We start from the raw sequence: 56,054 nt of genomic DNA on the forward strand, positions 1-56,054 counted from the left end.
CGCTTGCAGGGCCGAGGTGTCCAGCCGGGCGTAGCGGTCTAGCAAGTCGCGCACGCGGTCCGCCCGCGTCAGGCTCTGCCACGCGTGCTGGCCGTGGATGTCCACCAGGTATTCCCCCAGCGCCCGCAGCTGGGCGGCGGTGGCCGGGCTGCCGTGGATCCAGGCGCGGCTGCGGCCTTGCGCATCGACGGTGCGGCGCAGCAACACGGGTTCGCCCGCGGCCACCTCGAACCCCTGTTCGCGCAGCCAATCGAGGGCAGCGCGCGGCACGTCGAACTCACCTGCCACCTCGGCGCGCGCCGCGCCCTCACGCACCACGTGCGCTTCCGCGCGTCCGCCCAACAGCAGTTGGAGCGCATCGATCAGGATCGACTTGCCCGCTCCGGTTTCCCCGGTCAGGGCCGTGAATCCGGGGCCCAATTCCAGATCCAACGAGCGCACGATGACGAAGTCGCGTACCGCCAGCCGCAGCCAGCTCATGCCTCGGTCTCCTTGACGGGGGTCATGTGGCAACCCCTTCGTTCCAGTGCAGCTTGCGCCGCAGGGTATCGAAGTAGCTCCAGCCCACCGGGTGCAGCAGCCGCAGCGTGTGCACCGAGCGCCGTACCACAATGCGGTCGCCCGGCAGCAGGCTGGTAAACGTTTGCATGTCGAAGTGCGCGCTGGGTTCGCGTCCGGCGACCACTTCGATCACGATCTCGCCGTCGCTGGGCAGCACGATGGGGCGGTTGGACAGCGTGTGCGGCGCGATCGGCACCATCACCCAGCCGGCGATCGCGGGGTGCAACAGGGGGCCACCGGCCGACAGGGCGTAGGCGGTGGAACCCGTGGGCGAGGCGATGATGAGCCCATCGGCGCGCTGGTTGGCCACAAAGTGGCCATCGACCTCGACGCGCAGCTCGACCATGCTGGGGGCACCCCCTCGGTTGACCACCACGTCGTTCATGGCGATGGTCTCGAACACGCCATGCCCATCGCGCCAGACGCCGGCGTGCATGAGGGTGCGGCGCTCTTCCTCGTAAGCCCCGCGCAGCATGGGATGCAGGATGTCGGCGAACCGATCGAACGGAATGTCGGTGATGAACCCAAGCCGCCCCTGGTTGATTCCGATGAGGGGTACACCATAAGGCCCCAACTGGCGGCCGATGCCCAGCATGGTGCCATCACCCCCGACGACCAGTGCCAGGTCACAATGCGCGCCGATGCCCGCAACGTCGCGCGTGCCATCCCCCAGCGGGCCGATGTGGTGCGCCGTCTCTCGCTCCAGCGTCACCTCGCACCCTTGGTCGTGCAAAAAGTGCACGACCTGCTCCAGGGCCTCGCGGCTGCCACTGGCGTGGTATTTGCCCACCAGGGCCACGCGCTCAAAGCGCAACGCAGCACTGCCGTCCACGGACGCGACGGGCGATGCGGGCTGCACGGTGGGCGGTTTCATGCTCAAATTACAACACGAGAAAGCGACGGTGCCATGATGTTAGACGAGCGTTCCAAATTGCTGCTCAAGGCGTTGGTCGAGCGCTACATAGCGGACGGCCAGCCGGTGGGCTCGCGCACGCTGTCCAAGGCGGCCGGGCTCGATCTGTCGCCCGCAACGATCCGCAACGTGATGAGCGACCTGGAGGACTTGGGGCTGGTGGCCAGTCCCCACACCTCGGCCGGGCGCGTGCCGACACCGCGCGGCTACCGCTATTTCGTGGACACGATGCTGACCGTGCGGCGCGCCGAGCTGCCCACCATCGACGCCCTGCCCGCGCCGGCGTTGGCGGCCGACCAGCCGCGCCAAGTGCTCAGCCAGGCGGCGCAGCTACTGTCGCAGCTGTCGCACTTCGTGGGCGTGGTGCGGGTGCCGCGGCGGTCGGCCGTGTTTCGGCACATCGAATTTCTGCGTCTGTCGGAGCGCCGCGTGCTCGTTATTCTGGTCTCGCCCGACGGGGAGGTGCAAAACCGCATCCTGCACCCCCAGACGGAATTTACCCAAGATCAGCTGCAGTCGGCGGCCAACTACCTGAATGCGCACTACGCCGGGCTGGCGCTCGACGAGGTGCGTGCGCGCCTGCGCGACGAGGTGGATACCCTGCGCGGCGAGATTGCGGGGCTGATGGTCAAGGCGGTGGAGGCCGGCAGCGAGGCGGCCCAGACGGACGAGGTGGTGATCGCGGGCGAGCGCAACCTGCTGGAGGTCGACGACTTTGCGCGCGACATGAGCAATCTGCGTAAGCTGTTCGATTTGTTCGAGCAAAAAACCCAGGTCATGCGGCTGCTGGACATCTCGGCCCAGGCCGACGGGGTGAGCATTTTCATCGGTGGCGACAGCCAGGTGGTGCCATACGAAGAGCTCTCGGTGGTCAGCGCGCCGTATGAAGTCGACGGCCAAGTCGTGGGTACCTTGGGCGTCATCGGCCCGCAGCGCATGCCCTACGACCGCATGATCCAAATCGTCGACATTACCGCCAAGCTGGTCGGGCAAGCGCTCAGTCAGGGTCGGGGGGAGTGATCGCGCGAAGCCATTAGCAGTCTGCTCAGGCGGTATCGTCGTCCACTGCCAGCCAGTCGGTCGCGTCCAGTCCGGAGGGTGCGTCGGCTGGCAGCGCCTCCACGCCCCGCAGGCGGCGCTCGATGGCGCGTGTGCGCACGCCGATGTCGTCGAACTTGCGCGCCGCCTGGTCGATCGATTTGCGCGTGGCGTCGATGATCTGGCCGAATTTGCCAAACTCGGTCTTGACGCTGGCCAGGATGGCCCACACCTCGGACGAGCGCTTCTCGATCGCCAGCGTGCGAAAGCCCAGCCGCAGGCTGTTGAGCATGGCGGCCAACGTCGTGGGCCCTGCCAGCACGACGCGGCATTCGTTTTGTAGCGTCTCGACCATGCCGGGGATGCGGCAAGCCTCGGCGAACAGCCCCTCGGTGGGCAGGAACAGGATCGCGAAGTCAGTGGTCTTGGGGGGGTTGAGGTATTTTTCGCGGATTTTGCGCGCCTCGGCCTTGAGCGCACTGGCAAACGCCTGCGTCGCCCGGGCGATCGTGTCTTTGTCACCGCTGTCGTGCGCGTCCAGCAGCCGCTGATAGTCCTCCACCGGGTACTTGGAGTCGATCGGCAGCCACACCGTCTCCTGGTCGTGGCGCCCCGGCATCTTGATTGCGAACTCGACCAGCTCGTTGCTGCCCTCGACGGTGCGCACGTTGCGCTCGTATTGTTCGACGGTCAAGAGGCTGTCGATGAGCGCGCCCAGTTGCACCTCGCCCCACGTGCCGCGTGCGCGTACGTTGGTCATGACGCGCTTGAGGTCGCCCACGCTACCGGCCAGTTGCTTCATCTCGCCCAGGCCGGCGTGCACCTGCTCCAGCCGTTCGCTCACCAAGCGGAAGGAATCGCCCAGGCGCTGCTCCAGCGTGGCGTGTAGTTTTTCGTCGACGGTGCGGCGCATCTCCTCCAGCTTGGTGGTGTTGTCGGCTTGGATGGCCGCCAGCCGCTCGTTGAGCGCGGCACGCAGCTGCTCCGAGTTGTGCTGTGCCCCCTGCACCATCGCCTGCAACTGCTGTGCCACCGAATCCTGCAGCGCGGCAAACTGTCGGTGCATCAGGCCGCCCGTTGCTTCGAGCTGGTCCTTCAGGGCCTGCGACATCGCGCCCAACTGGGCGGAGACGTCGCGCTTGAGCGCTTCCAGCGTGGTCTGTGTGGCCTGCCCCAGTTCCTGTCGACCTTGGCGCGCTTCTTCCACGGTGCGGTCGAGTTTGGCGTCGAGCGTCTGGCGCGATGCCTCCAGCCGCTCGGCCGTGGCCGCCGTGAACTCATCGAGCCGGGTGTGCAGCCGCTCCACCCCGGCGTCGAGCCGGGCGCCCGTCTGCAGCAGCGCCTGCATTTGCTGCTCCAGCAGCCCCAGGCGGGCCGCCAAGTCGGCCGGTGTCTCGAAGCGCGGCCGACGCAGCAGCAGCACGAGCAGCAAAGCCACACCCAGCAGGCCCAGCCCGACGGCGGCCAGCAGCAAGGATTCGTTGGTCATGTCGGCATCCTCCCCAAGGGTCGATCCGCAAGCATAGCGCGTAAAGCGTGCCCACTGGCCGTCGCCGCCCCGTACAATGCAGGCCTCCGCTGGGGCCGTTAGCTCAGTTGGTCAGAGCAGGGGACTCATAATCCCTTGGTCGCAGGTTCGAGCCCTGCACGGCCTACCAGGAAAATCAATGGGTGACGCGGCTTTCCCCAAAGTTGTACCCGCGGCGCACGTGGGTTGCTTTGGGATGTGTAGACACGGTGTAGGAAGCACTTTCAGTGTCCGCACCGGACCGGTTGTCGGCTCAGAGTGTCATTCAGCCAGACACCGCATGGCCAGTCGGTCAGTAGCGGCGTCGACAATGTCAGGAACGTCCCAAAACTGGTGTATACTGCAGGCTTCAGTAAGCGGCTGTAGCTCAGTTGGATAGAGTACTTGGCTACGAACCAAGGGGTCGTGGGTTCGAATCCTGCCAGCCGCGCCAAACATGCAAGGCCAGTCCAATGGACTGGCCTTTTTTCCGTGGTGCGCCCGGTTGGGGTGTCCCACTGCGGGTGCCCAGGACGTCCATGCCCTATCCGGCCGACATCGAACTGCGTGACCTGACCGCTGGGTATGAGCGTCACCCGGCGGTGCACCACGTCAGCCTGCGCTGGCGACGCGGCGACTTGGCCGCCGTGGTGGGCCCGAACGGTGCGGGCAAGTCCACCTTGCTCAAATGCGTGGCGGGGCGGCTGCGCCCGATGCGCGGGCGTGTGACCGGGGTTTCGCCCCATCAGGTCGCGTATTTGCCGCAGATCAGTGAGGTGGACCGGTCGTTCCCTGTGACCGTTGCCGAGCTGGTATTGATGGGCCTGTGGCATGAGCTGGGCGTCTGGCGGCGCCCCACGCTGGTGCAGCGCCAGCGGGTGCAGCAGGCGATCGAGGCCGTGGGTCTGCAAGGCTTCGAGCGGCGCACGCTCGACACACTCTCCGGTGGGCAGTTTCAGCGCACGCTGTTTGCGCGCCTGATGCTGCAAGATGCGCCCGTGGTATTGCTCGACGAGCCCTTTACTGGGGTGGACGCGCGCACGCTGGAAGATTTGGTGTGTGTGCTGCAGCGCTGGCACGAGGCCGGGCGTACCGTGATCGCGGTGCTGCACGATGTGGCGCTGGTGCGTGCGGTTTTTCCGACCACGACGCTGCTGGCGCGCGAGCTGGTGGCGCACGGGCCCACCCAGGCCGTGCTGACCGAAGCCAACCTGCTGCGCGCGCGCCGCTTGCAGGAGGCGTTCGACGAGCAGGCGGAGCTGTGCGACGTGTCCGAGCCCAACGCTGCCGAGGAGTCCTCGCATGCTCACCGGCATTGAGGGGCTGATGGGTTGGCTGGGCGCGGCCACGGGGTTGGAGTTCGGCTTCATGCAGCGCGCCGCGCTGGGGTGCGTGCTGCTGGCGCTGGGCGCGGCGCCCGTGGGGGTTTTTTTGATGCTGCGCCGCATGAGCCTGATGGGCGATGCGATGTCGCACGCCATCTTGCCCGGTGCGGCCATCGGTTATTGGTTGGCCGGGCTGTCGCTGCCCGCGATGACCGCTGGCGGCATCGTGGGCGGGCTGGTGGTCGCGGCTGCCGCCGGCGTGGTGGCGCGCCACACGGTGATACGCGAAGACGCTGCGCTGGCCACGTTTTATCTCACCTCGCTGGCGCTGGGGGTGTTGATCCTGTCGGTACGCGGCACGCAAATCGACCTGCTGCACGTGTTGTTCGGTTCGGTGCTGGCGCTGGAGGCGTCGGTGCTGGGGCTGCTGGCGGCAGTGGCGGCGTTGACGCTGGTGGGGTTGGCCGGGCTGTGGCGGCCGCTGGTCATGGAGTGTGTCGATCCGGCGTTTTTGCGCGGCGTCAGCCGTTGGGGGGCGGCGGCGCACCACGGGTTTCTGGCGCTGGTGGTGATCAATCTGGTCGCGGCCTTCCATGCCTTGGGCACGTTGATGGCGGTGGCCATGATGGTGTTGCCTGCCGCGGCGGCGCGGTTTTGGTTTCGGCGCTTGCAGCCGCTACTGGTGGCAGCGGTGCTGATGGCGGCCGTCTTGTCGCTGCTGGGGCTGTGGCTGTCGTACCGCACCGACTGGCCCACCAGTCCCACCATCGTGCTGTTGCTGGGGGCATGGTACGGCGTGTCGATGCTAGTGGGGCCATACGGCTGGTGGCGCCAGCAGCATGTGCCGCAGCGCCATCTTAAGGGGTGAATCGATGCGATGTCACGCCCATGCCGCGCGAAGCGGCTAAGCTAGGCGCCATGCAAGCATGGCATGGTGCAATCCTTTGGTTCGATCCGCACACGGACGAGCCGCATGTTCACTTCGAGCCCGACGGTTGGCTGGTCACCGCAGCCGACGCCGACGGGGTGCAGCGCGTGGTGGCGGTCGGACCGGCCGATGCCCTGCGCGCGGCGTATCCGGACGCTGCCGTGACCGACTGTCGCGGCTGCTTGATCGCGCCCGGCTTCATCGACCTGCACATCCACTACCCGCAAACGGACGTCATCGGCTCGCCCGCCGACGGCCTGTTGCCGTGGCTGGAGCGCTATACCTTCCCGCACGAGGCTCGGTTCGCCGACGCGGATCATGCGGCCGAGGTCGCGCGCTTTTTCGTCGACGAGCTGCTGCGCCACGGCGTCACCACGGCGCTGGCCTTTGCCACCTCGCACCCGGTGTCGGTGGACGCGCTGCTGATCGAAGCGGGCGCGCGGGGCTTGCGCTGTATCGCGGGCAAGGTGCTGCAGGACCGCCACAGCCCCGACGGCGTGCGCGACGAGACCGAGCGCTCGCTGGCCGATACCGAGGCGCTGATCGCGCGTTGGCACGGGCGTGGGCGGCTGGGTTATGCCATCACGCCGCGCTTTGCGCCCAGTTGCAGCGATGCGCAGCTGCGCGGCGCGGGCGAGTTGGCGGCGCGCTACCCCGATGTGTGGGTGCAGTCGCATGTCGCCGAAAATGTCGACGAGGTGCGCTGGGTGCGTGAGCTATACCCGCACGATCGCAGCTATCTGGCGGTGTACGAGCGCTTCGGGCTGCTGCGCCCGCGCGCCGTCTATGCGCACGGCATCTACCTGGACGACGCCGACCGCGCGCTGCTGGCTCAGACCGGCGCGGCGATTGCGGTGTCGCCCACCAGCAACCTGTTCTTGGGCAGCGGCTTCTTCGACTATGCGGCAGCGCGCGCGGGCAGCGTGCGCCACGGCCTGGCCAGCGATGTGGGCGGGGGCATGAGCTTCGACCCCTTCGTCACCATGCGCGCGGCCTATACCGTCGCGCGCGCCGCCGTGCGTGGCGATGGCCAGCCGAAAGTGGGTCTGAGCCTGTCGGCCGTCGACTTGTGGTGGCAGCACACGGCCGGTGCGGCGCGCGCCCTGGGGCTGGACGGGGTGATCGGATCGCTGGCGCCGGGCAGCGAGGCGGACTTCGTCGTGCTCGATGCGCAGGCCATCCCCTTGCTGGCGCGGCGCACGGCTCAGGCCGCGTCGTTGGCGGAATGGTTGTTCGCCTGGGTCATGCTGGCCGATGAGCGTGTGGTGCGTCAGGTGATCGTCGCCGGTACCCCAGCGCAGACACACCACTTTACCGACGCATCAGGCGCGCTTCACGTCGGATCGGTATCCTAGGGCGATCCATGCATCGAACCTTCGTCGCTCCTCATGCGATTCGCATCGTCGCCAGTCTCGTCGGTGCGGCCTACGCGTTGGCCGGGTGTGCCGTCTCCCCGGCCGCGGCACCGCCGTTGGATTCGAAGGTGACCATTCCTGCCCAGTGGTCGTCCGACGCGCCAGGGGCGCCCGGAGTGGTGGCGGCGATCGATTCGCGCTGGTGGACGGCGTGGGGCGACCCGGTGCTCACCGACTGGGTGGAGCGCGCGCTGCGGGCCAATACGGATGTCGCCGCCGCGTTGGCTGCCGTTGCCCAGGCGCGCGCGCTGCGCGATGTGGCGCAGGCGGCCACGGGGCCGTCACTCGGCGCCGGGGCGTCGGCGCAGCGCGCGCAGACGGGCGATGCGGTGGCGCGCACCAACCTGGGTGCGAAGCTGGATGCGAGCTGGGAGATCGATCTCTTCGGCCGCCGTGCGGCAGCACTGCAGGCCGGACAGGCCGACATGCAGGCCAGTGAGGCCGCGCTGGGGCAGGTACGTGTGACACTGGCGGCCGAGGTGGTCACGACCTACTGGGAGATATGGGGGCTGCGCGAGCGCCTGCGCGTCACGCAAGAGAACCTGCGCGCGCAGGAAGAGGCACTGCAGCTGACGCAGTGGCGCGCCCAGGCGGGGCTGGCCTCCGACCTGGACGTACAGACCGCACGCGCGGCCGTCGAGCAGGTGCGCGCGAGCATTCCCGCGCTACAGGCGTCGGCCCGGCAGGCTCGCCATGCGCTGGCGGTGCTGGCCGGCCAGGCGCCGGGTGTGGCCGTGCCCGAGCCGCCCGCCGCGCCCCCCGAGCCGCCCGCTGCGTGGTCGTTGCCCGTGCCGGTGGACGTGCTGCGCCAGCGCCCCGACGTGGCCGCCGCCGAGGCGCGCCTGCAGGCCGCGTTTGCGCGCAGCCGCCAGGCGCAGGCGGCGCGCTGGCCGACGCTGAACGTGGGTGGCACCTTGAGCCTGGCCGCGCCGCGCGTGACCGAGTTGTTCGACGCTGCTGCGCTGACGCGAAGCCTGGCGTTGGCGCTGGCCGCGTCGGTGTTCGATGGGGGGGCGGCGCAAGCGCAGGTGCGCGCGCAAGAGGCCGCCATCGAGCAGGCCCGCGCCGCGCTGCAAGGCGTGTTGCTGGCCGCGTTGCGCGATGTCGAAAACGCCCTGGTTGCGCTCGCCGCCGATCGCGAGCGGCTGGGCCACCTGCAGGCGGCGGTGGCGGCCGCCGCCGAGGCCGAAGCACTGGCCAGCCAACGCTACCGCGCCGGACTGATCGACTACCGCACCCTGCTCGACGCGCAGCGCACCTTGCTGGCCGTACAAGGCGAGCTGGCCGCGGCCCGCACCGCGTGGGCGACCGATCACGTCCGACTCATCAAAGCCCTGGGCGGCGGCTGGGCGCCGCCCGCCGACGGCACGGCGCTGTCGGCGACCCCTCATTGAGCGAATGACCATGCCCCTGTTTCGACGCAAGCCGACCCCTGCTGCCGCCGTGGAGACACTGTTGGCCGAGGAGCGCCCCGTGCGCTGGTGGCGCCGGCCCCGCTGGTGGGTCGCCATGCTGCTGCTGGCGGCGGCAGTGGCGGGCGGTCTGTGGTGGCAGGGGCAGAGCCGCCAGCGTGCGCAGCCGGTCTATATCACCGAGCCTATCCAGCGCGGCGACCTGACGCTGACCGTCTCGGCCAACGGCACGCTGCAGCCCGTGCGCTCGGTCAACATCGGCAGCGAGCTCTCGGGCACGGTGCGCGAGGTCTTGGTGGACGTCAACGACCGCGTCCAGCGCGGTCAGGTGCTGGTCGTGCTGGACACGGCCAAGCTGCAAGACCAGGTCAACAGCGCGCGCGCCGCGCTGGCCTCGGCGCAGGCACAAGTCGTGCAGGCTGATGCCAGCGCACGCGAAGCGCAAGCGCAGCTGGCCCGGCTCGAGGAGTTGGCGCGACTGTCCGGTGGCAAGATGCCTTCGGCCGCCGAGCTGGATGCCGCCCGTGCGACCCTGGAGCGTGCACAGGCCGCACAGGCCACCGCGCGCGCTGCGGTGGAGCAGGCACGCGCCGCACTGTCGACCAACGAGACCAACCTGGCCAAGGCGTCCATCCGTTCGCCGATCGACGGCGTGGTGCTCGCGCGCAACGTTGACCCCGGCAACGCGGTGGCCGCATCGCTGCAGGCGGTCACACTGCTGACCATCGCGCAGGATCTGCGCCGACTCAAGCTGGACGTGGCGGTGGACGAGGCCGACGTCGGCGTGGTGCGCGAGGGGCTGCCGGCCACGTTTACGGTGAGCGCCTACCCCCGGCGGCGCTATCCGGCCACGGTGGGGCGGGTGGCCTTTGGCGCCACCAAGACGGATAACGTCGTCACCTACACCGCCACGTTGGATGTGGACAACCAGGACCTCTCGCTGCGTCCGGGCATGACCGCCACTGCCAACATCCGCGCGGTGGAGCGCAAGGACGTGCTGCTGGTGCCCAACACGGCGCTGCGCTTCACGCCCACCGAGCCCGCACCGCCGGGCAGCGGCGGTGGGCTGGCGTCCCTGCTCACGCCCAAGCCGCCCTCGATTGGCCGCAAAACGGTGCGGCTGGACAACCGCGGCGGGCCGCGCCAGATCTGGATCCTGCGCGATGGCAAGCCGCAGGCCGTCTCCGTCACGGTGGGTATCAGCGACGGCCGTCTGTCCGAGGTCAGCGGCGAGGGCCTGAGCGAAGGCTTGCCCGTAATCATCGAGCAGCGCAGCAGCGGGCGCACGCCATGAGCACAGCGGTGGCCTTGATCGAGTTGCGCGGCGTCACCAAGACCTACGGGCAAGGAGCGGCCGCCTTCCAGGCGCTACGCGGGGTGGATCTGGTTGTGCAGGCGGGTGAATTTCTGGCCATCATGGGGCCGAGTGGCTCGGGCAAATCCACGGCCATGAACGTGTTGGGCCTACTGGACACACCCACCGCGGGCGAATATCGTTTTCAGGGCGTGCCGGTGCAGTCGCTCTCGCGCGACGAACGCGCGCTCGTGCGTCGGCGCTATTTTGGGTTCGTATTTCAGGGGTTTCACCTGCTGCCGCGCACCACTGCGCAAGAGAATGTCGAGCTGCCGCTGGTCTATCGCGGCCTGCCAGCACGCGAGCGGCGCGCCGCCGCGCGGGCCGCGCTGGCCGACGTCGGACTGGCGGGATGGGAACACCACACGCCCGCCGAGCTCTCGGGTGGGCAGCAGCAGCGCGTGGCCATCGCGCGCGCCATCGTCACGCAGCCGCGCGTGCTGCTGGCCGATGAACCCACGGGCAACCTCGATTCCCGGCGCAGCCACGAGATCATGGCGCTCATTCGCCAGCTCAACGAAGCGCGGGGCATCACCGTGCTCATGGTCACGCACGAGCCCGACATCGCAGCTTACGCCCGGCGCGTGGTGCATTTTCGCGACGGGGTGGTCGAGCGCGAGGAACGGCGCACGGCCCCGCTGCCCGGTGCGGAGCCGGTGACGCAGGGGGCTTGAGCGATGTGGTTCAACACGCTGGTGCTGGCGTTGCGCTCGATCCGGCGCAACCTGATGCGATCCTTCTTGACCGTGCTGGGGGTGGTCATCGGCGTGGCGGCGGTGGTGACGATGGTGACCCTGGGCAATGGCGCGACGTTGGCCATCCAGCAGCAAATCGCGAGTCTTGGCGTCAACCTGTTGCAGGTGCGCCCAGGGCAGCGGCTGGGGCCGGGTGGCTTTGGTTCAGGAGCGCCATCGTTCAAGCTGGCCGATGCGCAAGCCATCGCGTCGCAAACCCCTGGCGTCATGGCGGTGGCAGCCGAGGCGCGCAGCAGCGGCACCGTCGTGGCCAATGGGCGCAACTGGAGCACCAGTCTGGTGGGGGGATCGGCCGACTGGCTGTTCGTCAACAACTGGACGCTGGCCGATGGTCGCGCCTTCACCGACGACGAACACCGCATCGGTGCAGCAGTGTGCATCATCGGCGAGACGGTACGCCGTGAGCTCTATGGACCCAACCCTGCGGTGGGCGACACCGTCCGTGTGCGCCAGATTCCATGCGAGGTGGTGGGCGTGCTCGCGCCCAAGGGGCAGGGCGCGTTCGGGCAAGACCAGGACGACATGGTGCTCATGCCCATCAACACCCTACACAGGCGCGTCGCGGGGCACACGCGCGTCTTCACGCTGCACGTGTCCATGCTCGACGGCGCCGATGCCGAGTCCGTCAAGACCAGTATCCGCGCCATCCTGCGCGAGCGCCGCGCCATCCCCGAGGGTGAAGAGGACAATTTCAACATCCTGGACACGCAGCAACTGGCACAGACCATGTCCGGTACCACGCGCGTCATGACGCTGTTGCTAGGAGCCGTCGCAGCGGTCAGCCTGCTGGTGGGTGGCATCGGCATCATGAACATCATGCTCGTCAGCGTGACCGAGCGCACGCGCGAAATCGGCCTGCGCCTGGCCATCGGGGCGCTGGAGCGCGAGGTGATGGGGCAGTTTTTGATCGAGGCCGTGGTGCTGGCCGCGCTGGGGGGGGTGGTCGGGCTGGCGCTAGCGCTGGTGGCCAGCCTCGGCCTCAGCCAGGCGATGGGCGTGCCGTTCGTCTTCGATCCCGCGATCAACGTGATCGCCTTCGCATTTTCGGCCGCCATCGGCGTGGTGTTTGGCTACGTGCCCGCTCGCCGCGCCGCACGGCTCGATCCCATCGAGGCGCTGCGGCATGAGTGAACGGCGGGAGGGATCGACGTGGCGGAAGCGGTGAGATTCGAACTCACGAACCCTTGCGGGTTGCCGGTTTTCAAGACCGGTGCAATCGACCACTCTGCCACGCTTCCGCTGCCAGCAGCATTGTAGCCGGTGGCGCATCGGCGGCAGGCCGACGGCGTGTCGGAAAAATCCCGACACACGAAACGGCGCGTTTCGGACTCCAGTCGGTGCACATGGCGTCTAGAGTGAAGTCATCCCGACGTGATGGGTTGTGCCCAGGAGGACTGCACGATGTTGACATTGACCGAGACGCCGACGATGGTTCAGCAGCCGGGCGTGGACGGCTGGTATGCGGTGCCGAAACCGGTGGAGCGACAGATGCGCGCCCACGGCGATGGCGTGCGCCGCGTGGAGTGGTTGCCGTTTACGGTGCGCGTGGCGCAGGGCGAGGCCGAGCTGCGCCTCGCCGCCGAGATCCGATATGCCGCGTATGGCCGACACCTGCCCCCATCCTTGACTGAGGGGTTGCGCGAGCCGGAACCGTTGGACCGCGAGCCGGGTGTGGCGGTGCTGCTGGCGCGCTCGAAAGTGGATGGGTCGGTACTGGGGACGCTGCGCCTGCAGACCAACACCTACCGGCCCCTGGCGCTGGAGCAGTCGTTCGACTTACCCGCTGAAATGGCGACGGCACCGTGCGCCGAAGTGACCCGGCTCGCGGTGGCGCAAGCGGTGCACAGCCGCATGGTCAAAACCCTGATGCTCAAGGCGGCTTACTTTTGGTGCGAGCGGCAGGGGGTGCGGTACGTGCTCGTCACCGCCCGCGCGCCGCTGGACCGTCAATACGCTCGCCTGATGTTTCGCGATGTGCGCCCGGAGGCGGGTTTCGTGCCACTGGCGCATGTGTTCCACCTGCCGCACCGCGTCATGTTCTGTGACATCGCGGCCGCGCGTGCCGAGGGAGTGGACCATCCGCTGTACGACTTCTGGTTTGGCACCGATCACCCGGATATCGATCTGGCCGACGGCTGAGGAGCACCGGGGGTGTCCGTTTCTGAGTGACCGAGCACCCAGTCGACGTGCGCCAGCTCGTCGTCATCTGGGGGGAGGGTGTTGAGGTAGTCGCTCAGACGCGGGTCGCTGATGAAGTCGGCACCGGAGGATGATGCCAGGATGCGCTCGGCGGAGACGGGGCGGGAGATGGCGTAGCCTTGGACGTAATCGACCCCGATCTCGGCCAGCGTCTCGACGGTCTCGAAGTCCTCGGCCCACTCGGCGATGGTTTTCATGCCCAGGCTCTGCGCGAGGCTGACGATCGCTTCCACGATGGCGACGTTGGCCGGGTGGCGGTTCATGTTGACGATGAAGCTGCCATCGATCTTGAGGATGTCGGCGGGCAGATCCTTGAGGTAGGAGAACGACGTGTAGCCGGCGCCGAAATCGTCGAGCGCGACCCGGGCGCCGTGGCTGCGTACCCGATCGATGAAGCGCCGGGTATTGCCCATGTCGTGCAGTGCGACACTCTCGGTGATCTCCAGGCACAGCCGGCGCACGACGTGCCGATACTGGTCGAGCATGTCGTACATGTCGGCGATGAAGCGCTCGTCGTTGAGCGAAGCGCCACTGAGGTTGAGACAGACAAACTGGTTTTGCGGCAGCGCGGCATCGTGCTGGGCCAGCCAGCGCAGGGTGGACTGCACCACCCAGCGGTCGATAGCGCTCATGCGGCCGGCGGCTTCGCCCGCGCGGATGAGCCGCTCCGTCGGCACGCGGCTACCATGCTCGTCGTGCATGCGCAGCAATACCTCGAAGTTGTGCGACTGGTGCGGATGGCGCAGCGCTACGATGGGCTGCATCTCGAGGAACAAGCCCTCGATCTCCTGCCCCGCCGCCAGTCGCTCGACGAGTTGCATTTCGGCCTCGTGGTCGCGGAAGGCGCGCGATCCGTGCTCGTAGACCACCAGCCCCGTGGTGTGCAGCCGCTTGGCCTCGCGGCAGGCGCGGTCCGCGGTGGCCACCACGTCTTTGGCCGAAACGCCGGGCGCGACCTCGATCAACCCGATGGAGCCACGCACCTGAAACGCGCGGTCGCCGACCAGGTACGGCTGTGCCGTCAGCCGCGACAGCACGTCGCGGCAAATGGCCTCGGCGCGGTGCAGCGGGGTGTCGAGCATGACCAGCAAAAACTCGTCGCCGCCCACGCGCCCCAGGTACATGTGCGGCGACAGCGGCGTTAGGGCCCGCTCGCACACCTGCTGCAGCACCGCGTCACCGGCGACGTGGCCGTACAGGTCGTTGATGAGCTTGAAGCGGTCCAAATCCAGATACGCCACTGCCAGCGGCTTGCCGCGCCGCAGCCGCTGCAGGCCACGGCCGAGACAGGCCTCGATGCCGCGCCGGTTGAGCACCTTGGTCAGCGGGTCGTGGTCGGCCAGAAACTGCAGGTGCTCGTAGGCGCGCACCTTGTCGGTGATGTCTTGCAGCGTGCCCTCGATCTTGTCACCGGCGCGCGCAGCCCGCACCTGAAAGCGCCGCCCCACGCCGTCCTCCTGAACGAGGGCAGTCTCGAACTCCACCGTCTGCGCCGGCGTGTCGGGGGCGGCGAGCTGTGCCCAATCGTATGGCCGAAACCAGCGCTCCCAGTGGTCGCTACCGGCTTCCACCACCTGGCCCACGATGCCGTTGAGGGCCGGGTTGGCACTCAGGAAACGGCCCTGGTGGTCGAGGGTGAACAGACCGATGGGCAGAAAGTCGAAGGTGTGCTGGAGCTCGGCCTGCAGCGCCAGCCGCTGCAAGTGCTCCTGCCGAAATTGCTCGGCGATGGCCAGAGAGGCCAGCAGGCTCGACGCCAGCGCCGCCGTGACGCTGTTGACTGCACCGATCAGGCCCTTGAGCCCGAGCGCGGCGGCCACCACCTCGTACAGACTGGCGGCCAGGGCGATGCCCATGGCGCTGGCGTACCACATGGCCACGGGCGAGCGGGTGCGCACCAGAATCACGCCCAGCGCGTAGCCCAGCACGCACACGCCCAAGGCGGTCGCGCTCCAGATGATGGGCAAAAAATACCGGTACGGCAGCACCAGCGCGGCGATGAGCACGGGCACGCATGCCACCACGACTGCCTGGACCCAGCGCAGGGTTCGCGTGCGCTCCAGGTCGGCCTCGAACAGAAAGCGAAACAGCACCACCGTGGCCGTCGAATACAGCGCGAGCGTGGCTTGGCGCAGGGGAGTCAGCCAATCCGGGGGCACGAGTTGGCCCAGCCATTGGTAGTCCCACCCGCCGGAGAGGGCGGCCATGCGTTGGTTGATGACCAGCCAGGCGGCGAAGATGAGGTAGTTGCGGTCGCGGTTGAGGATACCGACGACCAGCGTGAACAGTGCCAGCAACAGCAAGCCGCCGTCGAGCCAGCCGGCATCGCGGTGGAATTCATGTTCGAGGCGGTCGATTTCGGTCACGGAGCGTGTGACGGCAGTGAAGCGCGCGGGCCCGGTGAAGCGCACCTCGCACAGCACGCGCGCGGGCAGTGGCTGTGTCGCCAGCACGAAACCGGCCCGCGACAGGCGAAGCACACCCGACTCGGTGGGCGAGGCGCGGCGGTCGATGCGGCCCAACGGCGCCAAGCCGTCGGCGTCCCAGCACTGCAGCTCCGTCGCATGGCGCGAGGGGAAGTCCAGCGCGCGTCCATCCGCACGATCCGCGTCGGACAATGTCAGCAGAACCCACAGGGGCTGTTCGGACAGGCGGGTGTCCCAGCTCGTGCGCTCGGGCTGGGAGGGCAGCGCCGCCAACACCTGTTCTGGCGTACGCGGGGTGTCGACCGTCATGGCCCGAAAGGGCAGCAAGCGGCCTTCTCCTTCGGGGTATTCGCTGGGCCACGACAGCACCGCCCACACCGTCAACAGCGCCACCAAGGCGGGAACTGCATACGCGGTCAACGCCTGCAGGCCCAGTTCGATGCGAGAGGTAACGCTGCGGGTATCGATCGCGGGCGAAGGGTGGCCAATGGTCATGAAGCGTGGGGGAGGGTGGCGGCTGACGAAACTCCCTGACTTCGCGGGGCTGAGCCCTCTCTCGAGTGGTACCCCGAATTATGGGGGTGAAAGTGTTGGCTGTGTCACACTGTGGGTCTATGAACAACACGGAGGATTGGGCCGCGCAGGCGCTCGCCGCGTTCGATACTGTCATCGACGCCGGCGGGCTGCGCATGCGCCCGGGCCAGCGGGCGATGGCGGAGCATGTCGCCCGCACGTTGGCGGCCGCGTCACTGGGAAAACCCGACGGCGACGCCGAGCTGCGGCGGCGGCTGGCGGTGGTGCAGGCCGGCACCGGCGTGGGCAAATCGCTCGCCTACCTGGCGCCGGCCATCGCGTTGGCACGGGCACGGCAGACGCGCGTCGTCGTCTCGACCGCCACCGTCGCCCTGCAGGAGCAGCTGGTGAACCAAGACCTGCCGGCGCTGGCGCGGCGCTTGCCGTTCGAGTTTCGCTACGCCCTGGCCAAGGGGCGCGGCCGCTACGTCTGTCGGCTCAAGCTCGAACGCTGGCTCACCGACCCCGACGCGCCCACCGACGCCGACGACGAGGACGATCTCTTGGCTACGGGGGCGGCGGGTGCGGTCAGCGCGGACCGCTTGGCGTGGCTGCGGGCGCGCGCGCAGGATTTGGCCCTGGGGCGCTGGGACGGTGACCGGGACGAGCTGTCGGAGCCGCCCGAGCCAGCGTGGTGGAGCGCGGTCGCGGCGGACGCGGCCTCTTGCAGCGCGCGCCACTGTCCGCTCTATGGCGGCTGTGCGTATTTCGAGCAGCGCAAGGCGCTGGCTGGCGCGCAGGTCATCGTCGTCAATCACGATTTGCTGCTGTCCACGCTGGGGTCGCGCCAGTTGCCCGAGCTCGACCAGTGCCTGCTGGTGCTGGACGAGGCGCACCACCTGCCCGCGATCGCGCTCGAGCAGTTCGCCCGTCGCGCCAATCTGTCGCGGCTGGCCTGGATCGACCGGTTGGCCAGCCAGATCCTCAAGGCTGCCACCGAGGTCGAGTTGGACGACGTGGCGCCGGTGCCAGAGGCCGCAGCGCGCCTGCGTGCGGCGCTCCAGGAGCTGGTGCGCCTGGCCGTGCAGCACTGGGGTGCCCGGTTGCAGGGGGCCGAGCCGCTGCGCGTGCGCCTGCCGCGCGGGCGTTTGCCCGAGGGGTTCGATGCGGTGCTGTCAGCGGCCGTGGCCGCGGCGGACGTCTTGCTGCAGGCCTTGAGCGCCACGGGCCAGGCGCTGCGCACGGCGCTGCGTGAACGGCCGCAAGAGGCATCCACCCTGTCGCAGCGCTACGCGCAGTTGGGCACGCTCGCGCCGCGGTTGGAAGCGGTGTATGACACCGCGCGCTGGTTGTTGCACGAGCCAGCGGCGGGCGAGGCGCCGCTGGCCAAATGGTTCACGCTCGCCGCCAGCGGCCCGGGGCGTGGGGGCGAGACGGTGCGGGTGTCGGCTCACGCGAGTCCGATCCAGTCCGCCGGGCTGCTGCGCAGCCAGCTCTGGACCCATGTGCGGGCGGCCGTGCTGACGTCGGCGACGCTGACCAGCTGCGGGCGGTTCGATTTTTTTCTGCGCGAAGTGGGGCTGGCCGACGATGCCGACGTCGAGACGCTAGAGGCGCACAGCCCGTTCGATCATGCCCGCCAGGGTGCGCTGGTGCTGGGCGGGGTGACGGTGGACCCCAAAGACGGGGCGGCCTACCAGCGCGCGGTGCAAGCCGCGTTGCTGCGCGATCTGCCGTCGGTGCGGCGTGGTGCATTGGTGTTGTTCACCTCGCGTGTGCACCTGCAGCAGGTGGCGGCCGAGCTGCCGCCCGAATGGCGCGACCGCGTGCTGGTGCAAGGGTCCTTGCCCCGAACCCGGCTGCTGGCGCAGCACCGCGAGCGGGTCGCCGCCGGTGAGCCGTCGATCCTGTTTGGCCTGCAGTCGTTTGGCGAGGGGCTGGACCTGCCGGGCGCGCTGTGCGAGGACCTGTTCATCACCAAGCTGCCGTTTGCCCCGCCCGACGACCCCGTGGGGGAGGCGCGCGCCGAGTGGCTGCGCGCGTGCGGGCGCGACCCGTTCATGGAGCTCGTCGTGCCGGCGACCGCGATCCGGCTGCTGCAGTGGATCGGGCGCGCCATCCGCACCGAAGACGACCGCGCCCGCATCGTCTGCTACGACCCGCGGTTGCTGACCACGGGCTACGGGCGCTTGATTCTGCAGGGCCTGCCTCCTTACGCGCAACTGGATGCCCGCACGGGCGTCCGACCGGAGAGTCCGACGTGTCCCATCCCTTCGACCGTGTGAGCCCCCGCGCGCGGCTGCGCCTGGCAGCCAACCTGAGCCTGCTGTATGCCGAGCGGCCGTTTCTGGAGCGCTTCCGGGCTGCGGCGGCGTGCGGCTTCACCGCCGTGGAGTGCCAGTTTCCGTACGACCACCCGCCCGCGGCGATCGCGGCCGAACTGCGGCGCCACGGGCTGCGCCTGGTGCTGCACAACCTGCCCGCCGGGGATTGGACGGCGGGGGAGCGCGGTATCGCCTGCCACCCGGAGCGGGTGGCCGAGTTTCGCGCCGGGATCGCGCAGGCGCTGGCGTACGCGGCTGCGTTGGGGGTGCCACAGCTCAACGTGATCGCTGGCGTGCCCCCTGCCGGGGTGACGCGCGAGCAGGCCCTCGATACGCTGGTGGACAACCTGCGCGCCGCGGCGCACGCGTGCGCGCGAGCCGGCATCGGGCTGCGGTTGGAGCCGATCAACAGCCTCGACATCCCGGGCTTTTTGGTCGATACGGTCGAGGTGGCGCTGGCCGTGCTGGCGCGGGTGGCCCACCCGGGGCTGCGGCTGCAGTTCGACGCCTACCACGTGGCGCGCATGGGGCAGGATCCGCTGGCCGTGTGGCAGCGGTGCTACCCTCACGTGGGCCATGTGCAGTGGGCCGACTGTCCCGGGCGCCACGAGCCCGGCACGGGCACGGTTGACTGGGCGGCGCTGGCCGATGCCATGATTGCCAGCGGCTGGGACGGTTGGATCGGCGCGGAATACCTGCCAGCCGACGCGGCAGCTGGCGGCACCGAGGCGGGGCTGGGGTGGATCGAATGCCTGGGGCTGCGTCGCCGCGCAGCCGATTTGCAGAAAGCGGACAGATGAGCACGGATTTCGAGTGCGAGCCACGTGCGCTGTTGACGCGGCTGTATCACGCCGCCGTACAGCGCGCACTGCCAGCCGCGCAGCTGCGGCACCATCTGCCCCCCGTGCCCCGCGGGCGCACCGTGGTGGTGGGTGCGGGCAAGGCAGCGGGTGCGATGGCGCACGCGCTCGAGGCCGCTTGGCCCGCCGAGGCGCCGCTCGCGGGCGTCGTGGTCACCCGCTACGGCCACACGCCGCCGCGCCCGGCGGGGCTGGCGCCGCGCATCGACATTCTGGAGGCGGCGCACCCCGTACCCGACGCGGCGGGCGTGCGTGCCGCCGAGTGCATGCTGGCGGCGGTGCAGGGCTTGACGGCCGACGATCGGGTCATCGCGCTGGTCTCGGGTGGCGGCTCGGCCTTGCTGGCGCTGCCCGCGCCCGGCTTGACGTTGGCCGACTTGCAGGCCATCACGCGCGCGCTGCTGCTCAGCGGCGCCTCCATCGGCGAGATGAACGCCGTGCGCAAACATCTCTCGCGCATCCAGGGCGGACGATTGGCGCTGGCCGCAGCGCCCGCACCGGTGTGGACGGTGGCGATCAGCGATGTACCGGGGGACGACCCCGCGACCATCGCCAGTGGCCCGACCGTGCCCGACCCCAGCACCGCCGCCGACGCGCTAGCGGTGCTGGAGCGCTACCGTATCGCGCTGCCCGAGCCGGTGCGGCAGGCGCTGCTCGATGGGCGGCTGGAAACGCCCAAGCCCGACCACCCGCGCTGGACCGATTGCACCGTGCGCCTGATGGCCACGCCGCACCAGGCGCTGCAGGCCGCGGCCGATGAGGCGCGCCGCTTGGGCCTGCGGGCCCATGTGCTGGGCGATGCGATCGAGGGCGAGTCGCGCGAGGTGGGCCGGGTGCACGCGGGGCTGGCCCGTTATGCGCGGCAAGGGCAGGGGCCGTTTCAGCCGCCGTGCGTGCTGCTGTCGGGCGGCGAGACGACGGTGACGGTGCGCCCGCCCCAGTTGGCCGTGGGCGAGCGCGCGCGCGGCGGGCGTGCGGCCGAATTCGCCCTCGGGCTGGCGCTGGGGCTGGACGGCTTGCCGGGCGTGTGGGCGCTGGCGGCCGACACCGACGGCATCGATGGCACCGAGGACAATGCGGGCGCGTTCGTTGCACCAGACACGCTGGTGCGAGCCCGGGCGCTGGGGTGGTCGGCCCAGGCGTGTCTGGACCGGCACGACAGCTATGGCTTCTTCGCGGCGCTGGGAGACCTGTTCGTCACCGGGCCGACGCACACCAACGTCAACGATTTTCGGGCGCTGCTGCTGGTGTGATGGATGCACGCGGGGGGCGCACGGCGCCGCCTTCACCGCAGCTGGCAGGCGCGCCAGATGCGCTCCGGGGTGGCGGGGGCGTCCATCGGTAGCGGGCCGTCGGCAGGCAGACCAGCGCGGCGGCGGGCGCTGGCCACGGCGTCGCGCACCGCCTCCCACACGCTGATGGCCAGCATGAACGGTGGCTCGCCCACCGCCTTGCTGCCGTACACGTTGTCCTCGCGGTTGGCCTGTGGCCACAGGTCGACGCGCCAGTGCGGCGGCAGGTCGCCCGCAGACGGGATCTTGTACGTGCTGGCGCCGGTGGTCCACAATTGGCCATCGGCGCGCCAGACCAGCTCCTCGGTGGTCAGCCACCCCATGCCTTGGATGAAGCCGCCTTCGATTTGGCCGATGTCGATCGCCGGGTTGATGCTGCGCCCCACGTCGTGCAAGATGTCCACCGCCAGCACGCGCAGCTCGCCCGTGAGGGTGTCGATGGCCACTTCGCTGCAGGCCGCGCCGTAGGCAAAGTAATAAAACGGCCGCCCAGTCAGCGTGGTCTTGTCGTAGTGGATCTTGGGCGTGCGATAAAAACCGTCGCTCCAGAGGGGAATGCGGTTGGCATAGGCCTCGCGCACCACGTCGTCGAATCGCCGACGCGCCCGGGGCGAGCGCACCCAGCCGCCCTCGAAGCGAACCTCGCCCGCGCCGCAGCCGTCCAGCCCGGCGACGAAAGCGGCCAGGTTGGCGCGCACACTGGCCGCGGCGTACTGGGCCGCGCGGCCGTTGAGGTCGGTGCCGCTGGAGGCGGCGGTGGCGCTCGCGTTGGGCACGCGCGCGGTGTCGCTGGCGCTGACGCGCACCCGCTCGAGCGGCACACCCAGCTCATCGGCCACGATTTGCGCCACCTTGGTGTGCAGGCCCTGGCCCATCTCGGTGCCGCCGTGGTTGACCAACACGCTGCCGTCGGTATAGACGTGCACCAGCGCCCCCGCCTGGTTGAACAGTGTGGCGGTAAAGCTGATGCCGAACTTGACCGGCGTCAGCGCCAGGCCGCGCTGGATGACGGGGCTGCGCGCGTTCCAGGCGGCAATCGCGGCGCGCCGCTGCGCATAACGGCAGCGCTCGGCCAGGGTGTCGATGAGGGGGCGCAGGATGTTGTCCTCCACCCGCATCTGGTAGGGCGTCGTGTCGCGCCGAGCGGGCAGCGGGTTGCTGCCGGTGGGCAGCGGCGCCGTCCAGACCGGGGCGGGGGCGTCGTCGTATAGGTTGCGGCGACGCACGTCCAGCGCATCGCGCCCCAGGTGGCGGGCGATGTCGCCGAGGATGGTTTCGATCGCCACCATGCCCTGCGGGCCGCCGAAGCCCCGAAAGGCGGTGGCGCTTTGTTTGTTCGTGCGGCAGCGGTAGCTGTGCAGCGCCACGTGCGGCACGAAGTAGGCGTTGTCGCTGTGAAACACGGCGCGGTCGGCCACCGGGCCCGAAAGATCGGCCGAGAAGCCGCAGTCCAGGAACATCGACAAATCGAGTCCCAGGATGCGACCCTCATCGTCGAAGCCGACGGCGTAGTCGTAGGTAAACGGATGGCGCTTGCCGGTGATGAGGATGTCGTCGCCGCGATCCAGCCGCAGCTTGACCGGTGCGCCCACCTTGTGCGCGGCCAGCGCGGCCCAGACCGCGACGTGGCCGGCCTGCGTTTCCTTGCCACCGAAGCCGCCGCCCATGCGTCGGCACTCCACCCGCACCTGGTGGTTGGCCAGCCCCAGCGCGTGGGCCACCCAATGTTGCACCTCGCCCGGGTGTTGGGTGCTCGACAGCACCATCCACTGGTCCTGCTCCTGTGGGATGGCCAGCGCCACCTGGCCTTCCAGGTAGTAGTGCTCCTGCCCGCCAACGGCAAACGAGCCGGTCAAGCGGTGCGGCGCCTGCGCGATGGCGGCGGCCGCGTCGCCGCGCCGCACGTGCACCGGCGGCAGCACATACTGCCGCTGCGCATGGGCGGCACGCGCATCGAGCACGGCGGGCCAGGGGTCGATGCGCGCCTGCACGGCGCGTGCCGCGGCCCGCGCCGTCGTGACGTCGCGCGCCACCACCAGCCCCAACACCTGGCCCGCGTACTGCACGGTGTCTTGCGCCAAGATCGGTTCGTCGTGCGCGAACGCGGCCAGTATCGGGTCGCCGGGGATGTCAGCGGCCGTCACGACGGCCAGCACACCGGGCATGGCCAGCGCGGTGGCCGTCTCCAGCCCCCACAGCCGCCCATGCGCCACCGGCGACAGAATCGGGGCGGCGTAGCAGGTGCCGCGCGGCTCGGGCAGGTCGTCCACATAGGGCGCCAGCCCCTCAACCTGCGCCCGAGCGCTTTCGTGCGCGACGCTGCGCCCGCACGCAGTGGGAGCGGGTGTGTCCAGGAGCAGCGGGGCGTTCATGTGCGTGCCTCCACCACGGCTTGCGCTAGCGTGTGCCAGGGGTCGGGCTCGTCTAGCCGGATTGGCATGTCGGGCGCTGGGTCGGCGCTTTGCAACCAGGTGCGCCAGAGCAAGCTGCCCAACAGCGCGTGCCGGTACTCGGCGCTGGCGCGTCCGTCGCTCAGCGGTTCGAACTCGGCCTGCAACACCTCGGCGGCGGCGCGCACCGTTTGGGCGCACCAGGGTTGGCCGCGCAAGGCGGCCTCGGTGCGCCGTGCGCGTGCCGGTACCGCGGCCACGCCGCCCGCGCCGATGCGCACCTCGGCAACCCGCCCTTCGCGGTCGCGCCGCAGCGCGACGGCCAGGCACACGGTCGAGATGTCGTCCTCGAAGCGCTTGGAAACCTTGTGCGCGACCACCTCGGGCAGCGCGCTGCCGTCGCCGAGCGCCACCTCCACGTAGCCCACGATTTCGTCGGGGGCCAAGTCGGTCTGGCGATAGCCGCGGTAGAAATCCTCCAGCGGCAGCCGGCGCTCCGCGATCGCCGATCCATCCCAGCGCAGCAAAACGACCGCAGCCCCCAGAGCGATCAGCAGCGGCATCGAGTCGCCGATCGGCGAGCCGTTGGCCACGTTTCCCCCCAGCGTGCCGCCGTAGCGGATGGGCTGACCCGCGAAGCGCTCGAAAAACCCCTGCAGCGTCGGCCAGTGCCGCTGCAGCGCCGCGAAGGCATCGTGCAGGGTGGCTGCAGCGCCGATGCGCAGAACCTGGGTGCCGTCGGTGTCGCGCACCGACTCGATGCGCTGCAAGGCCGCGCAACGCGTCACATCCAGCACCTGCGGCAGCCGTTGGCGCTGCTGGGTGATCCACAAGCCAGCGTCGGTCGTGCCTGCCACCAGCCGCGCCTGCGGCCAGCGCGCGCGGGCGATCAACAGGTCACGCAGCTCGCGCGGGGCCCAGTAGGCGGCTGCCGCGTCGGAGGCGGGGTCGGCGTCGGCCTCCTCGCGGGCCGCCTCGGCCAGCAGGGCGTCCAGCGCGGCCTCGTCGACCGCGGCCGGGGGCAGGGCCGTCATTGCCTGTGCGGCGTCCAGAATGGGGCGGTAACCGGTACAGCGGCACAAATTACCGGACAGCGCTTGCAGGGCCTCTTCGCGCGTGAGGGGGTGCGTGAGGGGGCTGTCCGGCCCCCGTCGTTGATAGCGCACAAACAGGCTCATGACGAAGCCCGGGGTGCAAAAACCGCACTGCGTGCCGTGCGCGTCCACCAGCGCCTGCTGCACGGGGTGCAGGGCGCCGTTTCGAGTGATCAGCGGGTCTCGCGTCAGGTCTTCGGCGGTCCAGACGGCGCAACCATGCGCGGCGTGCGCCAGGCGGATGCAGCTGTTGAGCGCGCGCCAACGCAAGGTTCCGTCCGGCGCCCGATCGGCCACTGCCACCGTACACGCGCCGCAGTCGCCGCTGGCGCACCCCTCCTTGACGCTGGTCAGCCCCAAGTCTTCGCGCAGCAGGGCGAGCAGGGTGCGGTCCGGTGGCACGTTGGTCAGGCGCCGCAGCCGTCCGCGGTGTACCAGCGTCAACGTTGGCGGGCGAGGTGGGGTAGCGTCGCACACGTTCATGGGCGTCAGAGTACGCCCGACGGGCGCAAGTGTCATACGATTCGGGTTATGACCGTCATAAACGCCGAGGTATGTCACGTCCGCTTCCGTGGGACAGCATCGACATCCATCTGATCCGGGTGTTGTATACGGTGCTGACCGAACGCAGTGTCACGCGCGCCGCCGTCCGTCTGGGCATGCACCAGCCGGCGGTGAGCGCCGCGCTGCGCCGCTTGCGGCGGCTGACGGGCGATGCACTGCTCGTGCGTGCCGGCTCGGGCATGGTGCCCACGGCCGTCGCGCAGCGCATGATCGCGCCGGCGGCCGAAATCCTGCGCCAAACGGAGACGATGCTGGCGGGCGCGCGCGCGTTCGACCCCGCGCACGGCACGCACATCTTCGCCATCGCGGCCAGCGACTATCTCGACCCGTGTTTTTTGCCGCGGTTGGTGGCACACATCAAGGCCAGCGCGCCGCTGGCGCGCGTGGATATCCAGCCCCTGTCGGGCGAAGCCGACTACCGGTATCGCCTCGCCCAGGGCGAGGTGGACGTGGTGATCGGCAACTGGCCGCAGGCGCCGGATGACCTGCACCAAGGGCGGCTATTCGGGGATGAGGTGGTGTGCCTGGTCTCGACCCGGCACCCGGCACTGCGCCGGGGCTGGACGCTGACCGAGTGGCTGCAGGCCGAACACGTGGCCCCCACTCCGATGGCGCCTGGCGCACGCGGCGTGATCGACGACCACCTCGCGCAGCAGGGGTTGACCCGCAACATCGTGGTGCGTTGCCCGCACTTCGGGCTGATTCCGGCCATGGTCAGCCAGAGCCTGCTGGTGCTGACCACGGGCCGCCAGTACTGCCAGCGCTTCGTGGACACGCTGCCGGTGGCGATCGTAGCGCCACCGTTGCGGTTTCCTCGGCTGCTGTACTACCAGCTCTGGCACGAGCGCACGCACGCCTCGCCCGCCGCGCAATGGCTGCGCCAGGCCATCCGCGATGTCGCGGCGGGTCTGTGCGACCCGGCGCGCGAGGGCCAAACCCCGTTACCATCCGCACCTTCGCGTGCGCAGACCGTGGCGCGCGAATCTGCCTTCCGATCCACCGGCCCCGATACCGCGCCATGAGCCCTCCGCCGCGACTGCAACTGCACCACATCACCAAGCGCTACCCCGGCGTGGTGGCCAACGACGGCGTCTCGCTGGAGGTTCAGCCGGGCAGCATCCATGCCGTGTTGGGCGAAAACGGCGCGGGCAAGTCCACCTTGATGAAAATCATCTACGGCGCAGTGCAGCCCGACGACGGTGCCGTGCTCTTCAACGGCCGCCCGGTGCACGTGCGCAACCCGCAAGAGGCACGCGCGCTGGGCATCAGCATGGTGTTTCAGCACTTCAGCCTGTTCGAGACGCTGACCGTGGCCGAGAATGTCTGGCTCGGGCTCGACGCGGCCCTGTCGCTGCGCGAGGTGAGCGAGTCCATCGAGGTCAAGGCACGCGAGTACGGGCTGGAGATCGATCCGCGGCGGCCGGTGCACACGCTCTCGGTGGGCGAGCGCCAGCGCGTCGAGATCGTGCGCGCCCTGCTGACGCAGCCGCAGTTGCTGATCTTGGACGAGCCGACGTCCGTGCTCACGCCGCAGGCGGTCGAGCGCTTGTTCGGCGTGCTGCGCCAGCTCGCCAGCGAAGGCTGCAGCATCCTCTACATCAGCCACAAGCTGCACGAGATCCGGGCCCTGTGCGACACCTGCACCGTGATGCGTGGCGGGCGCGTGACGGGTGTGTGCGACCCGCGTCAGGCGAGCAATGCCGAGCTGTCGCGGCTCATGATCGGCAGCGAGCCCCCCGCGCTGCCGCCGCACCGCGCGGCCAGCGGCGACGTCGTACTGGACGTTTGCGCGCTGACCCTGCCCAGCAGCGAGCCGTTTGGCACCGACTTGCAGGCGGTCGATTTGCAGGTGCGTGCGGGCGAAATCGTCGGTATCGCCGGGGTGTCGGGCAATGGTCAGCGCGAGTTGCTTGCCGCCTTGTCCGGCGAGGTCACGGCGGCGCCGCCCGGCTCCATCCGCTTGGACGGGCGCGACATCGCGCGTCTGGGGCCAGGTCCGCGGCGACGCCAGGGCCTGCATTTCGTGCCGGAAGAGCGCCTCGGGCGCGGCGCCGTGCCTTCCATGGGGCTGGCGCACAACCTGCTGCTGACGCGGCGCGAGGCCGTGGGCCCCGCGGGTTGGCTGCACCTGGGGGCGCTGCGGGCGCAGGCGCGCGACCTCATCGAGCGCTACCGGGTCAAGGCCGCGGGGCCGGATGCCGCCGCGCAGTCGCTGTCGGGCGGCAATCTGCAAAAGTTCATCGTCGGGCGCGAGATCGACGCGCGCCCGCGCGTGTTCATCGTCGCGCAGCCCACGTGGGGGGTGGACGTGGGGGCCGCGGCGCAGATCCGCGCCGAGATCGTTGCCCTGCGTGAGGCTGGGTGCGCGGTGCTCGTCGTCAGCGAGGAGCTCGACGAGCTGTTCGAGCTGTGCGACCGGCTGTATGTGATGGCGCGCGGTCGGCTGTCGCCGCCGTTGACGGTGGCGCAAGCCACCCCCCAGCGCGTGGGCGAGTGGATGTCGGGCCTGTGGCCGCAGGCGCCAGAACCGGTGCAGGAGGGGCAGCATGCTGCGGCTTGAGTTGCGTCCCCAGCCGTCGGCCGCATGGAGCGCGGCGTCGCCGCTGCTGGCGCTGGCCATCACCGTGGTCATCGGCATGGCGCTGTTTGCGGCGCTGGGCAAGGATCCCGTGGCCGGTCTGCGGGTGTTTTTTTGGGAGCCGATGCGAGACGCCCGCGCCTGGAGCGAGCTGCTACTCAAGGCCACACCGCTGCTGCTCATCGGCCTGGGACTGGCGATCGGGTTTCGCTCGAATGTCTGGAATATCGGTGCCGAGGGGCAGTTCATCATCGGTGCCGTGTTCGCCAGCGGCACGGCGCTGGCGCTGGCCGGGGCCGCTTGGCCAGTCTGGCCCGTGGTGCTGCTGGCCGGTGTGGTCGGCGGCTGGCTCTGGGCCGCGATCACGGCGCTGCTGCGCGACCGCTTTCACGCCAACGAAATCCTGGTCAGCCTGATGCTGGTCTACGTGGCGGTGCAGGTGCTCAACTACCTGGTCTATGGGCCGTGGAAAGACCCGATGGGGTTCAACTTTCCGCAGACGCAACGCTTCGACCCGCAGGCGATGGTGCCGCGCCTGTACGCCGGACTGCGACTGCATTGGGGCCTGGTGATGGCCCTGGTGGCGGTGGTAGCGGTGTGGGTGTTTCTGTTTCGTACGCGCGCCGGGTTTGCGCAGCAGGTGGGGGGACTGGCGCCGGCGGCGGCGCGCTATGCGGGGTTTTCGTCGCGGCGCGCGCTGTGGGTGGCCATGGGCGTGACGGGTGCGCTCGCCGGTCTGGCCGGTGCGCTGGAGGTGGCGGGGCCGGTGGGCCAGCTCACGCCCCATGTGCCGGTGGGATATGGGTTTGCGGCCATCATCGTCGCGTTCGTGGGTCGTCTGCATCCGCTGGGCATCGTCGGCTCGGCGCTGCTCATGAGCCTGTTCTACATCGGTGGTGAGCTCGCCCAGTCGCGGCTGGGGCTGCCCAAGTCGATCACCGGCGTCTTTCAGGGCCTGTTGCTGCTGACGTTGCTGGCCTGCGACACACTGATCCACTACCGTCTGCGTTGGAGGAAGGGCTGATGGAAGCGCTGGCTCTGCTGATCGCGGCCACGCTCAACGCCGGCACCGTGTTGGCGATTGCGGCGCTGGGCCTGCTCATCAACGAGAAGGTGGGCGTCGTCAACCTGGGGGCCGAGGGCTTGATGCTGTGCGGGGCCTTGGCCGGTTTCGCCGCCGTGGTGCACCTGGGGGTGCACCCGGTCGGGTTTTTGGCCGGCATGGGCGTGGCGGCGCTGCTGTCGTTGCTGTTTGGCTGGCTGGTCATCTACCTCAACACCAACCAGTATGCCACCGGCCTGGCGCTGAGCCTGCTGGGCGCGGGGCTGTCGGCGTTTGCCGGGCAGCCCTACACCCAGTACAAACTGCCAGAGCTGGTGGCACCGGCGGTGCCGCTGCTGGCCGATCTGCCGTTCATTGGCCCGGCGCTTTTTCGGCAGCACGTGCTGGTCTATGGCGCCATCGCGCTGGCGCTGGCGTTGGTGTGGCTTTTCGATCGCACGCGCACCGGGCTGGTGCTGCGCAGCGTGGGCGAAAGCCCTGAATCGGCGCATGCGCTGGGCTATCCCGTGCGCCGCATCCGGCTGCTGGCGGTGGTGCTGGGGGGCGCGCTGTGCGGGCTGGCGGGGGCCTACGTGTCCACCGTCTACACCCCGCTGTGGGTGGAAGGCATGATTGCGGGCAAGGGCTGGATCGCGCTGGCGCTGACCACGTTTGCCACTTGGCGACCGGCACGGGTTTTGCTGGGGGCTTACCTGTTCGGTGGGGTGACGATGCTGCAATTCCACTTGCAGGGCATGGGGGTGGCGGTGCCCAGCCAGTTCTTGACCATGCTGCCGTACCTGGCCACCATCGTGGTGCTGGTGCTCATCTCGCGCTCGCCCCTGTGGATTCGCACCCACATGCCGCAGTCGCTGGGCAAACCGTTTCATCCTGGGTCGTGAAGATCGCCCATTTTTTCTCAAGGAGTGTTTCCATGATCGATATGCGCAAACGCGAATGGCTCAAGACCGCCGCCAAGGCAGCGGCGCTGGGGTTGGTGGCCGGCTCGGCGCTGGTGGGCTGCGGCAAGAAGGAAGAAGCCGCCAAGGCGCCAGCCCCGGCGCCGGCCGCCGAGGCACCCAAGCCCCAGCCGCTCAAGGCCGCCTGGGTGTACGTGGGCCCGGTGGGTGACGCTGGCTGGTCGTTCGCGCACGACCTGGGTCGCAAAGCCGTCGAGGCGCACTTCGGCGACAAGGTGCAAACCACCTTCGTCGAGAGCGTGCCCGAAGGGGCCGACGCCGAGCGCGTCATCCGCGACCTGGCGGCGCAGGGCAACAAGATCATCTTCGCCACCTCATTCGGCTACATGGAGCCGATGCTCAAGGTGGCCAGTGAATTTCCAGACGTCAAGTTCGAGCACGCCACTGGCTACAAGACCGCCGACAACATGCGCGTCTACGACGCCAGCTTTTATCAGGACACGTACATGGCCGGCATCATCGCCGCGCATATGACCAAGACCAACACGTTGGGCTTCGTCGGCTCCTTCCCCATCCCCGAGGTGCTGCGCAACATCAACGCCTTCGTGCTGGGCGCGCAGAGCGTCAAACCCAACATCAAGCTCAAGGTGGTGTGGGTCAACAGCTGGTTCGACCCGCCCAAGGAGACCGAGGCCGCCCAGAGCCTGATCAACCAGGGTGCCGACGTGCTGTTGCAAAACACCGACTCCACCGCTGTGCTACAGACGGCCGAGAAGAACGGCAAATACGCCTTCGGCTGGGACAGCGACATGAGCAGCTTCGGTCCGAAGGCACACCTGGCGTCGGCCGTGGTCAACTGGGGGCCATACTACATCCAAGCGGTGCAGGAAGTGCTCGACGGCACTTGGCAGGGTAACAAGCGCACCATCTGGGGTGTCAAGGAAGGCCTCAACGACCTGATCAAGATCGCCGACGTCGTGCCGGAGGAGGCCAAGAAGAAGGTCGAGGAGGTCAAGGCCGGCCTCAAGAGCGGCGAGTTCGAGGTCTTCACCGGCCCCATCGTCGACAACACCGGCAAGGAAGTGCTGGCCAAGGACGTCAAGGCCGATCAGGCCTGGAAAGACCAGGTCAACTTCTTCGTCAAGGGGGTCGAGGGCAAGGTGCCGTCGGGTAAGTGATGGTCGAGCGCGACCATTGGTGGCCGGTGGCGCTGGCCAGCGCCGTGGGCCCCACGCCGCTGTCGTGCTGGCTGCTGGGCGAGCCATTGGTGCTGTGGCGCCATGAGGCGGGCGCGGTGCAGGTCTTGGCCGACCGCTGCCCCCACCGCGGCGCGCGGCTGTCGCTGGGTGCCGTGGTGCAGGGCCAGCTGCAGTGTCCCTACCACGGTTGGCGCTTCGACGGGGCGGGCCGATGTCGCGCCATTCCCGCCTTGCCGGCGTTTATCCCGGCACCAGCCCAAGCGGCGCACGCGTATGCCGCCTGTGAGGCCCACGGCATGGTCTGGGTCTGTCTGGGTCAGCCCAGCGTGGCGGTGCCGGCGCTGCCAGACCTGCCGCCGCGCTGCGTCGCGCACGGCCCGTTCGACGTGGCCACGAGCGCTCCACGCGTGGTGGAGAACTTTCTGGACACGGCGCACTTTGCCTTCGTGCACGACGGCTGGCTTGGCGAGCCCGCGCATGCCGACGTTCCCCCTTGCGCGGTTTCGCACACGCCCGACGGGCGGCCATTCGTCGCCGACTACCCGGCCTGGCAACCGCGGGCGAGCGCGGGTGCGCAGCAGGGGACCTGGGTGCGCTACCGCTACGAGGTGCTCAGCCCTTTTGCGGCGATGTTGCAGAAGCGCCCCGACGGTGACGGACCCGCCGATGCCTACGTGCTCTGGGTCTGCCCGATGCAGGAGGAATCTTGCCGCGTCTGGTTCGTGCAACACACCACCGATTTCGACACCCCAGACGAGTCCCTGCGCACTTTCCAGGCGATGATCTTCGCCCAGGACCAACCGATTCTCGAGTCGCAAACGCCCAAGCGCCTGCCGCTGTATGCGGGCGGCGAAGCCATGTGTGCCGCCGATCGCTTGAGCGCGGCCTATCGGCGGTATCTGCGTGACACCGGTATCGCGTATGGTGTTTGTTGACGGAGCCGACCATGGATTCAGCCGCCCTTGCCGAACCCGACATCGCGTTCGACCGCATTCCGGCGCAGCGTCTGCCCGCGCTGCTGCGCTCGGCGCCCAAGGCCGAACTGCACTTGCACATCGAAGGTACGCTGGAGCCGGAGCTGATGTTCGCGCTGGCGCAGCGCAACGGCGTGACGCTGCCGTACGCGAGCGTGCAGGACGTACGCGCGGCGTACGCGTTTACCGACTTGCAGAGTTTTCTGGACCTGTACTACGCCGGCGCTGGGGTGTTGCGCACGGCGCAGGATTTTTACGACCTGGCGTGGGCCTACTTCCAGCGCGCGGCCGCCGACGGCGTGGTCCATGCCGAATGTTTCGTCGATCCGCAGACGCACACGGCACGCGGCATCCCGATGGCCGTGCTGTTCGAGGGATTGGTCGCGGCGCAGCGCCGCGCGCAGACCGAACTCGGGCTGTCGGTGCAGTGGATTTTGTGCGTGCTGCGTCACCTCAGCGAAGACGAGGGGTTGACGATGCTGGAAGCCGCGCTGCCGTACCGCGAACACTTCATCGGCCTGGGGCTCGACTCCAGCGAGCGCGATCACCCTCCGCGCCAGTTCGTGCGCGTCTTCGAGCGTGCCCGCGCACTGGGGCTGCACGTCGTGGCCCACGCAGGTGAAGAGGGGCCGCCAGACGATATTTGGCAAGCGCTCGACCTGTTGCAGGTGCAGCGCATCGACCACGGCGTGCAGGCGCTGCACGACCCCGCCCTGATGCAGCGGCTGGCGCGCGAGCGCGTGCCGCTGACGGTGTGCCCGCTGTCCAATGTCAAGCTGTGCGTCTATCCCGATTTGACACGGCACCCCTTGGGTCGGCTGCTGGATGCCGGTTTGTGCGTGTCGGTGCATTCGGACGACCCGGCCTACTTTGGCGGCTACGTGGGCGACAACCTGGTGCAGACCGTGGCCGCGCTGGGCCTGAGCGCGCGTCAGGCGTGGCGCTTGTTGGCCAACGGGTTCGAGGCCGCGTTCATCGACGAGCCGACCCGCGCGCGCTACCTGCAGCGGCTCCATGCCGCGTTTGCCGCCGCAGCGGCCTGACTGGCGCGCGTCGCCTACGTAAAATGCAGTGAACGACTGTTGCGCCACGCCACCATGACCATCAAAAGCGACAAATGGATCCGCCGCATGGCGGAGGAATACGGCATGATCGAGCCGTTCGAGCCGGGCCAAATTCGCGAGGTCGACGGACGGCGCGTCATCAGCTACGGTACCAGCAGCTACGGCTATGACATCCGCTGCGCGCCGGAATTCAAAGTCTTTACCAACATCCACAGCACGGTGGTCGACCCCAAGAACTTCGACGAGAAGAGCTTCGTCGATTTTCACGGGGACCACTGCATCATCCCGCCCAACAGCTTTGCGCTCGCGCGCACGGTGGAGTACTTCCGCATCCCGCGCAACGTACTGACCATCTGCCTGGGCAAGAGCACCTACGCCCGCTGCGGCATCATCGTCAACGTCACGCCTTTCGAGCCCGAGTGGGAAGGCTATGTGACGCTGGAGTTTTCCAACACCACCCCGCTGCCAGCCAAGATTTACGCCGGCGAGGGCTGCGCGCAGGTGCTGTTTTTCGAGAGCGACGAGGTCTGCGACGTCTCGTACCGCGACCGCGGCGGCAAGTACCAGGGGCAGCGGGGCGTGACGCTGCCGCGGGCGTGAAGCCGGCGGTCGTGTCGTTGGCTAGGGATCAACTGATTCAATCCCCAACCTTCCCACGACCTGGCACCATCATATCGACACACCCTGCCTAACCCAGCCCACAGACCAGCCCCATGCCCATCCAGACGAGCTTTGCCGAACTCGAGGTCGTCTCCAAGAAGAAGCTCACCCGACGCGAGCTCAGGGCGTACGTCGTGCAAAAGGGCTTTGGGCTGTCGGACGAAGGCCTCGAGGACGCGCTGTACGACAGTTAGGCCATCCGCCGGTTCGTGGGTACCGATCTGGCCCGCGAGGGTCGCTGAGTGCGGGCTGCGGCACCATCTTTGGCCAGTCCGCCAGCGCAGCAGCGCTCGAGACGGACGGGCGGGGTTTATTCAGCGGTTCCTTAGCAGCATGATTCAGGCGACAACTATCTTGACATGCACCGCTCACCTTTACCGTGCGTTCGACTAAGTGCGCGGCAAGCACCACCGTTCAGGGTAGGCCGCGCCTGAGCGCCGAAGGAATCTCCGGACTTCAGGCCGGGGAGGATGTCAAGTCATCTCTTTCACAAAGGCCCTATCTGCTCACTTGCCAAGTTCCGCAAATACCGCGTCGAGCTGCGGATTGCTGGTGATCAGCAGCAGCCGTTTGATGGTGGGGGTGTGATTGATCTCCAACCGCATGTAGCGCTCACCGCCGGCGGTGGACTGCTGGCGAATCAGCTGAATGCGCCCAAAGAGTGCTCCATGTCGTTCGGCGAACTTCGCCAGCCCGACCGCCTTCTCGAAGTTGTCGTCCAGGTCCGGCCGATGGGGCTCCAGGATGTCGATCGCATACCCGCCTTCCACCTGCCGAACGATGACGAGATCGGGGAACATCGGCCTGACCTCCCCCCCTGACATGTAGGGCACCTCCAGCGACCAGGGTTTGCGGTCCAGGTTGCGCAACCAGCCCACCACTGCCGGGTTGGCGAGTTCTTCCTTCAGGACCTCGGCTTCCCATGTACCCAGCTGGGCCCGGAACTGGCCGTTGCCCTCCACGTACAGATGGCGCTCCCACAGCGTATCCGTGGGTTGTCGCCGGAAGTCGATCGCCTGGGGCAGGTGCCACGGCACCTCGGCCGGTTCGGCCGTGGCGAGCCGCAACTTCTCGTAGTTGGCACGGCGATGCTCCTTGAGCTGGTAGATCGCCTTCTTGTGCTGGTCGTACAAGGCGTGGAAGGCCTGCTCGGCGCGCTTTTCCAGTTCGCCCATCTGCGTGGGATGGCGCGCCAGCACGATGGCTTCCACCTTCACGTCTACCGCGTCGCGCTCGGCGTGGGCGCGCCAGTACTCCATTTGCAAGCCGTGGCTGAATACGCGGCCTGCCTCCTCAAACAGGCGGTCGATGTCAACGCTGGATGCCTCGATGCGATAGTCCGCTTGCGGCTCACTCACGCCGGTTCCGTTATGCACGGCCAGGGTTCGCAGGCCCACCTGCGTGATGGCGCGCGCCGCCGAATCGAATTCCCCGGTGGCCTTCAAAGTGGCCACGCACTCGGTCATCCACGCCACGATCTGCGCCTTGGCCTGGCCCCAGGCCTCGTCGTCGATCCCGTCGAGCGTCAAGCTGCGCGCCATGGCCATGTAGCGTCGCAGCGGGCTTTGCGCCCGCACGGCGCCCACGCGGTAAGTCACCAGGCCGTCCAAGGCGGCGAACAGGGCCTCGGTGCCCGCCCGGCGCTGGAGCACCACCAGCTCGCGACTGGAGCCCGTCTCGGCCGGCGGCACGTCCTCCTGGTTGTGCAGTGCGGCCACCACGTTTTGCACCGCCTGCGTGTCGAAGTAGGGCAGGAACAGATGCACATCGTTGAGCGCGGCATCTTTTTCGATGCGGCGCGCCAGCGGCGTGCGCACCATGCGGCCGAGCAACTGGGCAATGTAGGTGTGATCTTCCGCGCGACGGAAAGACATCATCACCTCGGCACGCGGACAGTCCCAGCCTGTGGACAGGCCCGTCTTGAAGAACACCACGCCGATCTCCTTGTCCGCATCGATGCGGGATGCCTCGACCCGCCGCACCCGGCGACCCCCCACGTCCAAATCACCGGCATCGTGCATGGCGTGGGCCACTTCGCCCTCGTTCAACCGGCGTCCGATGACGCGCTCGATGACATCCAGCGCGGCCGTGAGGTCGGTGCGGGTGAGCTGGTGATCGGTGCCATTTTCCACCTGCACCACCAGAATGGGCCAGACCGTCGGTGCCTGCTCTTCCTGGCAGTAGCGCTGCCACGCCTGCGTCATTTGGTGCCAGCGGCGCGCGGCTTCCTGCAGCAGGCCCATCTCGGCCGTCGTCGGCGACTCGGGGTGGTGGATCAAGATGCGGTCCTTCAGCAGCCCCGACTCGCGCACCTCCTCTGCCGAGATGGCGACCTTGTGCACCGTGTGCGGTGCATGTTCCAGCAGGTCCAAAAAGCGCTTGGGTGTGGCGGACACACCGATGACCAGCGGCATCTTCACGAGGCCCACTTCCGGGTGCCCCAGGAGAAAGCGCTGCATCAAGGTCTGCGCCTCTTTGGCGCCCCGGCCGGACGCCATGCCCCGGTGGGCTTCGTCGATCACCACATAGAAGCGGTCCGGTATCGCGCGGGCGGTGTTGGTCAGCGTTTCCCAGATGAGGTGCTGGCGTCCGTCACCCCGATTGGTCAGCGGTTGATTGACGGCCAGCTTTTGCGTGTTGATGAAGTACACGCAGCCGCCCTGCAACTGCGGCGCATCGAAGTGCGCATCGATCGTGATGAGCTGATGGACGCGGTAGACCTTGTCGGACTTGCTCTCGATCTTCAGCTTCGTCTGCTCGTTGAGCTCCGGCATGTCGGACACCCACAGGATCACGGCATCCCGCTGCGGAGTCCAGTCCAGCGGCCACGCGAGCTCATCGTCGGGCTGATCCAGGATGGCCTCGAACAGCGCCGTCATGATGATGGTCTTGCCGCTGCCGGTGGGTGCGGAAAAGGCAATGGCCTGCGGGTTGTCGGTGCTGGCGAAGCGGCGCGCGGCCGTGAGCTTGTCGCGCAGCTGGTGCAGCGCATCCTTCTGGAAGTCGAACAGCGTGACCTTCATGGCAGATACCGGTTGATGTCGAGCGCGCCATGGAAGACGCCGAGGATTTCGACGATGGCTGCATCGCCTCGACGCAGATACGCAATACGGTAGTGACCGTACAGCAACATGCGCACCTCGCCCTCGGGCACGACGCGCAGCCGGGTACCGATGTCGGGGAACTCGGCGGCCAGTTCCGCCTTGGCCACGATGCCGTCAACGACCTTGGCAGCCGCGGGCGGGTTGTCCGCGGCGATGTAACGGTCAATGTCCTCCAGCCAGGCCAGTGCCTCGGCCGTCCACCTCAGCTCTGCCATGCACGGATTCTCCGCAGCGCCTCGTCATGGCTCACGCTGCGTCCCGCGCGGGCGTCGGCCAGGCCGCGTTCGAGCATGCGCTCGAACGCCAGCTCGCGCAGGATTTCCTCAAAGCTGGCATCCTCGGGCTGCGCCTCGATCACGGCGCGCAGCACGTCTTTGGCGCTGGGTTGTTCGTTCGCGGTCGCCGTCATTTCGCACCTCCTTGGTTGATCATAAAGTTGAGCAGGTAATCCCGGTACAACTGCACCACCTGCAAGCCGGGGTTGCCCCTCCCGGCGGCGTCGCGAACCTCTTGCGCCATCGTCTTGAACGACTCGTCCGCGTCGGTGACGATGAACACATGCGACAGGCCGGTGCGGCCGCCGATGGCCTGGAGCAGCCGTCCCATCCGCGTCTCGTCGAGCAGTACGACGAAGTTGCTGCCCTCGGGGGCGAACAGTACGGGCTCCGGTTCGTTGCGCGCCAGTTCCGGCCTCGGCCCCACGGCACCGGCCTTGAGCCACAGCAAGGGCAGGATCTCGCGGAACGCGCGGCGCAGCGACACGCGCTCGGGGTCCAGAAAGTCCAGCTTGAAGTAGGCGAGATTGGCCGCGAAGCCCGCGCGCATCGGGCGCTTTTCTTCCTCGGTCACCTTCAGCGGCCCGAGCAGTTCGTTGACCTGCGCCTTCAGGTGGTCGAACTGACGCCTGGTCGGCACCACGATGACGAAGTCGCTGATGTGCGCCTGCCCGTCCAGGGCGTCCAGCCAATCGTCGGCGGCGGCTGGGTCGAACAGCACGCTGACCGCGTAATCCTCGGACACGATGTAGGGGCAAGGCTCCGTCACCAGCGTCTGCGGCAGGCCATCGATCAGCGCCACGATCTGCTTCTTGGCGGCCGTGGTCAGCGTGGCCGGGTCGAGGAAGCCGAGGTGCCGGAAGCGGCGGGCCTTGTCGCGCTCCACCGTCTTGCCGGTGAAGTATTCCCCGTCCAGGAGGGAGCCGTCGTCGCGCCGGCCGAGGATGGTGTACTTGCTGCGCGGCCAGGTCACCGAGCGGCAGATGCCCTGCGCCTCCCACTCGTCGTCGCCCGGTTGCAGGCCGCGCGCGCGCATGGCCTCGGCCTCCTCGGCGGACACCTCGTTGTTGGTGACCAGAATGCAGCGGCGCTGTCCGCCGTCGGCGGCGTTGAGCAGGTTGACGGCATGCAGCGTGGTGCCGCTGCCGGCGAAGAAGTCGAGAATGAGCGCCTGCGGCCGGTCGCGCACCACGGCGGCAACGGCATCGCGCGTGCTGTAGAGCGACTTGGGAAAAGAGAACCGACCGCCCTCGCCCAAGATGCTCTTCAGCAAGGCAGAGCCGTAGATGCCGGAGTCGTGCAGCGGGCGATGCCAGACGGTTTTGGGAAAGCGCTGTTCGCGTTCGGTGTAGCGGACTTCGACCGCACCGGTTGTGGCGTCACGGCCCACGATTTCGATGGCACCTTCCTCGATCTGTCGGCGTGCTTTCTCGCCCAGGTAAAGCACCGTCCACGTGCCACGCTGTTCGTCATAACCGCCCAGCTTGACGAAGCCCTGATCGATCAGAGCGCGCAGACTGTTCGGTCCGACCCGCCAATTGCCCCAACTCCCATCCGTGCGGATGGGCCATGCCACACTGCGCGGCGCGTGCACCGTGAGGTCCGGCACCTGCGGCAGCGGCAGTGGCTCGCCCACGCCGGTGATGCGGCGCGTCTCAGGCTCGACGAAGATGGGGTAGAACAGCCCGGGCCGATCCTCGCGCCGGGAGTTGGTGCCGCCCCGCAATAACCGCTCCCAGCGCGGTGTGGTGAATTGCTTGCCGTCACGCAACGGGTTGAGCAGGTCGTCGTGGTGGGGCACGGTGCCCGCGCCGGGGGCAAAGCAGTAGAGCGCATATTCCTCGGCGCGCGCAAAGCGGCCCTGCGCCACGCCTTTAGCGTTGATGACGACGGTCACGGTTTGCCGCGCCCAGTCGGGAAACAGCCGCTCCAGCAACATTCCCAGGTGGTGAACTTCATGCTCATCGATGGTGACGATCAGCACCCCGGTGTCGGCTTTCAGCAGCCGCTTGGCTAGCTTCAGCCGCTTTTCCATGAAGGCCAGCCACTTGCTGTGCCGCCACTGGTCGTTGGCGTCCACGTAATCGTTGTTGTACTTCCAGTCCCGCGCGCCGGTGTTGTACGGCGGGTCGATGTAGATGCAATCCACCTGGCCGGCATAGAGGTAGTCCAGCAACTGCAAGGCGTGGTAGTTGTCGGCTTCGATCAGGGTGTGCCAGGGCCCGGCAGGGTCGCCGTTTTGCACCGCGTCCATCGGCACCAGTGAGGGGAAGATCGGCTCGCCGAATTCGCGCACCACGAGCAGTTCATCGACGGCCATATCGACCGTCTCAGTGGCCGTCCGGTTCGCCTCCGTTGGATGCTGTTCGCTCCCTGGGCGGATGCAGGTCGCGACGCCATCGCGCACCTGCAAGACCCGCCAAACGTCCTTCAGCGAGCCTGCGCGCCGGCACACCAAGTCACCGCGGCGCGGCCTGGTCTTGGGCAGCGGCAACAGTTCGGGCAGGTGGTCCTCGAACACGAGGCCGAATTTCTTTTCCTTCGAGGCGCTGGCCCACTCTGCGGCCAGCCGCTCGCGCAGACGTGGGTCGGTGACCTGGGCAATCAGATCGTGGATGGCTGACAAAAGACCCTCCTTGCGGCTCGCGACCTGTCGTCGGCCACGCGCGTCATGACAGTGAGTTTGTGGCGCCCAAGTGGCAAGCCCACCGGGCGCTGGCGTTCACAGACTCTGAGTTTCATCGTTATGGGCCCTCCGGAAGGTCAGTGGCCCCGCGCGATGCGCTTGGCTTGGCACAGCTCGATCAGACCGTTGAGTTCTCGTACGCCAGTGTACTGGGCGCGATACTTTACTTCGAAGGGAAACAGCTCGCCACCCACTTTGGCGACGAGATCCACTTCCCAGTCTTTTTTGCCACGCCAGTAAGAGAAGCGCACGGTCTGCGCGCAGTAGCGGGCAACAGGTGCTTGAACACGGCCGTCTCGGTGGCTACGCCCAGCGCCGCGGCGTCCTCCAGGATGGCCTTGCCCTCGAGCATCACGGCCGGCGCAATGGCCGCATCGGCCAGGTAGATCTTGAAGCGCGCGCGCACGTCGAGCCGTATCAGACGCTAGGATTGCTCACGAGCGATGAGATGAGACGGGCTGGCGTCGAGGGTCTTTATGACTGGGCGCTCGCCGCCGATGATGTCCGTCACGCTTTTCGGCGTCATGGCGATCCGGCGACAGAGGCGCGTCTTGGCCAGTTAGCCGTGACCGCCGATGACTTCCGCCTCGCGGCCATCGCGCTGCGAGACGGACAGTGGCGTCTCGATGGGACGACGGATATTGGCCGCCCGGCCATCGTGCTTGAATACACGGACCCACAGTCCGGTATCCGCTACGTGATGGTGTGGGAAGTGCGCACCGGGCGCAAGATGATCGTGCTCAAGAGCATGAGAAAGTGGCCCGCCCCGGGAGCTCCACGTCCTTGACGACTTCCGGGTATGAACCGGACGCCCCATGCTCGGGCCATCAAAAGGATAGCACATGATCCGCATCGACATCGACGACCGCGAAGTGCGCCGGGCGCTCGAAGACCCGCGCCGCCGCACTTCGAACATGAAGTCCGCCATGCACACCGTCGCCGACCATTTACATAGTCGTTCCTGAAATCTTCACCCGAGCCCCGGTTGCGAGCGCATCAAGCCTGGCCTGAGCGATATCGCCCCCGCCTCGGCCGGCTGCAACAGGCGCAAAAGAGGGGATGGGCTCGATGTTTTCGTGGCCGGAGCAGCTTACTCTCCTGCTTGCTGATCCGTTGGGTCGTACCCCGGTGCACGATGCGCACATCCGAGTTGCAGCGCATCCACCCCCCGGTAGCCCCGATCGACGAACACCGTCGCGGGCTCGACCGCACAGTCTTGCATCAGGATCGTGGCCTGCTCGAGCTGTTCGCGCAGGGTGTGTCCGTCATACGGATGGCCATGGAAGGCCCGCGCACCCACGATCAGGTTGCCCTTGAGCGTGCTGGCAATGCCCGCCTTGACGCCGAATTCGTAGGGTGTTCGGGCCTTGCCCTTGCTGATACAGTCGCGCCAGCATTGCGCCAGCGCTCGACCACCCCTTCGTCCGACTCGTTGAAGGCGTGCTTGAGATACAGGAGGCTGATCATGATGCGCAGCGGCACGCGCGGGCGCCCCGCGTGGCTCAAGCGTTCGCGGCGCTGCACCTGTTCACCAAACAGATCGAGATCGGGCATGGCGATGCCCGAGCGCGCCTTGCGCGACAACAGATGCGCCACCGATCCTCCGATTTGCTGTCAGGGCATGCGAGAGGCCAGCACCGCCAGCGGGTGGCGCAGATCGATCATGTGATCGATGCGCGAGCGGAAGAAATCGTCTGTGGCAGGGCGGGCAAACTTCACAGAAAACTCCCGCAAATCGCGCACACGAGGATGTGAAAGTGGGAGATATTTTTGCCGAGAAAGCGTGAAATCCAGAGCTAAATCAAATAGTTATGAGTAAATCAGGGGGTGGTTGGGTACAACGCGTCACCCGATCACCCACAACATCAACGCATACACCCCCGTGCCCAGCAGCGTGGAGGCCGCCAGCCCCCCGCGCAGGCGCTGGAGGAGGATCACGGCGGCCAGGGCAACGGCCGTGGGCAGGGCGCGGGTGGGGCCGGCGGCCGGCCACAGCAGAGGGAAGAGCGAGGCCACCAGCAGGGCGGCGATGGCGGCCGGGCCGATGGCCGAGGACCAGCGGCGGATAAGGTTCGAACGCTCGGTACTTTGACGCAGCCCCCACCAGAAGGGCAAGGAGCGCAGCAGGAAGGTGCCCAGCCCACAGGCCAGCACGGTCAGCAGCTGTATCCAGCCGGCTTCACTCATCGTCGCCGTCCTCGTCCACGTGTGCCTGCAGCAACTGGAGGGCCGCACCGGCCAGCATGCCGGCCGGGATGGCCACATGGGCCGGGCCCAGGGCCAGGCCCAGCAGCGTGACACCCGCCGCCCCCCACAGCGCCCGGCCACGTCCGTGCACCCCCATCTGCAGCAGCAGCGACAGGAAGAGCGCCGGCAGCACGAACTGCAAAGCCTCCTGCAGCAGGGGGATCCGGTCCACCAGCTGGGCGCCGGTCTCGGCCCCCAGCCAGGTGCCAGCGATCCACGCGCCATAAGCCCCGGCCTGCAGGCCAGCCAGCCAGCCCGCGCGCTGGGCCGGGGCCAGGGTGGGCAAACGCGCGGCCGCGCAGGCGAAGACTTCGTCGGTCAGGCCAAAGGCCAGGGCCGGGCGCACGCGGGCCGGGCGCGCCTGCGCGAGCTGTTCGGCCACCACCCGACCGTAGAGCAGATGGCGGGCATTGAGCAGCCAGATGGTGGGCACCACCGTCAGCGGCCCGCCGCCGGCGGCGAGCAGGGACACCAGCACGAACTGGCTGGCCCCTGCAAAAACGATGGCTGAGATGGCCACGGCCCATGGAGCCCCCAAACCCATCTGAACGGCGGCCAGCCCGAAAGAAAAAGCCACGGGCACGTAGCCCGCTGCAATGGCCAGGCTGTCGCCCAGGCCGCGCAGCACCTGCCGCGTCATGCGCCCTCCGGCTTGCTGAAGGTGAAGACATGGGTGCCCCCGCCCCAGTCGTCGCTGCCGGTGGTGGCAAACACCCGGCGGTGGCGGCGCAACTCCAACCCGGCCAGCGCGGCCAGCCCGGCAAAGCGGCGCGGGAAGGTCTTGCGCTCGACCTCGTAGTCGAAGCCGGCCACCATGGCCTGCAGCTCCAGCCAGTAGAAGCGCACGAAGGCCCCGATCTCATGTGCAGGGCGCTCGCGCAAACCGGACTCGCACAGGCGCGCATACAGGTTACGGCACAGGCTCACCGCCTGGGTCGATTTGCCCTCGGTGGCCGCGACCATGGCCATGATGATGGAGCGGCGCAAGTCGCGGTAGAGCCTGAGGTCCAGCCCCCCTTCGGAGGCCGGCGGCTCACCCACCCAGGCCATGCTGGCCAGCAGGTAGGCGCTGTGGTGGCGCACCAGGGCGAGGTTGCGTTCATCCACGCTGGCGAATTCGGGCAGGAACTCGTCGGCCACCACCAGCAGCCCGCCGGGCTGCAGCAGCTGCATGGCCTTTTGCAGCATGAAGGCTGTGTTGAAGTGGTGCGAGGCGCCGAAAGAGGTGATGAGCGGTGTCTCGCCGCTCGGCAGGTCGAGCTCCAGGAAGCCGCCGTGATGCAGCTCGATGCCCTCAACCCCGTGGGCATTGCGCTGCAGGCACACAAACGCCGCCTCGTCGGGTTCGACGGCCAGGAAACGGCAACCCGGATGCAGCTCGTGCAGCATCAGCAACGGCAGACCCGGCCCTGCGCCCACGTCGATGGCCTGCAAGGCGGGCTGCGGTCCGGCGAAGCTTGCGATATCCTGGGCGGCGGCCACTACTTGGCGGGCATAGGCGGGGTGCAGCAGCTCGAAGGCATCGTATTGCTCCACGTCGATGCGGCTGGAGAACGGCCCGTCCCGGCCGCCGCGCTGCGCCGCCGCGGGCGCCGGGCGCACGTGATGCAGCTGCCGCGGCATGCACATGCGCCCCCGCTGCAGCAGCACCTCAGCGGCCAGGCTGTTGAGCACCCAGCTGCGGCCCTCCAAATGAGCCTGGATTGCGGCCGTTTCGGGCGCGCCCAGCTCGATGAAGGGCGATTCCGCCAGCCGGGCTAGGCGGATGGCGGCAGCCGGCAGGTCGGCGTTGGTCCAGGCGGGCGGTGCCTGGTCGGGTTGGGCAAAGGCTCCGGTCAGGGGCATGGGCACCACGGCGACATACGGCCCCTGGGCGTCGTCTTCCACCAGCGACAGCACCGGCCAGCGCCAGGGACCGGCGGTGGCCTCGTGCTGCATCTGGCGCAGCTTGAGCAGGCCGTCACGCCTATTGAGCGGCTCGCCGCGCAGTCGCAGGATGCGCGCGCCCAGGCCGTTGGACACCTCCAGCAGGGCGCGCTCCATCACGCTGCGCACCCCCTCCCAGGCGCTCGGGGCCTGGGGCCACTCTAGGTAGAGCGTGGAGGCACTGGCCGAATAGGTCTTGGGCGGATACACGATCACCACCATGGCCCGGCCGCCTTGCTCGGTGGCCGCGTACACATGCGGCACATCGGCGTCGAAGGTGTGAGTGTCGCCAGCCCTCACCATGCGCGGCCGGTCGGCCTGCCCCACCAGCATGGCCCCGGACAGCACCGTGATGCGTTCCTTCACCCCTTCCGGATGCGGGGCGGAGTCCTTGCGGCAGCCTGGCCGCAGTTCGATCAGATAGACCTCGATCTCGGGGTCGTCGGTCGATTTTTCGATTAATCGAACAATCACCCCCTTGTCCAACAGCTCGCCGCCGTCGCTCAGTTCCTCGTTGACCAGCTGGCCGAAGGGCACTCCCAGGGCGTTGGCCGCAGCCCACAGGGTCTCGATCGTGGGGTTGCCCTCGCCGTTTTCCAGCTGCGACAAGGTCGATTTCGCCACCCCGCTGCGCTCGGACAAGCCCGCCAGCGTGAGCCCTCGCTGTTCCCTAAATCGCAGCAGATTCCTGCCGATGGCTGAGACGGTGCTCACGAGGTTTTCCTGATAGATATCGATGTGAGTTCATTATAACAAACAAACGGTTCGTTCTGTCGGTCTGCGGCCAGGTGTGCCTCTATGGCACGATGGCGCCACATTGCATCCGGGGAAGGAGGTCCACGCTATGTCCATCGTTTTGCTCATCGTTGGCGTGGTCGTCCTGGTGGCAGGGGCTGAGGGCCTCACGCGCGGCGCCGCGCGGTCGTCACTGTCCTGGGGGATCTCGCCCCTGGTGGTAGGCTTGACCATCGTGGCCCTCGGCACCAGTGCGCCGGAGATGGCGGTGTCGGTAGGCGCAGCCGCCAACGGCACCATCGATCTGGTCGTGGACAACCTGGTGGGCAGCAACATTTTCAACATCCTTGTCTGCCTGGGCCTGGCCGGCGTGGTGGCGCCCCGTGGCCTGCCCATTTCCGAAGCTGTCCTGAACTTCGATCTGTGGGTGATGGTGGGTGGCCACGCTGCTGGCCTGCCTGCCCATCTTCATGAGCGGCCGGGAGATCGCGCGCTGGGAAGACGGCGTGCTGCTGGCCTACCGCACCACCGCCACCGCCGCCACGGAGGTGCGCCGCGTCAGCGGCTGGCCGAAGAACAGTGCCCCCAGCAGCACCGTCCACACCGGCATGGTAAAGCCCAGGATGGCCGCCCGCCCGGACGCCAGGGCGGCCACGCCAAAGATGGCCAGCGTGTGCCAGCCCAGCATGTTGGGCAGTGCCAGCGTGACGATGCTGCGCCACTCGCTGCGCCGGGGCGGCAGGCGCACACCGCGCCAGCGATAGAACGCGAACAGCCACAGCGCGCCGCCGGTCATCGTCACGGCGCGGAAGAACAGGGGCGAGAGCTCCTGCAGCGACAGTTTCATGACCGGCCAGTTGACGCCCCACATCAGCGTCAAGGCCACCAGTCCCAGGGCTTGGGCGCGCGACAGCATCACGGGTAGGGGCGGCTCACACCGCCACGGGCGCCTTGATGGCCGGGTGGTGCTGGTAGTCCAGGAATTCGAAGTCGTCGAATTCGTAGTCGAACAGGGTCGGCGGGCGGCGGCGGATGCGCAGCGTTGGGTAGGGGTAGGGCGAGCGCGACAGTTGCAGCTGCACCTGCTCCACGTGGTTGTGGTAGATGTGGCAATCGCCACCGGTCCAGATGAAGTCGCCGACGCCTAGGTCGCACTGCTGCGCCACCATGTGCGTCAGCAGCGCATAGCTGGCGATGTTGAACGGCACGCCCAGAAAGACGTCGGCGCTGCGCTGATAGAGCTGGCACGACAGTCGGCCGTCGGCCACGTAGAACTGAAACAACGCATGGCACGGCGCCAGCGCCATCTGGGGCAGGTCGGCGACGTTCCAGGCGCTGACGATGATGCGTCGCGAGTCGGGGTTGGTACGCAGGGTATGCAACACCTCGCTGATCTGGTCGATGTGTCCGCCGTCAGGCGTGGGCCACGAGCGCCATTGCACGCCGTAGATGGGGCCCAGGTCGCCGTCGGCGCGCGCCCACTCGTCCCAGATGGTCACGCCGCGCTCTTGCAGCCAACGCACATTGCGTTCGCCGCGCAAAAACCACAGCAGCTCGTAGATGATGGATTTGACGTGCAGCTTCTTGGTCGTGACGAGCGGAAAGCCCTCCGACAGGTCGAAGCGCATTTGGTAGCCGAACACGCTGCGCGTGCCCACCCCGGTGCGGTCGGTCTTGGGCGTGCCGTGCTCGAAGACGTGGCGCATGAAGTCTTCGTACTGCGTGCGGATCGGGCGCTGGCTCATGGGGCTGCATTATCGGGCAGCAGCACGCGCCCGGGGTTGAGCAGGCCCGCAGGGTCGAGCGCGCGCTTGATGGCGCGCATGATCGCGAGCGCCGTGGGGTCCTTGAACGCAGGCAGCAGCGCCGCCTTGAGCCCGCCGATGCCGTGCTCGGCGCTGATGGAGCCGCCGTGGCGCTGCACCAGGCGGTAGACCAGCTGATTGACGTGGGCTTCGTGTTCCTGCAGGAACGTGGCGGCATCCGTATCCGGCGGCGCCTGCACGTTGAAGTGCAGGTTGCCGTCGCCCAGGTGGCCAAAATTGACCACGCGCGCACCGGGCACGGTCCCGTGCAGCGCGGCTTCTGCCTCCGCGCAGAAGGCAGGGATGCGCGACACCGGCAGGCTGATGTCGTGCTTGAGGTTGAGCCCCTCCTGCGCTTGGGCAAGCGGGATGCTTTCGCGGATGTGCCATAGGGTGCGCGCCTGCGCCAGGCTTTCGGCGACGATGGCGTCGCGCGCTGCACCCTGCTCGATGGCCGCGGCCAGCGTGGCCTCCAGCGCCCCGCGGGCGTGCACTTCGCTATCGTGGTCGCTCACCTCCAGTAGCACACACCATGGGTGTTCGCGCCACAGTGGCACGCGCAGGTCGGGGAAGTGCCGGTCCACCAGGCTGAGCGCGAACGCGTTCATGGCCTCGAAGCCGGTCAGTGTCGGGCCCAGCCGGCGTTGCGCCAGTGCCAGCAGTGCCAGGGCGTCGGTCAGCCCCGACACGGCGGCCCACGCGGTCAGGCGTGCGGCGGGCTGTGGCACCAGCTTGAGCACCGCCCCAGTGATGATGCCCAGCGTGCCCTCGCTGCCGATGAACAGGTGGCGCAAGTCGTAGCCCGTGTTGTCCTTGCGCAAGCCGCTCAGGCCGTCCCAGAGCTGGCCGTCGGCGGTGACGACTTCCAGCCCCAGGCACAGGTCACGCGCATTGCCAAAGCGCAGCACCTGCGTGCCACCGGCATTGGTGGCCAAATTACCGCCGATGGTGCAGCTCCCTTCGGAGGCCAGGCTCAGCGGCAGCCACAGGCCCGCAGCCTCGGCGGCCTGCTGGGCCACTTGCAGCACGCAGCCAGCGTCCACGGTCAGGGTCAGGTTGTCGGGGTCGAGCGCGCGCACGCGCTGCAGCCGTTGCAGGCTCAGCACCACCTGGCGGCCGCTGGTGTCGGGCACGCCGCCCAGCACCAGCCCGGTGTTGCCCCCCTGTGGCACGATAGGGGTGCCGTGCGCGGCGCACAGGCGCACCACGGCGGCCACCTCCTGCGGGCTGCCTGGGCGCACCACGGCCAGCGCGCGCCCACGGTGGCGGCGGCGCCAGTCTTGCTCGTAAGCGGTCAGGTCGTCGCCGTCGGCAGCGGTCAGCACATGGGCAGCACCGACGGCGGCGCGCAGCTCGGTCAGCAGATCGGTGCGGGGCATGGGGGCGCGTCCAGGATCCAGAATCTCCATCAGGGCGTGGTTGCCGCTTCGGAGGCGGCTTGGCGCGCCGCTCGCAGCCGCCAGCGCACGTGCAGCGCGCAGGCGGCAAACAGCCCCAGACACAGCAGCACCTGGGTCCAGGCCAGCAGGGCCGACAGGCCGCTTTCGGTCGTCGCGCGCACGATGCCTTCGGTGAAATACAGCCACACGAGCAGGCTCAGCCAGCGGTAGGTGTACATGCGGTGCCGCAGCAGACCCGGTAACGGCAATGTCAGTGGCAACACCTTGAGCGCCCACCACGAGCCGCCGGGGCGCAGCGGAGCGAGCCACAGTTCCCACGCCAGGCCCAGGGCGATGAGCGCGAGCAGGCACGACACGGCCAGCGCACGGGTGCGCCGGGCCAGCCGCAGCGCCGTTTGCGCAGGGCTGGGCGCAGGCGGGGCAAGGGGAACAGACGGGGCAGCCATCGGCTGGCATGATAACGGCATGAGCGCCACCGATTCGCGGACCCAGCCCCATTCCCGGGCCCGTCGTCAGGCCGCCTGGCGAGCGGCTTGGCGGGCCGAAGGCGCCCGACTGTGGCGGGCGCTGCGCGACTTTCCATGGCGCACCACGCTGGCCATGCTGCGCGAGCGCCTGGCGCGCGACCGGCTGGGGGTGGCGGCAGGCAGCCTGACGTTTACCACCACCATCTCGCTGGTGCCGCTGCTGACCGTGGCGCTGGCGATCTTTTCGGCGTTTCCGGCGTTTGCGCGCGTCGAGCAGCGCCTGCAGCGCTGGATGGTCGAGGCCCTGGTGCCGGAGAGCATCGCGCGCCAGGTCTCCAACGCACTGTGGCAGTTTTCGGCCAACGCGGCCAAGATCGGCTGGAGCGGCGCGCTGGTGCTGCTGATCACGGCGCTGGCGCTGGTGCTCACCATCGACCGCCAGCTCAACGATATCTGGCGCGTGCGGCGCTTGCGGCCGCTGGCGCAGCGGGTGCTGGTGTACTGGGCACTGCTGACCCTGGGGCCATTGTGCCTGGCCGCGGCGCTGAGCGCCAGTTCGTACGCCCTGTCGGTATCGAAAGGTTGGCTGCCAGGCGTCCATGCGGGGGTCCGCTGGCTGCTCGACATCGGGGGGTTTGCCCTCGTGGTGCTGGGGGTGGCCGCCCTGTACCGCTATGTGCCCAATGCGCCGGTGCGCCTGCGGCATGCGCTGGTGGGCGGGGTGTTCGTTGCCATCGCGTTCGAGCTGGCGCAGCAGGCGCTGGCGTGGTATCTGCGCACGGTGCCCACCTATTCGGCGGTGTACGGCGCGTTTGCCACGCTGCCGATCCTGCTCGTCTGGCTCTACTTGCTGTGGTTGATCGTGCTGCTGGGGGCGGTGATCGTGGCCTACCTGCCCAGCCTACTGGCGGGCGTGGCGCGGCGCGGCGACACGCCGGGCTGGCCGTTTCAACTCGCGCTAGAGCTGCTGGCCGCACTCGATGCGGCGCGTGCAGCGCCGCGCCCCGGGCTGTCGGTGCCGCAGCTGGCGCGCCGGTTGCGTGTCGATGCGCTGCAGCTCGACGAGCCGCTGAGTGCGTTGCAGGCCCTGGGGTGGGTGGGGCAACTCAGTGACGACGAGGGGCGCTGGGTGCTGTTGGTCGATTTGCACGAGCGCCACCTGGGCGACTTGGCGCAGCGGCTGTGGTTGCCCAAGACCGCCTCGACGCAGCCATTGTGGCGCGCGCTCGCCCTCGACCGCATACCCGTGGCCCAGGTGCTGCCTGGCGGCCGCGATTGACGCTGGCCCGTGCCGTCGGCCGGGGCTTTAGCGCGGCATGCGGCGCACGGGCACCAGCGCATCGAGCGGTCGCGGTATGCCGACTTGGTAGCCTTGGGCGTAGTCCACACCCAGCTCGCGTACGCGTGCCAGGATCGCTTCGGACGAAACGTACTCGGCGATGGTGCGCAGCCCCATGACATGACCGATGGTGTTGATGGCTTGCACCATGGCAAGATCGATCGGGTCGGATTCGATGTCTTTGATGAAACTGCCGTCGATTTTCAGGAAGTCAACCGGCAGATTCTTCAGGTAGGTGTAGGGTTCCGGACGATTGCATAGATCCTTCGCGTCGTGCACTCTTCGTTAGTCGCGCAGTGATGCGAGAGCTGATCGACAACCTCCGGAGCGCTCAACCATGATTATTCGCCTACACAAAAACGCCACCACAACCCCCGCCACCCGCGCCTACATCCAGTCCTCGTCCTTGTCGGTTGCGGCCTTGGCAGCCGAGTTGGGCGTATCCGAAGACACCATCCGCCGCTGGAAGCGTCGGGACTTTGTGGAAGATCGCCCGCATACCGCGCATCGTTTGCAGACGACGCTCACCCCGGCGCAGGAGCTTTTGGTGGTGGAGCTGCGCAAGACCCTCCAGCTACCCCTTGACGATCTGCTGGTGGTCACACGGGAGTTCATCAACCCCCGGGCCTCACGTTCTGGGCTGTATCGTCTGCTCAAGCGCCATGGCCTATCCCAACTGCCCAGTGAAGCCAAGGATGCGCCTGCTTCCAAGCCATTCAAGACCTACATGCCGGGCTACCTGCACATCGACGTCAAGTACCTGCCGCAGATGCCCGACGAACATCAGAGGCGTTATCTCTTCGTCGCCATTGACCGCGCCACCCGTTGGGTCTTCATCCAGATTAAGCCAAACAAGACCGCAGCCGCGGCCAGAAGCTTCCTGAAGGCCTTGCACAAGACCTGCCCGGTCAGAATCACGCACATCCTCACCGACAACGGCAAGGAGTTCACGGATCGCCTCTTCGCCTCAGGCGCGCGCGCACCGTCCGGGAAGCACGAGTTCGATCAGCTCTGCCAGGCCCTTGGCATCGAGCATCGCCTCACCAAGCCCAGACACCCTCAGACCAATGGCATGGTCGAACGCTTCAACGGCCGTATTGCCGAGGTCCTTGCCACCCATCACTTCAACAGCGCCGAGGACCTCGAGACTACCTTGACCCGTTATGTTTGGCTGTACAACCATCATTTACCCCAGAAGGCAATCGGACACATAACACCTCTGGAGGCCTTGAAAAAGTGGTACCCTCAACGCCCCGATCTTTTCATCTTCAAACCACGTAATCGTCCGGGACCTGACAGGTAGGCGAACGAGGACAGCCCGCTGCCGAAGTCGTCCAGCGCGAACAGACAGCCCAAGCGCTTGACCTCCCCGATGAAATGCACCACTTTGGACAAATTGGCCACGGCGGCGGTCTCGGTGATTTCGAAACACAGTGAGCCCGGTGGTAATTGCAACGTTTCGAGTTGGGCCTGCAGGTGCTGTCGGAACTGTTCGTCCGACAACGATGCACCAGAGAGATTGATGGCAAATACCCGGTCGAGATCGCCGTCGCGGCGCACGCGATCGCTCAGCCACGCGAGGGTATTGCGAACCACCCACTGGTCGATGCGGGGCATGAGGCCGTAGCGCTCGCCCCGGCGGCCACCCAAAGTGCTCCACTTATGGCCACCCAAATTGCTCCACCTGACCAGTGGTGACCTGATGCATTGAGCTTGGCATGTTGGTCGCCCGCTGGCCGACAGGCAGGACGTTACTTTCACCCCCTCACCAACGAGGGGACCACCGGAGTGAACGTCTTGAAGCCACACTTGCAAACCACCATATGGACGCTGCTGGAGGCCAACGCCAGCCAGCGAGAGATCGAGCGGGTCACAGGTATCTCCCGTCACACCATCCGCGCCTACCGGCAACGCTTTGCGGCCGAACGGGCAAACTGCCCCGGGGTGGCCACCGGCTCTGAGGCGGTGGCCAGTCAAACTGCCCCACCCCGGCCACCGGCTCCTGCTGTTGCCCCTGCGCCACTGGCCTCCTCCCTGTGCGAACCCCACCGTGAGTTCATCCAGGCGCAGTTGCGTCTCAAGCGCAACGCCATGGCCATCTTCCAGGACCTGGTCGACCAGCACGGCTTTGCCGGCCAGTACAACTCCGTCAAACGCTTCGTGGCCCGACTGCGCCAGAAGGAGCCCGAGCAGTTCGACCGCCTGAGCTTCCTGCCCGGCGAGGAGATGCAGGTCGACTACGGCGAAGGCGCTCCCACCCGGGTGCCGGGTTCTGATCGGTACCGCAAACCCCGCCTGTTCGTGGCCACGCTGCGCTACTCGCGGGCAAGCTTTCGCTGCGTGGTCTGGAAGTCCAGCCACCAGATCTGGGCCGAGCTGCACGAGCGGGCCTTTCGCTTCTTTGGTGGTTGCCCCCAGTACGTGGTGCTGGACAACCTCAAGGAAGGCGTCATCACGCCCGACCTGTACGAACCCGAACTCAACAAGGTCTACGCTGCCACCCTGGCGCACTACCATGTGGTGGCCGACCCAGCCCGGGTACGCGACCCCAACCGCAAGGGCACGGTCGAGCACGCTATCGGCCACACCCAGGCCACGGCCTTGAAGGGCCGGCGCTTCGAGTCCATCGAGGCCCACAACGAGTTCCTGGCGCACTGGGAGAAGAACTGGGCGGCCAAGCGCATCCACGGCACCGAGCGGCGCCAGGTGCAGGCCATGTTCGAGGAAGAACGCGCCTACCTCAAGGCGCTGCCGCTGTTGGGCATGCAGTATTTCAGCGAGGTCGAGCGCACGGTGTGCGATGACAGTTGCGTGCGCGTCGCGCACAGCAGCTACGCCGCGCGCCCGGCGGCCATCGGATCGAAGGTGCTGGTGCGCATCTACGCCCAGCGCATCGAGATCCGTCAGGCCAGCACGGGCGATCTGCTGCGCACCCACCCCAAGGCCGAGCGTCCTGGCTCTGTCGTGCTGCCCCAGGACGAGCGGGTGTTCAACCCCTCGCGCGAGACCCGCTACATCCTGCGCCAGGCCAGCGAGATCGGCGAACATGCGGCCCGTCTGTGTGAGCTGCTCTTTGCCATCGAGGGGCGGGTCGGGCAGCGCAAGCTCTGGGGCATCGTGGCTCTGGTGCGGCGCTACCCGGCCCACTGCGTCAACGCCGCCTGTGCCCAGGCCCTGGAGCAGGGCATCTACAGCTACAAGCGCGTGCTGGCTTTGAGCGAGGGTCTTTTTGCCCAGGCGCTCGCCGCCATTGAAGCCCATGCCAGCGGTGACAACGGCGCGGTGCTCACCACCCCAGAGCTGACCCAGCAGCACGGGCTCATCCGCGATGTCGATGAGTACGGTGATCTCTTCGCGCACGCCGCAGCCACGGCCACGGCAACCGTATCCAGTACCACCGCTGCCACCACCACCGCACCGGGGAGCCTGGCATGAACCTGGCCGAGATCGAACGCGCGCTGCGCGAATTGCGCCTCTCGGGCATTGCCGAGACCCTGTCGACCCGCGTGATGCAGGCCCAGGCCAGCCAGGAGCCGTTCCTGGAGACCTTCGCCGCCATGCTGCAAGACGAGCTGGACCGGCGCCGAACGCGCCTGATGGAGCGCCGCTACAAGCGCTCGGGGCTGGATGAGAAGGTCACGCTGGCCGACTTTGACTGGCGCTTCAACCCCAAGCTGCCCAGATCGGCCTGCTTTGAGCTGCACACGCTCAAGTTCATCGCAGAGGGCGCCAATGCACTGATCGTGGGCAAGCCCGGCACGGGCAAGAGCCACTTGGCCAAGGCGGTGGCCTACCAGGCCACGCTGGCCGGTCACGATGTGCGCTATCTGGAGGCGGACACCGAGTTTGGCCGCTACGCGCTGGGCAATGCCACCGAGCGGGGCTCACTGCTCAAGGAGTGGGTGCAGCCCGACCTGCTGGTCCTGGATGACCTGTTCCTGGCGCGGCGCATCAGCGAGCACGCCGCCGAGGTGTTGCAGGCCATCGTGCACCAGCGCTACAAGTTGCGCAGGTCGATCGTGGTGACCTCCAACCGGGTGGTGCAGGACTGGGGTAAGTATCTGGGCGACGCCACCATGGCCACCACCATCCTGGACCGCCTGATGCACCGCTGCGCGATGCTGGAATTCGAGGGCAAGAGCTACCGCCTCAAGGAGGCCGCCGCGCGCATCGCCATCAACCCTGAAGCCTCATAATTCGACCGTCCTGCCTGGAGCAGTTTGACCGGCCACAAGTGGGGCAGTTTGGGGTGGCCATCGGGGCTCGGCCGCCGGCAAAAACGCCCCGGGTTGGATGAGTTGGCCGTCTTCCTCCAGTCGCACCAGGATCTCGGCGTGGGGGCGCTCGCCCGGCGTGGGGTGCAGCGGCACGATGGGTTGCACGTATAGCCGCAACCGATCTTCGTCCAACGCCGATTGCAGACGTGACACCCATTGCATTTGACCCTGCTGCTCGAGCAGGTGCCGGTCGTCGGGCTGATAGACGTGGATGCGGTTGCGCCCGGCCTCTTTGGCGGCGTAGCAAGCCGCATCCGCTGCTCCCAACAGGGTATCGGCGTCGCGCTCGTGGGCTGCCACCGGGACCAGGCCGATCGACACACCGATTCCAAACGAGCGCTCCCCCCACGCGAAGCGAAAGTCAGCGATGGCCTCGCGAATGCGCTGTGCCAGCGCCACTGCGGGCTCCAAGTCGCAGCCTTGTAGGATCAGGCCAAACTCATCGCCACCCAAGCGCGCCAACGTGTCGGCCGCGCGCAGGTGGCCACGCATGAGTTGCGTGATTTGGCGCAGCAGCTCATCGCCGGCGACGTGGCCGCACGTGTCGTTGACGATCTTGAACTGGTCGAGATCCAGATAGCATAAGACGTGGGATGCCGGGTCGGGGCGAGCCAGGAGCTCGCGCAAGCGCCGCTCGAACTCGCGCCGGTTGGGCACGCCCGTCAAGGCGTCGTGCGTCGCTTGGTGACTGAGCGCGCGCGCCAGATTCAACGATACCGTGACGTCGTGAAACACCAGCACGGCACCGATCAAAAAGCCATCGCGGTTGCGGATCGGTGCAGCGGTGTCGATGATGGGGGTCTGTTCACCGTCGCGCCGCAGCAGCAAGGCGTGTTCTCGCCGGGTGGCTGGCGCCGCGCCGCGCAGCAAATCGCGCACCAGGTCGGGCCATGCGCAGCTCCAGCGACGCACCAGGATGGGTCAGGCGTTGGCTGTCGATGGGCAGCGCGTGGCCCGCTTCGCGCAGCACATGCACCAGCGGCTGACCCACCGCCGCGGTGGCAGGAACACCGAGCAGCTTTTCCGCACCAGGGTTGAGGCTCACCAGCGTGCCGTCGGGCCGAAACGTCAGCAGCCCGTCGCGCATTTCGCGCACCAGCGCCACCGTGTTTGCGGTGGCGGCCTGCAGGGCCTGCATGACGCGGTTGTAGGCGCGCGCGATTTGCCCGACCTCGGTGAAATCTTCCTCGGGGACACGCTGGCTCAGGTCGCCGCCTTGGCGGGTACGCTCCATCGCCTCCAACAGCTCGATCAGCTCGGTGCGCGCACCATGCTCGGCGACGTTGAGCCCCTTGCGCTCCTCATCGGGGGTGACGCGCAGATCGCGCTCACGCACCAGCCACAAAAAGGCGAGGGTGGCCAGTACGCACCAGACTCCGCACACCACCACGCCCAGCGCTTGCACCCCGATTTGGGCCGCTCGGCTCAAGCCAGTGCCCAGCAAGGCGGGATCGCCCAGCAATCCCACGGCCAGCGTGCCCCAAACGCCAGCGGCCAGATGCGCAGGGATGGCGCCCACGGCGTCGTCGATGCGTCGCCGCAACAGCCACTCGTTGGCCCAGGCCATGACCCATGCCCCAATGGCACCGGTGAAGACGGCCGCGGGCGCCGACAGCGCATGGGCGCCCGCTGTGATGGCCACCAGACCGGCGATCAGGCCGTTGATGAGGGACATCACCTCGAAATATCCGTGCAGCAGCCGTCCTGCGGCCAAGCCCGCCAGCGCGCCGGCCGCGGCGGCCAGCGTGGTGTGCAACAAAATCCCGGGGACGCGGCCATCCAGCGCCAGGGTGCTGCCGCCATTGAACCCGAGCCAACCAAAAAACAGCAGCAGCGCCCCCAGCATCGCCATGGGCAGGCTGCCGGCCGGGATCACCGGCGGCGGCCCGTCGGCCGGGAACCGCCCAGCGCGCGCGCCGATACGCCACACCGCGACCAGCGCCACCCAGCCGCCCACGCTGTGCACCACGGTGGAGCCGGCAAAGTCCACGAAGCCCATCTCGGCCAGCCAGCCGCGTGCACCCGGCGCCCATGCGCCGCCCCATGCCCAATGGCCAAAGACCGGGTAGACGATGAGCGACACCCATGCCGACAATGCCAAGTACGCGCCAAAGCGCATGCGCTCGGCCACGGCACCCGAGACGATGGTGGCCGCGGTGGCGCAAAACATGACCTGAAACAGCACGAAGCCGAGCAAGTGGGGTTCGTCGGGCAGTTGGTCGAACAACCCAAACAAGCCTGCGCCGATCCAACCGCCCGCGCTGGGGCCGAACATGAGGCCGAACCCAATCAGCCAGAATAGCAACGCGGCCACGGAAAAGTCCGCCATGTTCTTGGCCGCGACGTTGATCGAGTTCTTGCTGCGCGTCAGCCCCGACTCCAAGCAGAGAAAGCCTGCCTGCATCACGAAGACCAAGCCGGCACAGAGCAGCACCCACAGCAGATCGATCGGAGACGACAACATCCGGGTACCCCAAAGCAGCGCG

General features: G+C 68.0%; 50 protein-coding genes, 3 tRNA genes and 2 pseudogenes (1 of these 55 only partly in view). 30 read left to right on the top strand and 25 right to left on the bottom strand.

Going from position 1 to position 56,054, the window contains the following annotated elements; translation table 11 throughout:
* Positions 1-480, bottom strand: the start of a protein-coding gene (gene recN / locus ACPYIS_RS08125) for a DNA repair protein RecN (RefSeq protein WP_299022312.1). 1,167 nt of this gene lie to the left of the window's left edge; the window shows 480 of its 1,647 coding nt (coding positions 1-480); it begins with the start codon at positions 478-480; its stop codon lies off the left edge, out of view.
* A 22-nt stretch (positions 481-502) separates the two neighbouring features.
* Positions 503-1,441, bottom strand: coding sequence for an NAD kinase (locus tag ACPYIS_RS08130; RefSeq protein ID WP_424859576.1), 939 nt, complete (start codon positions 1,439-1,441; stop codon positions 503-505).
* Between the two features lie 30 nt (positions 1,442-1,471).
* Here ACPYIS_RS08130 and hrcA point away from each other — a divergent pair, with 30 nt between their 5' ends.
* Positions 1,472-2,494, top strand: a complete 1,023-nt coding sequence (gene hrcA / locus ACPYIS_RS08135) for a heat-inducible transcriptional repressor HrcA (RefSeq protein WP_299022332.1) — start codon at positions 1,472-1,474, stop codon at positions 2,492-2,494.
* A 25-nt stretch (positions 2,495-2,519) separates the two neighbouring features.
* Here the strand turns inward: hrcA and rmuC are convergent, their stop codons facing one another.
* Positions 2,520-4,001: a DNA recombination protein RmuC gene (gene rmuC, locus ACPYIS_RS08140; protein WP_424859575.1), complete on the bottom strand. Its 1,482-nt coding sequence runs from the start codon at positions 3,999-4,001 to the stop codon at positions 2,520-2,522.
* Between the two features lie 92 nt (positions 4,002-4,093).
* On the opposite strand from rmuC, the gene ACPYIS_RS08145 reads away from it, so the two are divergent.
* The 9 genes from ACPYIS_RS08145 to ACPYIS_RS08185 all read left to right on the top strand — a co-directional run bounded on the left by ACPYIS_RS08145 (position 4,094) and on the right by ACPYIS_RS08185 (position 12,339).
* Positions 4,094-4,170: transfer RNA gene (locus ACPYIS_RS08145), tRNA-Ile, on the top strand.
* Between the two features lie 226 nt (positions 4,171-4,396).
* Positions 4,397-4,473, top strand: a tRNA-Arg gene (locus ACPYIS_RS08150).
* Positions 4,474-4,558: 85 nt separating this feature from the next.
* The gene (gene aztA / locus ACPYIS_RS08155; RefSeq protein WP_424859574.1) at positions 4,559-5,338 is read left to right on the top strand and encodes a zinc ABC transporter ATP-binding protein AztA; all 780 of its coding nucleotides are present in this window, start codon (positions 4,559-4,561) and stop codon (positions 5,336-5,338) included.
* The gene (locus ACPYIS_RS08160; RefSeq protein ID WP_299022301.1) at positions 5,322-6,212 is read left to right on the top strand and encodes a metal ABC transporter permease; all 891 of its coding nucleotides are present in this window, start codon (positions 5,322-5,324) and stop codon (positions 6,210-6,212) included. Before aztA ends, ACPYIS_RS08160 begins: the two co-directional genes overlap by 17 nt.
* A gap of 50 nt (positions 6,213-6,262) precedes the next feature.
* Complete coding sequence (guaD, locus tag ACPYIS_RS08165) at positions 6,263-7,627, top strand: guanine deaminase (RefSeq protein ID WP_299022299.1); 1,365 nt, start codon at positions 6,263-6,265, stop codon at positions 7,625-7,627.
* Between the two features lie 8 nt (positions 7,628-7,635).
* Positions 7,636-9,081, top strand: a complete 1,446-nt coding sequence (locus ACPYIS_RS08170) for an efflux transporter outer membrane subunit (protein ID WP_424894758.1) — start codon at positions 7,636-7,638, stop codon at positions 9,079-9,081.
* 10 nt (positions 9,082-9,091) lie between these two features.
* Positions 9,092-10,393, top strand: coding sequence for an efflux RND transporter periplasmic adaptor subunit (locus ACPYIS_RS08175; RefSeq protein WP_424859572.1), 1,302 nt, complete (start codon positions 9,092-9,094; stop codon positions 10,391-10,393).
* Positions 10,390-11,127, top strand: a complete 738-nt coding sequence (locus tag ACPYIS_RS08180; protein WP_424859571.1) for an ABC transporter ATP-binding protein — start codon at positions 10,390-10,392, stop codon at positions 11,125-11,127. The genes ACPYIS_RS08175 and ACPYIS_RS08180 overlap by 4 nt, the downstream gene beginning before the upstream one ends.
* Positions 11,128-11,130: 3 nt before the next feature.
* Positions 11,131-12,339 carry an ABC transporter permease gene (locus ACPYIS_RS08185; protein WP_424859570.1) on the top strand — a complete coding sequence of 403 codons (1,209 nt, stop codon included), beginning with the start codon at positions 11,131-11,133 and terminating at the stop codon, positions 12,337-12,339.
* 19 nt (positions 12,340-12,358) lie between these two features.
* On the opposite strand, the gene ACPYIS_RS08190 is transcribed toward ACPYIS_RS08185, so the two are convergent.
* Positions 12,359-12,446, bottom strand: a tRNA-Ser gene (locus tag ACPYIS_RS08190).
* 163 nt (positions 12,447-12,609) lie between these two features.
* Here ACPYIS_RS08190 and ACPYIS_RS08195 point away from each other — a divergent pair.
* The gene (locus ACPYIS_RS08195; protein ID WP_424859569.1) at positions 12,610-13,347 is read left to right on the top strand and encodes an N-acyl amino acid synthase FeeM domain-containing protein; all 738 of its coding nucleotides are present in this window, start codon (positions 12,610-12,612) and stop codon (positions 13,345-13,347) included.
* Here ACPYIS_RS08195 and ACPYIS_RS08200 read toward each other — a convergent pair.
* On the bottom strand, positions 13,317-16,328 hold the full coding sequence (locus tag ACPYIS_RS08200; protein ID WP_424859568.1) for a putative bifunctional diguanylate cyclase/phosphodiesterase: 3,012 nt from the start codon (positions 16,326-16,328) through the stop codon (positions 13,317-13,319). The genes ACPYIS_RS08195 and ACPYIS_RS08200 overlap by 31 nt on opposite strands.
* A 119-nt stretch (positions 16,329-16,447) precedes the next feature.
* Between ACPYIS_RS08200 and dinG the strand changes: the two genes are divergently transcribed.
* The 3 genes from dinG to ACPYIS_RS08215 are packed head-to-tail and all read left to right on the top strand — an operon-like array spanning position 16,448 to position 20,783.
* The gene (gene dinG, locus ACPYIS_RS08205; RefSeq protein WP_424859567.1) at positions 16,448-18,631 is read left to right on the top strand and encodes an ATP-dependent DNA helicase DinG; all 2,184 of its coding nucleotides are present in this window, start codon (positions 16,448-16,450) and stop codon (positions 18,629-18,631) included.
* The gene (locus ACPYIS_RS08210; RefSeq protein WP_299021514.1) at positions 18,607-19,470 is read left to right on the top strand and encodes a hydroxypyruvate isomerase family protein; all 864 of its coding nucleotides are present in this window, start codon (positions 18,607-18,609) and stop codon (positions 19,468-19,470) included. The genes dinG and ACPYIS_RS08210 overlap by 25 nt, the downstream gene beginning before the upstream one ends.
* On the top strand, positions 19,467-20,783 hold the full coding sequence (locus ACPYIS_RS08215) for a glycerate kinase type-2 family protein (RefSeq protein WP_424859566.1): 1,317 nt from the start codon (positions 19,467-19,469) through the stop codon (positions 20,781-20,783). Before ACPYIS_RS08210 ends, ACPYIS_RS08215 begins: the two co-directional genes overlap by 4 nt.
* Positions 20,784-20,815: 32 nt before the next feature.
* Here the strand turns inward: ACPYIS_RS08215 and xdhB are convergent, their stop codons facing one another.
* Entirely contained in the window at positions 20,816-23,194 is a 2,379-nt protein-coding gene (gene xdhB / locus ACPYIS_RS08220; protein ID WP_424859565.1) for a xanthine dehydrogenase molybdopterin binding subunit, read from the bottom strand.
* Positions 23,191-24,825, bottom strand: a complete 1,635-nt coding sequence (xdhA, locus tag ACPYIS_RS08225; protein WP_424894756.1) for a xanthine dehydrogenase small subunit — start codon at positions 24,823-24,825, stop codon at positions 23,191-23,193. Before xdhA ends, xdhB begins: the two co-directional genes overlap by 4 nt.
* A gap of 35 nt (positions 24,826-24,860) precedes the next feature.
* Between xdhA and ACPYIS_RS08230 the strand changes: the two genes are divergently transcribed.
* The 9 genes from ACPYIS_RS08230 (at position 24,861) to ACPYIS_RS08270 (ending at position 33,501) form a co-directional block, all read left to right on the top strand.
* Positions 24,861-25,892 carry a LysR family transcriptional regulator gene (locus ACPYIS_RS08230; protein ID WP_424894755.1) on the top strand — a complete coding sequence of 344 codons (1,032 nt, stop codon included), beginning with the start codon at positions 24,861-24,863 and terminating at the stop codon, positions 25,890-25,892.
* Positions 25,889-27,430, top strand: coding sequence for an ABC transporter ATP-binding protein (locus ACPYIS_RS08235; protein ID WP_299021505.1), 1,542 nt, complete (start codon positions 25,889-25,891; stop codon positions 27,428-27,430). The genes ACPYIS_RS08230 and ACPYIS_RS08235 overlap by 4 nt, the downstream gene beginning before the upstream one ends.
* A complete protein-coding gene (locus ACPYIS_RS08240; protein WP_299021503.1) occupies positions 27,417-28,472 on the top strand; it encodes an ABC transporter permease in 1,056 nt (351 codons plus the stop codon). Before ACPYIS_RS08235 ends, ACPYIS_RS08240 begins: the two co-directional genes overlap by 14 nt.
* Positions 28,472-29,392, top strand: coding sequence for an ABC transporter permease (locus ACPYIS_RS08245; protein WP_299021501.1), 921 nt, complete (start codon positions 28,472-28,474; stop codon positions 29,390-29,392). The genes ACPYIS_RS08240 and ACPYIS_RS08245 overlap by 1 nt, the downstream gene beginning before the upstream one ends.
* A 32-nt stretch (positions 29,393-29,424) precedes the next feature.
* The gene (locus tag ACPYIS_RS08250) at positions 29,425-30,588 is read left to right on the top strand and encodes a BMP family ABC transporter substrate-binding protein (protein WP_424859562.1); all 1,164 of its coding nucleotides are present in this window, start codon (positions 29,425-29,427) and stop codon (positions 30,586-30,588) included.
* Positions 30,588-31,544 (top strand): Rieske 2Fe-2S domain-containing protein, encoded by a 957-nt coding sequence (locus tag ACPYIS_RS08255; protein WP_424860128.1) that lies wholly within the window; start codon positions 30,588-30,590, stop codon positions 31,542-31,544. The genes ACPYIS_RS08250 and ACPYIS_RS08255 overlap by 1 nt, the downstream gene beginning before the upstream one ends.
* 11 nt (positions 31,545-31,555) lie before the next feature.
* Positions 31,556-32,626 (top strand): adenosine deaminase, encoded by a 1,071-nt coding sequence (locus tag ACPYIS_RS08260; RefSeq protein ID WP_424894754.1) that lies wholly within the window; start codon positions 31,556-31,558, stop codon positions 32,624-32,626.
* Between the two features lie 54 nt (positions 32,627-32,680).
* A complete protein-coding gene (gene dcd, locus ACPYIS_RS08265; RefSeq protein ID WP_058616447.1) occupies positions 32,681-33,247 on the top strand; it encodes a dCTP deaminase in 567 nt (188 codons plus the stop codon).
* 113 nt (positions 33,248-33,360) lie between these two features.
* Positions 33,361-33,501, top strand: coding sequence for a hypothetical protein (locus ACPYIS_RS08270; protein ID WP_156137228.1), 141 nt, complete (start codon positions 33,361-33,363; stop codon positions 33,499-33,501).
* 312 nt (positions 33,502-33,813) lie between these two features.
* Here ACPYIS_RS08270 and ACPYIS_RS08275 read toward each other — a convergent pair whose 3' ends face one another.
* The 5 genes from ACPYIS_RS08275 to ACPYIS_RS08295 all read right to left on the bottom strand — a co-directional run bounded on the left by ACPYIS_RS08275 (position 33,814) and on the right by ACPYIS_RS08295 (position 39,623).
* On the bottom strand, positions 33,814-36,330 hold the full coding sequence (locus tag ACPYIS_RS08275) for a DEAD/DEAH box helicase (RefSeq protein WP_424894753.1): 2,517 nt from the start codon (positions 36,328-36,330) through the stop codon (positions 33,814-33,816).
* Complete coding sequence (locus ACPYIS_RS08280; protein ID WP_043699412.1) at positions 36,327-36,626, bottom strand: type II toxin-antitoxin system RelE/ParE family toxin; 300 nt, start codon at positions 36,624-36,626, stop codon at positions 36,327-36,329. The genes ACPYIS_RS08275 and ACPYIS_RS08280 overlap by 4 nt, the downstream gene beginning before the upstream one ends.
* On the bottom strand, positions 36,614-36,820 hold the full coding sequence (locus ACPYIS_RS08285) for a hypothetical protein (protein WP_043699415.1): 207 nt from the start codon (positions 36,818-36,820) through the stop codon (positions 36,614-36,616). Before ACPYIS_RS08285 ends, ACPYIS_RS08280 begins: the two co-directional genes overlap by 13 nt.
* On the bottom strand, positions 36,817-39,180 hold the full coding sequence (locus ACPYIS_RS08290; RefSeq protein ID WP_425973477.1) for a site-specific DNA-methyltransferase: 2,364 nt from the start codon (positions 39,178-39,180) through the stop codon (positions 36,817-36,819). The genes ACPYIS_RS08285 and ACPYIS_RS08290 overlap by 4 nt, the downstream gene beginning before the upstream one ends.
* A 269-nt stretch (positions 39,181-39,449) precedes the next feature.
* Positions 39,450-39,623 carry a hypothetical protein gene (locus tag ACPYIS_RS08295; RefSeq protein ID WP_185974868.1) on the bottom strand — a complete coding sequence of 58 codons (174 nt, stop codon included), beginning with the start codon at positions 39,621-39,623 and terminating at the stop codon, positions 39,450-39,452.
* Positions 39,624-39,649: 26 nt separating this feature from the next.
* On the opposite strand from ACPYIS_RS08295, the gene ACPYIS_RS08300 reads away from it, so the two are divergent.
* The gene (locus ACPYIS_RS08300; protein WP_185974867.1) at positions 39,650-40,159 is read left to right on the top strand and encodes a hypothetical protein; all 510 of its coding nucleotides are present in this window, start codon (positions 39,650-39,652) and stop codon (positions 40,157-40,159) included.
* Between the two features lie 55 nt (positions 40,160-40,214).
* Positions 40,215-40,337 (top strand): hypothetical protein, encoded by a 123-nt coding sequence (locus tag ACPYIS_RS08305; RefSeq protein WP_269429399.1) that lies wholly within the window; start codon positions 40,215-40,217, stop codon positions 40,335-40,337.
* Between the two features lie 194 nt (positions 40,338-40,531).
* On the opposite strand, the pseudogene ACPYIS_RS08310 reads toward ACPYIS_RS08305, so the two are convergent.
* The 5 genes and pseudogenes from ACPYIS_RS08310 to ACPYIS_RS08330 form a co-directional block, all read right to left on the bottom strand.
* Positions 40,532-40,759, bottom strand: a pseudogene (locus ACPYIS_RS08310) (IS5/IS1182 family transposase); the annotation flags it as partial.
* Entirely contained in the window at positions 40,675-40,926 is a 252-nt protein-coding gene (locus tag ACPYIS_RS08315; protein ID WP_268807361.1) for a transposase, read from the bottom strand. The pseudogene ACPYIS_RS08310 and the gene ACPYIS_RS08315, both read right to left, overlap by 85 nt.
* A gap of 291 nt (positions 40,927-41,217) precedes the next feature.
* Positions 41,218-41,559, bottom strand: a complete 342-nt coding sequence (locus tag ACPYIS_RS08320) for an AzlD domain-containing protein (protein WP_068610301.1) — start codon at positions 41,557-41,559, stop codon at positions 41,218-41,220.
* Entirely contained in the window at positions 41,552-42,259 is a 708-nt protein-coding gene (locus ACPYIS_RS08325; protein ID WP_143969135.1) for an AzlC family ABC transporter permease, read from the bottom strand. The genes ACPYIS_RS08320 and ACPYIS_RS08325 overlap by 8 nt, the downstream gene beginning before the upstream one ends.
* Entirely contained in the window at positions 42,256-44,259 is a 2,004-nt protein-coding gene (locus ACPYIS_RS08330) for a helix-turn-helix domain-containing protein (protein WP_424859559.1), read from the bottom strand. Before ACPYIS_RS08330 ends, ACPYIS_RS08325 begins: the two co-directional genes overlap by 4 nt.
* A 130-nt stretch (positions 44,260-44,389) precedes the next feature.
* On the opposite strand from ACPYIS_RS08330, the pseudogene ACPYIS_RS08335 reads away from it, so the two are divergent.
* Positions 44,390-44,656 (top strand): annotated as a pseudogene (locus tag ACPYIS_RS08335) (calcium/sodium antiporter); the annotation flags it as partial.
* Between the two features lie 141 nt (positions 44,657-44,797).
* Here ACPYIS_RS08335 and ACPYIS_RS08340 read toward each other — a convergent pair.
* Genes ACPYIS_RS08340 through ACPYIS_RS08355 form a run of 4 tightly spaced genes read right to left on the bottom strand, consistent with a single transcriptional unit; the run spans position 44,798 to position 47,931 of the window.
* On the bottom strand, positions 44,798-45,196 hold the full coding sequence (locus tag ACPYIS_RS08340; RefSeq protein WP_082668429.1) for a DMT family transporter: 399 nt from the start codon (positions 45,194-45,196) through the stop codon (positions 44,798-44,800).
* Between the two features lie 16 nt (positions 45,197-45,212).
* Entirely contained in the window at positions 45,213-46,025 is an 813-nt protein-coding gene (locus tag ACPYIS_RS08345) for a thymidylate synthase (RefSeq protein WP_300843300.1), read from the bottom strand.
* Positions 46,022-47,464 carry an FAD-binding oxidoreductase gene (locus tag ACPYIS_RS08350; RefSeq protein WP_299020838.1) on the bottom strand — a complete coding sequence of 481 codons (1,443 nt, stop codon included), beginning with the start codon at positions 47,462-47,464 and terminating at the stop codon, positions 46,022-46,024. Before ACPYIS_RS08350 ends, ACPYIS_RS08345 begins: the two co-directional genes overlap by 4 nt.
* 29 nt (positions 47,465-47,493) lie before the next feature.
* Positions 47,494-47,931 carry a DUF2069 domain-containing protein gene (locus ACPYIS_RS08355; RefSeq protein WP_300843326.1) on the bottom strand — a complete coding sequence of 146 codons (438 nt, stop codon included), beginning with the start codon at positions 47,929-47,931 and terminating at the stop codon, positions 47,494-47,496.
* Positions 47,932-47,950: 19 nt separating this feature from the next.
* Here ACPYIS_RS08355 and ACPYIS_RS08360 point away from each other — a divergent pair, with 19 nt between their 5' ends.
* Entirely contained in the window at positions 47,951-49,231 is a 1,281-nt protein-coding gene (locus tag ACPYIS_RS08360) for a YihY family inner membrane protein (protein WP_424894749.1), read from the top strand.
* 27 nt (positions 49,232-49,258) lie between these two features.
* Here ACPYIS_RS08360 and ACPYIS_RS08365 read toward each other — a convergent pair whose 3' ends face one another.
* A complete protein-coding gene (locus ACPYIS_RS08365) occupies positions 49,259-49,570 on the bottom strand; it encodes an EAL domain-containing protein (RefSeq protein ID WP_424894748.1) in 312 nt (103 codons plus the stop codon).
* A 58-nt stretch (positions 49,571-49,628) separates the two neighbouring features.
* Between ACPYIS_RS08365 and ACPYIS_RS08370 the strand changes: the two genes are divergently transcribed.
* A complete protein-coding gene (locus ACPYIS_RS08370; protein ID WP_424894747.1) occupies positions 49,629-50,594 on the top strand; it encodes an IS481 family transposase in 966 nt (321 codons plus the stop codon).
* Here ACPYIS_RS08370 and ACPYIS_RS08375 read toward each other — a convergent pair.
* The gene (locus ACPYIS_RS08375; RefSeq protein WP_424894746.1) at positions 50,537-50,908 is read right to left on the bottom strand and encodes an EAL domain-containing protein; all 372 of its coding nucleotides are present in this window, start codon (positions 50,906-50,908) and stop codon (positions 50,537-50,539) included. The genes ACPYIS_RS08370 and ACPYIS_RS08375 overlap by 58 nt on opposite strands.
* Before the next feature lie 171 nt (positions 50,909-51,079).
* Here ACPYIS_RS08375 and istA point away from each other — a divergent pair, with 171 nt between their 5' ends.
* Entirely contained in the window at positions 51,080-52,726 is a 1,647-nt protein-coding gene (gene istA, locus ACPYIS_RS08380; protein ID WP_424894389.1) for an IS21 family transposase, read from the top strand.
* Entirely contained in the window at positions 52,723-53,487 is a 765-nt protein-coding gene (istB, locus tag ACPYIS_RS08385; protein WP_425973478.1) for an IS21-like element helper ATPase IstB, read from the top strand. Before istA ends, istB begins: the two co-directional genes overlap by 4 nt.
* On the opposite strand, the gene ACPYIS_RS08390 is transcribed toward istB, so the two are convergent.
* Positions 53,482-54,447, bottom strand: a complete 966-nt coding sequence (locus ACPYIS_RS08390; protein WP_425973479.1) for a diguanylate cyclase domain-containing protein — start codon at positions 54,445-54,447, stop codon at positions 53,482-53,484. The genes istB and ACPYIS_RS08390 overlap by 6 nt on opposite strands.
* Positions 54,374-56,032, bottom strand: coding sequence for an ammonium transporter (gene amt, locus ACPYIS_RS08395; RefSeq protein ID WP_424894744.1), 1,659 nt, complete (start codon positions 56,030-56,032; stop codon positions 54,374-54,376). Before amt ends, ACPYIS_RS08390 begins: the two co-directional genes overlap by 74 nt.
* Positions 56,033-56,054 lie beyond the last annotated feature (22 nt).

Origin of the sequence: Tepidimonas sp. HKU78 (assembly GCF_049860815.1) — a bacterium.
Taxonomy (GTDB): domain Bacteria; phylum Pseudomonadota; class Gammaproteobacteria; order Burkholderiales; family Burkholderiaceae_C; genus Tepidimonas.

Bases quoted from the DNA above. Each gene is read 5' to 3' on its own strand.
- hrcA (WP_299022332.1), top strand. From the start codon at position 1,472: ATGTTAGACGAGCGTTCCAAATTGCTGCTCAAGGCGTTGGTCGAGCGC.
- rmuC (WP_424859575.1), bottom strand. From the start codon at position 4,001: ATGACCAACGAATCCTTGCTGCTGGCCGCCGTCGGGCTGGGCCTGCTG.
- aztA (WP_424859574.1), top strand. From the start codon at position 4,559: ATGCCCTATCCGGCCGACATCGAACTGCGTGACCTGACCGCTGGGTAT.
- ACPYIS_RS08160 (WP_299022301.1), top strand. From the start codon at position 5,322: ATGCTCACCGGCATTGAGGGGCTGATGGGTTGGCTGGGCGCGGCCACG.
- guaD (WP_299022299.1), top strand. From the start codon at position 6,263: ATGCAAGCATGGCATGGTGCAATCCTTTGGTTCGATCCGCACACGGAC.
- ACPYIS_RS08170 (WP_424894758.1), top strand. From the start codon at position 7,636: ATGCATCGAACCTTCGTCGCTCCTCATGCGATTCGCATCGTCGCCAGT.
- ACPYIS_RS08175 (WP_424859572.1), top strand. From the start codon at position 9,092: ATGCCCCTGTTTCGACGCAAGCCGACCCCTGCTGCCGCCGTGGAGACA.
- ACPYIS_RS08180 (WP_424859571.1), top strand. From the start codon at position 10,390: ATGAGCACAGCGGTGGCCTTGATCGAGTTGCGCGGCGTCACCAAGACC.
- ACPYIS_RS08185 (WP_424859570.1), top strand. From the start codon at position 11,131: ATGTGGTTCAACACGCTGGTGCTGGCGTTGCGCTCGATCCGGCGCAAC.
- ACPYIS_RS08195 (WP_424859569.1), top strand. From the start codon at position 12,610: ATGTTGACATTGACCGAGACGCCGACGATGGTTCAGCAGCCGGGCGTG.
- ACPYIS_RS08200 (WP_424859568.1), bottom strand. From the start codon at position 16,328: ATGACCATTGGCCACCCTTCGCCCGCGATCGATACCCGCAGCGTTACC.
- dinG (WP_424859567.1), top strand. From the start codon at position 16,448: ATGAACAACACGGAGGATTGGGCCGCGCAGGCGCTCGCCGCGTTCGAT.
- ACPYIS_RS08215 (WP_424859566.1), top strand. From the start codon at position 19,467: ATGAGCACGGATTTCGAGTGCGAGCCACGTGCGCTGTTGACGCGGCTG.
- xdhB (WP_424859565.1), bottom strand. From the start codon at position 23,194: ATGAACGCCCCGCTGCTCCTGGACACACCCGCTCCCACTGCGTGCGGG.
- xdhA (WP_424894756.1), bottom strand. From the start codon at position 24,825: ATGACACTTGCGCCCGTCGGGCGTACTCTGACGCCCATGAACGTGTGC.
- ACPYIS_RS08230 (WP_424894755.1), top strand. From the start codon at position 24,861: ATGTCACGTCCGCTTCCGTGGGACAGCATCGACATCCATCTGATCCGG.
- ACPYIS_RS08235 (WP_299021505.1), top strand. From the start codon at position 25,889: ATGAGCCCTCCGCCGCGACTGCAACTGCACCACATCACCAAGCGCTAC.
- ACPYIS_RS08240 (WP_299021503.1), top strand. From the start codon at position 27,417: ATGCTGCGGCTTGAGTTGCGTCCCCAGCCGTCGGCCGCATGGAGCGCG.
- ACPYIS_RS08245 (WP_299021501.1), top strand. From the start codon at position 28,472: ATGGAAGCGCTGGCTCTGCTGATCGCGGCCACGCTCAACGCCGGCACC.
- ACPYIS_RS08250 (WP_424859562.1), top strand. From the start codon at position 29,425: ATGATCGATATGCGCAAACGCGAATGGCTCAAGACCGCCGCCAAGGCA.
- ACPYIS_RS08255 (WP_424860128.1), top strand. From the start codon at position 30,588: ATGGTCGAGCGCGACCATTGGTGGCCGGTGGCGCTGGCCAGCGCCGTG.
- ACPYIS_RS08260 (WP_424894754.1), top strand. From the start codon at position 31,556: ATGGATTCAGCCGCCCTTGCCGAACCCGACATCGCGTTCGACCGCATT.
- dcd (WP_058616447.1), top strand. From the start codon at position 32,681: ATGACCATCAAAAGCGACAAATGGATCCGCCGCATGGCGGAGGAATAC.
- ACPYIS_RS08270 (WP_156137228.1), top strand. From the start codon at position 33,361: ATGCCCATCCAGACGAGCTTTGCCGAACTCGAGGTCGTCTCCAAGAAG.
- ACPYIS_RS08275 (WP_424894753.1), bottom strand. From the start codon at position 36,330: ATGAAGGTCACGCTGTTCGACTTCCAGAAGGATGCGCTGCACCAGCTG.
- ACPYIS_RS08280 (WP_043699412.1), bottom strand. From the start codon at position 36,626: ATGGCAGAGCTGAGGTGGACGGCCGAGGCACTGGCCTGGCTGGAGGAC.
- ACPYIS_RS08285 (WP_043699415.1), bottom strand. From the start codon at position 36,820: ATGACGGCGACCGCGAACGAACAACCCAGCGCCAAAGACGTGCTGCGC.
- ACPYIS_RS08305 (WP_269429399.1), top strand. From the start codon at position 40,215: ATGATCCGCATCGACATCGACGACCGCGAAGTGCGCCGGGCGCTCGAA.
- ACPYIS_RS08315 (WP_268807361.1), bottom strand. From the start codon at position 40,926: ATGCCCGATCTCGATCTGTTTGGTGAACAGGTGCAGCGCCGCGAACGC.
- ACPYIS_RS08320 (WP_068610301.1), bottom strand. From the start codon at position 41,559: ATGAGTGAAGCCGGCTGGATACAGCTGCTGACCGTGCTGGCCTGTGGG.
- ACPYIS_RS08325 (WP_143969135.1), bottom strand. From the start codon at position 42,259: ATGACGCGGCAGGTGCTGCGCGGCCTGGGCGACAGCCTGGCCATTGCA.
- ACPYIS_RS08340 (WP_082668429.1), bottom strand. From the start codon at position 45,196: ATGCTGTCGCGCGCCCAAGCCCTGGGACTGGTGGCCTTGACGCTGATG.
- ACPYIS_RS08345 (WP_300843300.1), bottom strand. From the start codon at position 46,025: ATGAGCCAGCGCCCGATCCGCACGCAGTACGAAGACTTCATGCGCCAC.
- ACPYIS_RS08350 (WP_299020838.1), bottom strand. From the start codon at position 47,464: ATGCCCCGCACCGATCTGCTGACCGAGCTGCGCGCCGCCGTCGGTGCT.
- ACPYIS_RS08355 (WP_300843326.1), bottom strand. From the start codon at position 47,931: ATGGCTGCCCCGTCTGTTCCCCTTGCCCCGCCTGCGCCCAGCCCTGCG.
- ACPYIS_RS08360 (WP_424894749.1), top strand. From the start codon at position 47,951: ATGAGCGCCACCGATTCGCGGACCCAGCCCCATTCCCGGGCCCGTCGT.
- ACPYIS_RS08370 (WP_424894747.1), top strand. From the start codon at position 49,629: ATGATTATTCGCCTACACAAAAACGCCACCACAACCCCCGCCACCCGC.
- ACPYIS_RS08375 (WP_424894746.1), bottom strand. From the start codon at position 50,908: ATGCCCCGCATCGACCAGTGGGTGGTTCGCAATACCCTCGCGTGGCTG.
- istB (WP_425973478.1), top strand. From the start codon at position 52,723: ATGAACCTGGCCGAGATCGAACGCGCGCTGCGCGAATTGCGCCTCTCG.
- amt (WP_424894744.1), bottom strand. From the start codon at position 56,032: ATGTTGTCGTCTCCGATCGATCTGCTGTGGGTGCTGCTCTGTGCCGGC.